The organism is Nonomuraea sp. GTA35 (genome assembly GCF_041950525.1).
Taxonomy (GTDB): domain Bacteria; phylum Actinomycetota; class Actinomycetes; order Streptosporangiales; family Streptosporangiaceae; genus Nonomuraea.
In genome coordinates, this window is the sequence record NZ_JBGNUV010000025.1 from 1 (window position 1) to 55,814 (window position 55,814).

Annotated in this window: 53 protein-coding genes and 4 pseudogenes (1 of these 57 running past the window's edge); 23 read left to right on the top strand and 34 right to left on the bottom strand. The window is 70.1% G+C overall.

Annotated features, from left to right (window positions below):
- Positions 1-251, top strand: a pseudogene (locus ACBJ32_RS55445) (aminoglycoside phosphotransferase); the annotation flags it as partial.
- A 183-nt stretch (positions 252-434) separates the two neighbouring features.
- Here ACBJ32_RS55445 and ACBJ32_RS55450 read toward each other — a convergent pair.
- Positions 435-3,146: a hypothetical protein gene (locus ACBJ32_RS55450; protein ID WP_375133687.1), complete on the bottom strand. Its 2,712-nt coding sequence runs from the start codon at positions 3,144-3,146 to the stop codon at positions 435-437.
- 55 nt (positions 3,147-3,201) lie between these two features.
- Entirely contained in the window at positions 3,202-3,603 is a 402-nt protein-coding gene (locus ACBJ32_RS55455; RefSeq protein WP_375133688.1) for a hypothetical protein, read from the bottom strand.
- A 257-nt stretch (positions 3,604-3,860) separates the two neighbouring features.
- Between ACBJ32_RS55455 and ACBJ32_RS55460 the strand changes: the two genes are divergently transcribed.
- On the top strand, positions 3,861-7,697 hold the full coding sequence (locus tag ACBJ32_RS55460) for a helix-turn-helix domain-containing protein (RefSeq protein ID WP_375133689.1): 3,837 nt from the start codon (positions 3,861-3,863) through the stop codon (positions 7,695-7,697).
- 257 nt (positions 7,698-7,954) lie between these two features.
- Positions 7,955-8,665 (top strand): helix-turn-helix domain-containing protein, encoded by a 711-nt coding sequence (locus ACBJ32_RS55465; protein ID WP_375133690.1) that lies wholly within the window; start codon positions 7,955-7,957, stop codon positions 8,663-8,665.
- Here the strand turns inward: ACBJ32_RS55465 and ACBJ32_RS55470 are convergent.
- On the bottom strand, positions 8,647-9,225 hold the full coding sequence (locus ACBJ32_RS55470) for a dihydrofolate reductase family protein (RefSeq protein WP_375133691.1): 579 nt from the start codon (positions 9,223-9,225) through the stop codon (positions 8,647-8,649). The two genes, ACBJ32_RS55465 and ACBJ32_RS55470, sit on opposite strands and share 19 nt — an antisense overlap.
- A gap of 459 nt (positions 9,226-9,684) precedes the next feature.
- Here ACBJ32_RS55470 and ACBJ32_RS55475 point away from each other — a divergent pair, with 459 nt between their 5' ends.
- Positions 9,685-10,056: a DUF4352 domain-containing protein gene (locus ACBJ32_RS55475; RefSeq protein ID WP_375133692.1), complete on the top strand. Its 372-nt coding sequence runs from the start codon at positions 9,685-9,687 to the stop codon at positions 10,054-10,056.
- Between the two features lie 94 nt (positions 10,057-10,150).
- Here the strand turns inward: ACBJ32_RS55475 and ACBJ32_RS55480 are convergent.
- A pseudogene (locus ACBJ32_RS55480) lies at positions 10,151-10,352 on the bottom strand (IS5/IS1182 family transposase); the annotation flags it as partial.
- 220 nt (positions 10,353-10,572) lie between these two features.
- Between ACBJ32_RS55480 and ACBJ32_RS55485 the strand changes: the two are divergent.
- Entirely contained in the window at positions 10,573-11,922 is a 1,350-nt protein-coding gene (locus ACBJ32_RS55485) for a carotenoid oxygenase family protein (RefSeq protein ID WP_375133693.1), read from the top strand.
- Between the two features lie 256 nt (positions 11,923-12,178).
- On the opposite strand, the gene ACBJ32_RS55490 is transcribed toward ACBJ32_RS55485, so the two are convergent.
- On the bottom strand, positions 12,179-13,171 hold the full coding sequence (locus ACBJ32_RS55490; RefSeq protein WP_375133694.1) for a DUF664 domain-containing protein: 993 nt from the start codon (positions 13,169-13,171) through the stop codon (positions 12,179-12,181).
- A 1,115-nt stretch (positions 13,172-14,286) separates the two neighbouring features.
- Between ACBJ32_RS55490 and ACBJ32_RS55495 the strand changes: the two genes are divergently transcribed.
- Entirely contained in the window at positions 14,287-14,682 is a 396-nt protein-coding gene (locus ACBJ32_RS55495; protein ID WP_375133695.1) for a hypothetical protein, read from the top strand.
- A gap of 3 nt (positions 14,683-14,685) precedes the next feature.
- Here ACBJ32_RS55495 and ACBJ32_RS55500 read toward each other — a convergent pair whose 3' ends face one another.
- The 3 genes from ACBJ32_RS55500 to ACBJ32_RS55510 form a co-directional block, all read right to left on the bottom strand.
- Positions 14,686-14,856: a hypothetical protein gene (locus ACBJ32_RS55500; protein WP_375133696.1), complete on the bottom strand. Its 171-nt coding sequence runs from the start codon at positions 14,854-14,856 to the stop codon at positions 14,686-14,688.
- A 117-nt stretch (positions 14,857-14,973) separates the two neighbouring features.
- Positions 14,974-15,723, bottom strand: a complete 750-nt coding sequence (locus ACBJ32_RS55505) for an SDR family oxidoreductase (protein WP_375133697.1) — start codon at positions 15,721-15,723, stop codon at positions 14,974-14,976.
- 81 nt (positions 15,724-15,804) lie between these two features.
- Positions 15,805-16,545 (bottom strand): SDR family NAD(P)-dependent oxidoreductase, encoded by a 741-nt coding sequence (locus ACBJ32_RS55510; RefSeq protein ID WP_375133698.1) that lies wholly within the window; start codon positions 16,543-16,545, stop codon positions 15,805-15,807.
- A gap of 132 nt (positions 16,546-16,677) precedes the next feature.
- Here ACBJ32_RS55510 and ACBJ32_RS55515 point away from each other — a divergent pair, with 132 nt between their 5' ends.
- Positions 16,678-17,277: a TetR/AcrR family transcriptional regulator gene (locus tag ACBJ32_RS55515; RefSeq protein WP_375133699.1), complete on the top strand. Its 600-nt coding sequence runs from the start codon at positions 16,678-16,680 to the stop codon at positions 17,275-17,277.
- Positions 17,278-17,542: 265 nt separating this feature from the next.
- Positions 17,543-18,394, top strand: a complete 852-nt coding sequence (locus ACBJ32_RS55520; RefSeq protein ID WP_375133700.1) for a hypothetical protein — start codon at positions 17,543-17,545, stop codon at positions 18,392-18,394.
- Positions 18,395-18,615: 221 nt separating this feature from the next.
- On the opposite strand, the gene ACBJ32_RS55525 is transcribed toward ACBJ32_RS55520, so the two are convergent.
- On the bottom strand, positions 18,616-18,999 hold the full coding sequence (locus tag ACBJ32_RS55525; RefSeq protein WP_375133701.1) for a VOC family protein: 384 nt from the start codon (positions 18,997-18,999) through the stop codon (positions 18,616-18,618).
- Positions 19,000-19,340: 341 nt separating this feature from the next.
- Complete coding sequence (locus ACBJ32_RS55530) at positions 19,341-20,894, bottom strand: PHB depolymerase family esterase (protein WP_375133702.1); 1,554 nt, start codon at positions 20,892-20,894, stop codon at positions 19,341-19,343.
- Between the two features lie 243 nt (positions 20,895-21,137).
- Between ACBJ32_RS55530 and ACBJ32_RS55535 the strand changes: the two genes are divergently transcribed.
- Positions 21,138-21,644 carry a MarR family winged helix-turn-helix transcriptional regulator gene (locus tag ACBJ32_RS55535; RefSeq protein ID WP_375133703.1) on the top strand — a complete coding sequence of 169 codons (507 nt, stop codon included), beginning with the start codon at positions 21,138-21,140 and terminating at the stop codon, positions 21,642-21,644.
- Between the two features lie 238 nt (positions 21,645-21,882).
- Here ACBJ32_RS55535 and ACBJ32_RS55540 read toward each other — a convergent pair whose 3' ends face one another.
- Positions 21,883-22,179: a hypothetical protein gene (locus ACBJ32_RS55540; RefSeq protein WP_375133704.1), complete on the bottom strand. Its 297-nt coding sequence runs from the start codon at positions 22,177-22,179 to the stop codon at positions 21,883-21,885.
- Positions 22,180-22,181: 2 nt separating this feature from the next.
- Positions 22,182-23,237, bottom strand: coding sequence for a serine/threonine-protein kinase (locus ACBJ32_RS55545; RefSeq protein ID WP_375133705.1), 1,056 nt, complete (start codon positions 23,235-23,237; stop codon positions 22,182-22,184).
- Between the two features lie 171 nt (positions 23,238-23,408).
- On the opposite strand from ACBJ32_RS55545, the gene ACBJ32_RS55550 reads away from it, so the two are divergent.
- Entirely contained in the window at positions 23,409-23,960 is a 552-nt protein-coding gene (locus ACBJ32_RS55550; protein WP_375133706.1) for an NUDIX hydrolase, read from the top strand.
- A gap of 184 nt (positions 23,961-24,144) precedes the next feature.
- Here ACBJ32_RS55550 and ACBJ32_RS55555 read toward each other — a convergent pair whose 3' ends face one another.
- Entirely contained in the window at positions 24,145-25,377 is a 1,233-nt protein-coding gene (locus ACBJ32_RS55555) for a serine hydrolase domain-containing protein (protein ID WP_375133707.1), read from the bottom strand.
- A gap of 524 nt (positions 25,378-25,901) precedes the next feature.
- Here ACBJ32_RS55555 and ACBJ32_RS55560 point away from each other — a divergent pair.
- Complete coding sequence (locus tag ACBJ32_RS55560; RefSeq protein WP_375133708.1) at positions 25,902-26,486, top strand: DinB family protein; 585 nt, start codon at positions 25,902-25,904, stop codon at positions 26,484-26,486.
- 157 nt (positions 26,487-26,643) lie between these two features.
- Positions 26,644-27,075, top strand: coding sequence for a hypothetical protein (locus tag ACBJ32_RS55565; RefSeq protein ID WP_375133709.1), 432 nt, complete (start codon positions 26,644-26,646; stop codon positions 27,073-27,075).
- A gap of 47 nt (positions 27,076-27,122) precedes the next feature.
- Here ACBJ32_RS55565 and ACBJ32_RS55570 read toward each other — a convergent pair whose 3' ends face one another.
- The 3 genes from ACBJ32_RS55570 to ACBJ32_RS55580 form a co-directional block, all read right to left on the bottom strand.
- On the bottom strand, positions 27,123-29,396 hold the full coding sequence (locus ACBJ32_RS55570) for a hypothetical protein (RefSeq protein ID WP_375133710.1): 2,274 nt from the start codon (positions 29,394-29,396) through the stop codon (positions 27,123-27,125).
- 315 nt (positions 29,397-29,711) lie between these two features.
- Positions 29,712-30,056, bottom strand: coding sequence for an NUDIX domain-containing protein (locus tag ACBJ32_RS55575; protein WP_375133711.1), 345 nt, complete (start codon positions 30,054-30,056; stop codon positions 29,712-29,714).
- 240 nt (positions 30,057-30,296) lie between these two features.
- Positions 30,297-30,575, bottom strand: a complete 279-nt coding sequence (locus ACBJ32_RS55580; RefSeq protein ID WP_375133712.1) for a hypothetical protein — start codon at positions 30,573-30,575, stop codon at positions 30,297-30,299.
- A gap of 1,037 nt (positions 30,576-31,612) precedes the next feature.
- Between ACBJ32_RS55580 and ACBJ32_RS55585 the strand changes: the two genes are divergently transcribed.
- The 3 genes from ACBJ32_RS55585 to ACBJ32_RS55595 are packed head-to-tail and all read left to right on the top strand — an operon-like array spanning position 31,613 to position 32,903.
- Positions 31,613-31,927: a MerR family DNA-binding transcriptional regulator gene (locus ACBJ32_RS55585; RefSeq protein WP_375133713.1), complete on the top strand. Its 315-nt coding sequence runs from the start codon at positions 31,613-31,615 to the stop codon at positions 31,925-31,927.
- Between the two features lie 53 nt (positions 31,928-31,980).
- On the top strand, positions 31,981-32,385 hold the full coding sequence (locus ACBJ32_RS55590) for a GyrI-like domain-containing protein (protein WP_375133714.1): 405 nt from the start codon (positions 31,981-31,983) through the stop codon (positions 32,383-32,385).
- A complete protein-coding gene (locus ACBJ32_RS55595; RefSeq protein ID WP_375133715.1) occupies positions 32,382-32,903 on the top strand; it encodes a GyrI-like domain-containing protein in 522 nt (173 codons plus the stop codon). The genes ACBJ32_RS55590 and ACBJ32_RS55595 overlap by 4 nt, the downstream gene beginning before the upstream one ends.
- 579 nt (positions 32,904-33,482) lie before the next feature.
- Here the strand turns inward: ACBJ32_RS55595 and ACBJ32_RS55600 are convergent.
- Complete coding sequence (locus tag ACBJ32_RS55600; protein WP_375133716.1) at positions 33,483-34,103, bottom strand: TetR/AcrR family transcriptional regulator; 621 nt, start codon at positions 34,101-34,103, stop codon at positions 33,483-33,485.
- Positions 34,104-34,187: 84 nt separating this feature from the next.
- On the opposite strand from ACBJ32_RS55600, the gene ACBJ32_RS55605 reads away from it, so the two are divergent.
- Entirely contained in the window at positions 34,188-34,937 is a 750-nt protein-coding gene (locus tag ACBJ32_RS55605; protein WP_375133717.1) for an SDR family NAD(P)-dependent oxidoreductase, read from the top strand.
- A 535-nt stretch (positions 34,938-35,472) separates the two neighbouring features.
- Here the strand turns inward: ACBJ32_RS55605 and map are convergent.
- The 11 genes and pseudogenes from map to ACBJ32_RS55660 form a co-directional block, all read right to left on the bottom strand.
- Positions 35,473-36,306, bottom strand: a complete 834-nt coding sequence (gene map, locus ACBJ32_RS55610) for a type I methionyl aminopeptidase (protein ID WP_375133718.1) — start codon at positions 36,304-36,306, stop codon at positions 35,473-35,475.
- 761 nt (positions 36,307-37,067) lie between these two features.
- Positions 37,068-37,991 carry an alpha/beta fold hydrolase gene (locus ACBJ32_RS55615; RefSeq protein ID WP_375133719.1) on the bottom strand — a complete coding sequence of 308 codons (924 nt, stop codon included), beginning with the start codon at positions 37,989-37,991 and terminating at the stop codon, positions 37,068-37,070.
- A 182-nt stretch (positions 37,992-38,173) separates the two neighbouring features.
- A complete protein-coding gene (locus ACBJ32_RS55620; protein ID WP_375133720.1) occupies positions 38,174-38,941 on the bottom strand; it encodes a maleylpyruvate isomerase family mycothiol-dependent enzyme in 768 nt (255 codons plus the stop codon).
- Between the two features lie 363 nt (positions 38,942-39,304).
- A complete protein-coding gene (locus ACBJ32_RS55625) occupies positions 39,305-39,967 on the bottom strand; it encodes a hypothetical protein (protein WP_375133721.1) in 663 nt (220 codons plus the stop codon).
- A 32-nt stretch (positions 39,968-39,999) separates the two neighbouring features.
- On the bottom strand, positions 40,000-41,079 hold the full coding sequence (locus ACBJ32_RS55630; protein WP_375133722.1) for a MerR family transcriptional regulator: 1,080 nt from the start codon (positions 41,077-41,079) through the stop codon (positions 40,000-40,002).
- A 195-nt stretch (positions 41,080-41,274) separates the two neighbouring features.
- On the bottom strand, positions 41,275-41,736 hold the full coding sequence (locus ACBJ32_RS55635; RefSeq protein WP_375133723.1) for a hypothetical protein: 462 nt from the start codon (positions 41,734-41,736) through the stop codon (positions 41,275-41,277).
- On the bottom strand, positions 41,649-42,197 hold the full coding sequence (locus ACBJ32_RS55640) for a transposase (RefSeq protein ID WP_375133724.1): 549 nt from the start codon (positions 42,195-42,197) through the stop codon (positions 41,649-41,651). The genes ACBJ32_RS55635 and ACBJ32_RS55640 overlap by 88 nt, the downstream gene beginning before the upstream one ends.
- The gene (locus ACBJ32_RS55645; RefSeq protein ID WP_375133725.1) at positions 42,107-42,415 is read right to left on the bottom strand and encodes a winged helix-turn-helix domain-containing protein; all 309 of its coding nucleotides are present in this window, start codon (positions 42,413-42,415) and stop codon (positions 42,107-42,109) included. Before ACBJ32_RS55645 ends, ACBJ32_RS55640 begins: the two co-directional genes overlap by 91 nt.
- Positions 42,416-42,489: 74 nt before the next feature.
- Positions 42,490-42,636, bottom strand: a pseudogene (locus ACBJ32_RS55650) (helix-turn-helix domain-containing protein); the annotation flags it as partial.
- Positions 42,637-42,743: 107 nt separating this feature from the next.
- Positions 42,744-43,580 (bottom strand): hypothetical protein, encoded by an 837-nt coding sequence (locus tag ACBJ32_RS55655; protein ID WP_375133726.1) that lies wholly within the window; start codon positions 43,578-43,580, stop codon positions 42,744-42,746.
- A 328-nt stretch (positions 43,581-43,908) separates the two neighbouring features.
- Complete coding sequence (locus tag ACBJ32_RS55660; protein ID WP_375133727.1) at positions 43,909-44,187, bottom strand: hypothetical protein; 279 nt, start codon at positions 44,185-44,187, stop codon at positions 43,909-43,911.
- Between the two features lie 566 nt (positions 44,188-44,753).
- Here ACBJ32_RS55660 and ACBJ32_RS55665 point away from each other — a divergent pair.
- Complete coding sequence (locus ACBJ32_RS55665; RefSeq protein ID WP_375133776.1) at positions 44,754-44,996, top strand: Tn3 family transposase; 243 nt, start codon at positions 44,754-44,756, stop codon at positions 44,994-44,996.
- 338 nt (positions 44,997-45,334) lie between these two features.
- Here ACBJ32_RS55665 and ACBJ32_RS55670 read toward each other — a convergent pair whose 3' ends face one another.
- Entirely contained in the window at positions 45,335-46,126 is a 792-nt protein-coding gene (locus ACBJ32_RS55670) for a maleylpyruvate isomerase N-terminal domain-containing protein (protein ID WP_375133777.1), read from the bottom strand.
- Positions 46,127-46,364: 238 nt separating this feature from the next.
- Positions 46,365-47,063: an SDR family oxidoreductase gene (locus ACBJ32_RS55675; protein ID WP_375133728.1), complete on the bottom strand. Its 699-nt coding sequence runs from the start codon at positions 47,061-47,063 to the stop codon at positions 46,365-46,367.
- 249 nt (positions 47,064-47,312) lie between these two features.
- On the opposite strand from ACBJ32_RS55675, the gene ACBJ32_RS55680 reads away from it, so the two are divergent.
- Together ACBJ32_RS55680 and ACBJ32_RS55685 are read left to right on the top strand one after the other, a co-directional pair.
- Positions 47,313-48,203, top strand: coding sequence for a helix-turn-helix transcriptional regulator (locus ACBJ32_RS55680; protein ID WP_375133729.1), 891 nt, complete (start codon positions 47,313-47,315; stop codon positions 48,201-48,203).
- 657 nt (positions 48,204-48,860) lie between these two features.
- Positions 48,861-49,112, top strand: coding sequence for a hypothetical protein (locus ACBJ32_RS55685; protein WP_375133730.1), 252 nt, complete (start codon positions 48,861-48,863; stop codon positions 49,110-49,112).
- Positions 49,113-49,323: 211 nt separating this feature from the next.
- Here ACBJ32_RS55685 and ACBJ32_RS55690 read toward each other — a convergent pair whose 3' ends face one another.
- The 3 genes and pseudogenes from ACBJ32_RS55690 to ACBJ32_RS55700 all read right to left on the bottom strand — a co-directional run.
- Positions 49,324-50,328, bottom strand: coding sequence for an NADP-dependent oxidoreductase (locus ACBJ32_RS55690; RefSeq protein ID WP_375133731.1), 1,005 nt, complete (start codon positions 50,326-50,328; stop codon positions 49,324-49,326).
- 165 nt (positions 50,329-50,493) lie between these two features.
- Positions 50,494-50,652 (bottom strand): hypothetical protein, encoded by a 159-nt coding sequence (locus ACBJ32_RS55695; protein WP_375133780.1) that lies wholly within the window; start codon positions 50,650-50,652, stop codon positions 50,494-50,496.
- Between the two features lie 88 nt (positions 50,653-50,740).
- Positions 50,741-50,908, bottom strand: a pseudogene (locus ACBJ32_RS55700) (SDR family NAD(P)-dependent oxidoreductase); the annotation flags it as partial.
- A gap of 117 nt (positions 50,909-51,025) precedes the next feature.
- Here ACBJ32_RS55700 and ACBJ32_RS55705 point away from each other — a divergent pair.
- From ACBJ32_RS55705 to ACBJ32_RS55720, 4 genes are all read left to right on the top strand, one after another.
- The gene (locus tag ACBJ32_RS55705; protein WP_375133732.1) at positions 51,026-51,586 is read left to right on the top strand and encodes a TetR/AcrR family transcriptional regulator; all 561 of its coding nucleotides are present in this window, start codon (positions 51,026-51,028) and stop codon (positions 51,584-51,586) included.
- Between the two features lie 231 nt (positions 51,587-51,817).
- Positions 51,818-52,933, top strand: a complete 1,116-nt coding sequence (locus tag ACBJ32_RS55710; RefSeq protein ID WP_375133733.1) for a sensor histidine kinase — start codon at positions 51,818-51,820, stop codon at positions 52,931-52,933.
- On the top strand, positions 52,924-53,568 hold the full coding sequence (locus ACBJ32_RS55715; protein WP_375133734.1) for a response regulator: 645 nt from the start codon (positions 52,924-52,926) through the stop codon (positions 53,566-53,568). The genes ACBJ32_RS55710 and ACBJ32_RS55715 overlap by 10 nt, the downstream gene beginning before the upstream one ends.
- 98 nt (positions 53,569-53,666) lie before the next feature.
- Positions 53,667-55,172: a serine hydrolase domain-containing protein gene (locus ACBJ32_RS55720; protein ID WP_375133778.1), complete on the top strand. Its 1,506-nt coding sequence runs from the start codon at positions 53,667-53,669 to the stop codon at positions 55,170-55,172.
- Between the two features lie 80 nt (positions 55,173-55,252).
- On the opposite strand, the gene ACBJ32_RS55725 is transcribed toward ACBJ32_RS55720, so the two are convergent.
- A protein-coding gene (locus tag ACBJ32_RS55725) for a helix-turn-helix transcriptional regulator (RefSeq protein ID WP_375133735.1) crosses the window boundary here: on the bottom strand, positions 55,253-55,814 show its 3' portion. Its footprint extends 335 nt past the window's final position; 562 of the gene's 897 nt are visible here — the last part of the coding sequence; its start codon lies beyond the right edge, outside the window — the gene reads right to left on this strand; the stop codon is at positions 55,253-55,255.

Here is a 55,814-nt window from a genome sequence, read left to right on the forward strand (position 1 = left end):
TCGCCGGCGATCCCGCGTGGGACCTCGCCGCCGCGTGGGTGCTGCTCCCCGCGGGCACGGCCGCACGGTTCTTCGACGCGTACGCGCACGCGGACGAGGCGGCGATCAGGCGCGCCCGCGGGCTGGCTGCCATGAAGAGCCTCTTCCTGATGCTCATGGGGCACAACGGGGACCGGGGCCTTCCCGGCGGCAAGCCGCACTGGGGACCTGCGGGCCGGGCGGCACTTGATCGTGTTCTGAAGGGCGTTTGACGCAGTCAGCCCAGCTTGTCCCGGTTCGCAGCTTGCCGAACTACGAGCCGGCCGATCGGTGGCATGCCGATGGACACCGGCGAGTCCTTTCGTCGCTCCCTGGCGTCCATCTGGCTGATCTTGGCATCGGTGGCGGCGAGGCTGACGTCAGTTGCTCAACGTCGCCCGTTCACGCCGCCGCGCTCAGTTGCGCTGCAACGTCCGCGACATCGTGTTGCCGGGATCACGCGGGTCCTGTGAACGCACCTCCAGACTGTTGCCGTCCGCGCTGAGCGTGAAGGTGGCCGCACCCCACTCGAAATCGCAGTTCTGGCCGCCGGAGCCGTAGATCCAGCGGATCTCGCCCTCGTAGGTGGGCCCCTGCCCGGACAGGTGCACCTCCGCGCTCCCGGTCGGATAGGTGCAGCCGCTGTTGGGCTCCACCCAGTCGGCCCCGTATCGGGTGCCCTCGTAGAAGCCGTCGCCCAGGTCCTGGAAGTTCAGGTATCCGCCCCAGCGGCCGGACAGGTCGGGGGCCGGCTTCGGGGTGACGGTCAACTGGGTGCCGGCGGAGCGGCCGGCGTCCCGGCCCGTGACGGTCAGGCGGTACGCAGCCGGCTCGGCGGGCGCGTCGCCGCGCAGCGTCACCTGGCCGTTCCCGCCTGCGGTGGCCGTGGCGACGAGGGTGTCGCCGAGCGTCAGCCGCACGCTCTCGCCCGCGTCGAACCCCGTGGCAACCACCTCGAACGAGGCCTCTGCCTCCACCGACGACGGCACACGGGAGAGCCTGATCTCGGGCGCGGGGCGCTCCCGGACGGTGAGCGCGGCCTCGGCACGCCGTTCGGGGCTCCTGCCCTGGGCGGCGATCGTGTAGGCGCCGGCCGCGGCGCCCGCGGGGACGGCGCCGGGCAGCACCGCGGCGCCTCTGGTGTCGGCGGTGCGGGTGCCGAGATCGCCGCTGCCGCCCGGTCCCGACCAGGAGAACGTGATCTGCTCGCCGGGCTCGAAATTCGTGGCGCGCGCCTCGGTCGAGCCGCCGCTCTCGATGGTGGCGTCCGAGAGGGTCAGCCGAGGGGTCGCGGGGCGCGGTGTGAGGGGGTCGCGGCCCCGGTCCCGCGTCGTGTTCTCCCCCGTGTCGGGCGGGGGCCGCCGGACGGTGTCCGGTCCTGTGTCCGGCCCCGTGCCCGGCCCTGTGTCCGGCCCTGTGTCCGGCGGGGTACGGCGGATGGTGCCCGGGCCCGTGTCGGGCGAGGCGCGGCGGCCGGTCCCAGCCGGCGGATCGACGGTGCCGGCCAGCGGGCGGGTGGCGACGGGGGTGGTGACCGTTGCCGGCTGCTCCGCGGCGCTGGGGCCGGCCAGGTGCACGCCGATGGCGGCGGCTGCGGTGATCACCACGGTGGTGGTGACCGCGATCGCCAGCGTCGGCGCGCTGAAGAAGGATCCTCCCTTGCCCAGGAACGCCAGCGCCCCCGCGGCGCCCAGCCCGCCCCCGCCCAGGCCCATGAGCAGGCCGAGGGCGCGCTTGCGTACCTTCTCCTCGCTCTCGAAGTAGGCCACGTCGTCGGCCGCGCCCGCGTTCGCCGCCGCCGTCAGGCCGAGGGCGAGGGCCTGACCCCAGGCGCCCCAGCGCAGAGAGCGGCCGAGCAACGGCGCCGCGGCCCTGGCCAGGGCCCGCGCGGGGTCGTGCGCCTCCTCGCGCACCGCCGCCCGCAGCACGGCGACGATGACGGCGGCGTTCGCCGCCACCTCGGCGCGGGCCGCGGAGACGACCCAGGCGGTGAGCCGGGTGGCGTAACCGGCCGCGTCCCGCCTGCCGCACCGGACCGGTGATCCGTCCGCCAGGACGTGGCCGGGGCCGGAGGGCTCGGCGAGGCGCAGCCGCTGCAGCTCGGCGAGCGCCCCCTTGGCGTCGTCCGGGGAAGGGAGGGCGGCCAGCGCGGCCAGCACCGGTGCGGAGACGGGCACGCCGGGCAGCGCGGCCAGCGCGCGGGCCGCCGCGGACCTGTCGCCGTCCAGCGACGCCAGCAGGGCGCGGGCGGCGGTGTCGGGGTCGGCCGCCACGGGGAGCACGCCGTTCGCGCGCATCAGGGCGGCCGCCTGGAAGAGCGTTCTCGGGTGGCCGTTCGCGGCCCGGCACAGCTTCCGGATGGCGGCGCGCTCCTCCCCGCTCAAGGCGCCGGCCGGAGCCGGGACCGCCTCGGCGGTGTTCGGGGCCGAGGCCGCCTCGGCGCAGGTCAGGTCCGGACCTCCCTCCGTGGTGGCCCGGCCCGAGGCCACCTCGGCGGTGGTCAGGGTGACGGCGTCGTCCTCCGCCAGCCCGCCGAGCGGCAGGACGTGGCCCTCCGCGCCCAGGACCCGCTGCGTCGAGGCGAGGAGCAGCCCGACGCCGGGGGTGGCGTCGAGCAGCCGCTCCAGCGACTCGGCCGACCCCTCGTAGCCGTCGATCACGACGAGCGCCCGCACCTTGCCCATGAGCTGCCGCAACCGCTTGGGCGGCGGCAGGTACCCGGGGCTTTCGTAGCAGGCCTCGAACAGCTCCTGGACGATGTCCTCGGTCTCCAGCCCGGCGGCCGACAGGTACACGACGTCCTCACCGGCGTCCGCCGCGTCGCGGGCGATCCTGCTCAGCACGGCCGACTTGCCGATGCCCGGCGGCCCGTAAACCAGGACGGGGGCGCCGCGCTCGGCGAGCCAGCCGCGGATGCGCGCCAGGTCGCGGTCGCGGCCGATCAGGTTTCCCGCGCTCTCCGGCAGGAAGCGGGGGTCGGGATGCTCCCGCTTGCGCACCGGGACCGGGCCGCCCTCGCGCGCGGTGACGAACGTCCGCCCGTCGGTGTAATGAACGACGTTGTTGTCACCGACGAGTACGTTTCCGTTATTGTCCCCGTTGATGTTCATGTGGACGGCCTCTGACACTCTTCCTCCCATTCTCCGGACGATTTCCGTACGGCGGCCGGACGGCCCGGCGGCGTCATCGTGTCTCCGATCGGTGAATGCGGGCGGTGTTGTGATCACCGATGATCAGATTGCCGTTGTTGTGCCCGTCGACGCGCACGTTCGTCGTGCCCGTGGTGGCGGCCCGCAGCTCGCGGAGCAGGCCCTCGATCTCGCCCGTGCAGTCCGGACGGCTCGTCAGCAGCTCGGCGATCCGCCCCTGCCAGTGGCCCGCCAGGACGGACGCGGGTATCTCGCTGTCACGCAGCGCCTGGCCGGATCGTTCCAAAGCGGTCTCCTCGGCCGCCACGCGTTCCGGGTCGCCGCCGCCGACGACCCGGGCGACCCGGGCCCGCGCGCTCGTCCAGCCGTCCGAGACCATCGCCTGTACGAGGGCCTGCGCCGTCGCCCCGGCGAGGGTCAGCAGCTCCAGGTCCATCGCCACCCCCTTTCTTCGTGCCATTCCAAGCGGCCAATATCCGCTTATGTGGACATTTCCGGAAAAGCGGGGACGGTCGCCTTCTGTCCGCGCCCCTATTCGCCGGGCGGAAGCACCGTCCCACGCCTTCATGCCGACATTCAACATCGCGTCCGGCGTTGGGTGCGGTGGCGATGAATTACCCGTACAACTCCGTACAGGGCCCTTTAGCATGGGCTTCGGCTTCACCCCCCGAAAAGGACCTCAGGAGACGCTCGATGCAGCAGCAGTCCCCCGACGACGTCCCCGCCCTCATCACGACCCGCGAGGAGTTCGCCGCGGCGCTCAGCCGCCTGCGCGAACGCGCCGGAATCTCCGTGCGCGCTCTCGCCGCGGCCGTCGGCGGGCAGAGCGGCACCATCGGCGACTGGCTCGCGGGCCGCGGCCTGCCCGCCACCTCCTCGCGCGAGCTGCTCGTTAAGGTGCTGCGTGCGTGCGGAGTCACCGACGACGCGGAAGTAGAGCAATGGCTGGCGGCCTGGCGGCGGGTCCGCCGCCAGCCCGGCCCCCGTCCCGCAGGCCCGGAGCCGTACCGGGGACTGAACGGCTTCGGACGCGAGCACGCCGAGTGGTTCTTCGGGCGCGAGGCCGTGACCGCGCGGCTCGTCGCCGAGCTGACCCGATCGCCCGCGCCCGGCGGGCTCCTGGTCGTGGTCGGCGCCTCAGGCTCGGGCAAGTCCTCGCTCCTCGAAGCGGGCGTGGCGGCCCGGCTCGCCGGCCCGGCCCGCCGGGTCGAGACGTTCACCCCCGGCGCCCGCCCGCTCGACGCCCTCGCCGCACGCACCTCCACGGCCGACCCCCGCCCTGCCGTACTGATCGTGGACGCCTTCGAGGAGGTCTTCACCCTCTGTGAGGACGACGGGGAGCGGCGCCGGTTCATCGACGCGGTCTGCGCGGCCGCCGCCACCGGCCCGGTGGTGCTCGGCCTGCGCGCCGACTTCTACGCCCACGCGCTGCACCACCCGGGGCTCCTGGCCGCGCTGCAGGACAGGCAGATCGCGATCGGCCCGATGAACGAGCGCGAATTACGCGACGCCATCGAGAAGCCGGCGCTCAAGGCCGGCGTCGAGCTGGAGAAGGGCCTGGTCGAGCTGGTGCTGCGCGAGGTCGCGCCACGCGGCGGCGGCAACGGCGAGGCGCACGAGGCCGGCACCCTCCCGCTGATCTCCCACGCCCTGTGGTCCACCTGGCGCAAGAGCCAGGGCCGCCGGCTCAGCATCGCCGCCTACCGGGAGGCCGGCGGCATCGACGGCGCCGTGGCGGAGACCGCCGGCCGGGTCTACGAGTCGCTGACCGGGCCGCAGCAGGCCCTGGCGCGGCGGCTGTTCCTCACCCTGGCCCACATCGCGCCCGACACCGCGATCACCCGCCGCCGCCTCCCGCTTCCCGAACTGCTCGCCGAGCTGCTCCCCGGCCCGGACGGCGAAGGTGACGGTGACAGCGACGGCACGTCTGGCCCGGACGGCGGCGAAGGCGTGCGAGTCACCGAGGTCGAGGAGGTGCTCGGCCGTTTCGTCGCCGAACGCCTGATCACGGCCGACAAGGAGAGCGTGCGCATCAGCCACGAGGCGCTGCTGTCCGCTTGGCCCGAGCTGCGTTCGTGGCTGGAGCAGGACCAGGCCGGCCTGGCCACCGGCCGCGACCTCGCCGCCGCCGCCTCCACCTGGGACAGGGCCGGCCGCACGAAGGACTTCCTGTACCAGGGCACCCGCCTGGCCGTCGCCCGCGAATGGGCGGGGCGGGTGGGCGGCCACACCGCGCCCGGCCGCCTGGCCCGCGAGTTCCTGGACGCCTCACTCGCCCAGGAGCACGCCGAGGCGGACGCGCGGCACCGCAGGACCCGCCGCCTGCGCCTGCTGGCCGCCGTCCTGGCCGTGCTGCTGGTGCTCACCGGCACCGCCGTCGTGATCGCGGTGCGCCAGCAACTGGAGGCGGGCAGGCAGCGCGACACGGCGCTGTCGGGCAAGGCGGCCGACGACGCCGTCGCGCTGCGGGCCGGCAACCCGGCGCTGGCCGCGCAGCTCGCCCTCGCCGCCCACCAGGTCACACCGACCCCGGAATCCCGCGGCGCCCTGCTCAGCGCGCTCGGCAGCCCGTACGCCACGGTGCTCGGCGCGCACACCGACGCCGTCTACGCGGCGGAGTTCACCCCCGACGGGCGGCGCCTGGCCAGCGTGAGCCTGGACGGCACGCTGCGGCTGTGGGACGTCGCCGACCGGCTCCGCCCGGCCGCGACGGCCACGGTGACCGGCGACCCGTCCGGCATCGCCGCGGCGGCGTTCAGCCCCGACGGCCGTACGCTCATCACGGGCGGCAACGACGAGACGGCGCGGCTGTGGGACATGACCGTGCCCGGCGGCCCGGAGCGGGTCGCGACCCTGTCCGGGCACACGGAGGGCATCATCGGCGTGGCCTTCGCCCCCGGAGGCCGGACCGTGGCGACCGTGAGCTACGACCGCACGGCGCGGCTGTGGGACGTCACCGACCCGCACCGTCCCAGCCCGCTGGCGACGCTGGACGCCGGCCCCGCTCCCTTGTCGGCGGTGACCTTCGGCCCGGACGGCCGCACCCTGGTCGTCACCGCCTTCTCCGAGCGGGTGTCCGTGTGGGACGTCGCCGACCCGCGGCGCCCGCGCCGCCTGCCCGATCTGACCGGCCACACCGGCAACGTGCTGGCCGCCGCGATCAGCCGCGACGGGCGGCTGCTGGCGACCGGCGCGTTCGACAACACCGTGCGCCTGTGGGACTTCGGCGACCCGCGGCACGTCCGCCACCTCGCCACGCTGACCGGGCACGACAACGGCGTCGTCGCGATCGCGTTCGGCCCCGACGGGCGCACGCTGGCCACCGGCGGCTACGACCGCACCGTCCGTTTGTGGGACGTCTCCGCCCCGAAGGACGCGGGCGACCGCGACCCGGCCGTGCTGAGCGGGCACTCCGGCACCGTCTACACGGTCGCCTTCCACCCCGACGGGGCGTCCCTGGCCACCGGCGGCGGGGACGACGCCGTACGGCTGTGGGATCTGCGCCGCCCGATCGTGGCCGGTCAGAGCGGCGACGTGGCGGCGCTCGCCTACCGCCCCGACGGTCGTGTCCTGGCCACCGGCAGCTACCGGAAGACCAGGCTGTGGGAGGTGTCCGGGACGGGCCGGCCCCGCCCGCTCGCCGTCCTGACCGCCCAGCCGAACTCCGTCACGGCGATCGCCTTCTCCCGCGACGGGCAGCTCATGGCCACCGGGAGCCTCGACTTCACCGTGGCCCTGTGGGACGTGCGCGATCCCGCCCGGCCCCGGCTCATGAAGCGGTGGGACGCCGGGACCGGCAACGTGTTCGCCCTGGCGCTCGCCCCCGACGGCCGCACCCTCGCCGTCGCGGGCGAGAAGTTCGACATCGGCCTGTGGGACATCGCCGACCCGGCCCGCCCCCACCTGCTCACCCGCGCCACCGGGCACGTCGACGCCGTCAACGCGCTGGCGTTCGCCCCGCTCGGCCGGGTGCTCGCCTCGGGCGGCGGCGACCGTACGGTGCGGCTGTGGGACGTGGCCGACCAGAGGCGCCCACGCCCGCTCGCCACCGTGCGCGCGCACGACAAGGGCGTGCTGTCGCTGGGCTTCCGCGACGACGGGCGCGTCCTGGCCTCCGGCGGCGCCGACCGCGCCGCCCGGCTGTGGCAGGTGGCCGACCCGTCCCGCCCGGCGCCGGAGGCGACGCTCGGCGCGCACACCGACGGCGTGACCGGGGTCGCGTTCCAGGCGGGCGGGCGCGTGCTGGCGACCGGCAGCGGCGACGGCACGGCCCGGCTGTGGGACGTGGCCGACCCGTCCCGGCCGGTCGCCTCGGCCGCGCTCACCGGCCACACGGGCACGGTCAACGCGGTGGCCTTCGCGCCCGGCGGGGCGGTGCTGGCCACCGGTGGCGAGGACTCGACGGTCCGGCTGTGGGGCACCGATCCTGGCCGGGCCGCTAGGGACGTCTGCGCGCTGGCGTTCCCCGCGATCACGCGAGCCGAGTGGCATCGCTACCTGCCCGGCCCGGCGTACCGGCCGCCCTGCTAGGGATCCACCGATCGGTGGATCGCTGCTCCTGGTGGTGTGGCGGCGGCAGCGACCACCAACCGGTATGCGGCCGCAGGTATCCGCTCCGCGACAAGGCGGGACCTCTACGACCGCATCGGCCTGCGATCGCGTCCGCTTGGTTGGATCGCGCGGTCGAGGTCGAAGCTCGGTTCAGCGTAGCCCGCACAGCTTGCCGTAGCGCAACGCCGGATGGCCGGGCGAGCCACGGAGAACGTGAAGCGACGTATCCTTCGCCCGTGGGACTGCGGTTCAAGACGCGCGGGTCGGACTCGGCATGGATCGACACCGTGTGGACATGCACGAGCGGGCAGGTCACCGCAATGACGTCCGTCGCGGGGGTGCGTTGCGGCCTGCTGTTCTGGGAACAGGCTGGCCGGGCCTACGCGGGCATCACCGGTCCCGAGACCCGGACCGGCACGGCGCCGGTCCCGGAGGGCGCGACCTTCACCGGCATCGAGTTGGCCGTGGGCACCTCGTTGCGGACCGTGCCCACGCCGGCGCTGGTCGACGGCGGCATCGAGCTCCCCGACACCACGCGCCGGACGTTCCGGCTGGACGGCACGCGCTGGGACAGGCCCGGCCCCGACGACGCCGAGGCTCTGGTCGAACGTCTCGTCCGGGCCGGCATCGTGGTCCGTGACATGCTCCTCGTCGAGGTGCTGCGGGGTCACCGCCCGGCGGTCTCGGGGCGCACGGTCGAACGCCGGTTCCGCGCCGCGACCGGACTGACGCAGGGCACCGTCCGGCAGATCGAGCGTGCCCGCACGGCGGCGCAGCTGCTGGCTGCCGGCGACCCGGCCACCGACGTCGTCGCCAAGCTCGACTACTGCGACGAGCCGCACCTGGCCCGCGCATTGCGCTCCTACGTCGGACGCACCGTCAGGCAACTGCGCGAGGGCGCCGGCGGCGCGATCGCCCTCGACCTGGATCAGCGCCTGACGTCGTAGACCAGCTTCAGGATCCCGTTGGAGTAGCTCTCCGATTCCCGCAGCGTCAGCATGTGCTTGTCCCGGTCGGCCCGGCCGAACAGGCTCTTCCCGGCACCGAGCAGCACGGGAAAGAGGAGCAGGTTGTACTGGTCGATCAGACCCGCGTCCGACAGCCGCCGAGCCAGCTCCGCGCTCCCGTGGATATAGATCGCGCCGCCCTCGTCCTCCTTGAGCGCGGCGACGTCCTCGGTCGAGCGCAGGATCGTGGTCGGCCCCCATCCGTCGACGATGGCGTCGTCGGACAGCGTGGACGACACCACATACTTGGGCAGCTCCTTGTAGTCGGCGTGGTCCTCCGAGCCGGGCCAGGTTGTCGCGAACGCCTCGTAGCTGCGACGGCCGAACATCAGCGCCGTCGTGTCGGTGAGCTCCTCACCCTTCAGAGACCAGGCTTCGGGGACGAACTCCAGGTCCTTGAACACCCACCCGCCGCTGCGGTGTTCCTCTCCCGGCCCGCCCCCGGGCGAGTCCACGACGCCGTCGAGCGACATGAAACCGGTGTAGACCAAGTTACGCACTGTGCTGTCTCCTTTGCGCGGGCGAGCTGCCGGGTCCACGGTAGAGCACGGCCGCGGTCGCCGTCTTGAACGAAAACGACAGCGGGGCCAGAACGCGTATCTGAACACCGGCGGGGACCGGCTCGTCCCTGGTCAGGGTGAGATGTTGATCAAGTCGCGGTGGAGGTGAGGCGGGGCTGCGGTGGGGAGGTTGTCTGCGGGTGATCCAACGGTGGCGGTCCGCCTGTACTGGGTGCGCTGCACGAACTGCGCCTGCGCGGCGATCACGTTGTCGACCCTGCGGGACAGCTCGCCCGGGAAGCCTCATCGGCCACGTCGGTCTTTCGCCAGAGCGGCCCCCAGCCTGGGTACGGGTATCAGCCGCCCACCCCGCCGCCACCGCCACGGCGCAGCAACACCGGCCTGATCCTCGCCCTGGCGATCGGCATCCCGCTCCTGCTGCTCGGCGGATGCGCCGCTGTGGTGCTGGTCTTCGTCGACGCGGGCCGGGACACGATCGTGACCGAGGCTGACTCGCCGGACCGGCTGCTCCCGTCCAGCCAGCGGCCGGCCGAGCAGCCCATGCAGGAGCAGCCGGCCCCCGCCGCAGTCGGCGGGGCGATCACTCTGCAGGGCTTGGACCCCGGCCTGAAGATGCAGGTGACCGTTGCGCGGCTGATCGACCCGGCGACGGGCGATCAGTTCTCGAAGCCGAAGAGCGGCAACCGGCTCGTCGCGGTTGAGGTCACGCTGGCCAATGTCGGTGAGGCGGTGTACGACGATTCTCCGACGAACGGAGCGCTGCTGATCGATGGGGAAGGCCAGCAGTTCCGGACGACGTTCCACGGGTGACCGGGAGCGCTTGACATCACGTTTGCGGCCCGCCGTAGCTTTGGAAGTGCTGGGCGGTGACCTGCGGCTAAGAGGTCGCGCCCATAGGTGACGGTCATCGGCGTCGATGGGTTCGGGGGCCCCAGCGGTGAGTGTGCCAGGCTCGGCGGATCAGATTACGGACAGTGATGATGGTGGGAGTCGGTGAGGTCGAAGAAGGCCTCCGCGACCTGAGCTCGTCGTTCGTGACAGCGGGCCGGGCGGGTGAAGGCGTCCTGCCAGGCGTTCGTCCGCTCACCATGCCGGCGCGCTGCCGCGCCTGATCGCCCTCCTGGAGCGGGCAGGGCTCGTGAGCCGGGTGCCCGCGCCGGTCTTGTCGGGGCCTCCGTCCGCGCCTGCCGCCGAAGATTCTTGCACCGTCCTGGCCTGCGAGTACGCCGGGCGGCTGACGGCGTCCGGCAGAACAAGACTGTTCTTCGCGGATTTTCCCGCGCATGGTTGTCGGCGTCCCCCGAGCACGACGACAGGAGATCCACCATGACCGAGACCGTCCCGCTGCATCTCGCGGGCAACAACGCGCCGGTCGCGGAGGAGGTGACGCTGGAACCCACCAAGGTGACGGGCGAGATTCCCGCTGAGCTGTCGGGCCAGTTCTTCCGCAACGGGCCCAACCCGCGCACCGGCTGGTCGCCCCACTCGTTCGCGGGCGACGGCATGATCCACACGATCGCGCTGGACGGCGGCCGGGCACGCTGGTACCGCAACCGGTACGTCCGCACGCCGCTGTACGAGCACCCCGGCGAGTCCCGGTTCGCCCTCGCCTTCGATCCCGGCACGGGCCGGATCGACTACCGGGTGACCACAGCCAACACGCATTTGATCGCGCATGCGGGCAGGCTGTTCGCGCTGGAGGAGGGCGGCTTCCCGTACGAGGTGACGCCCGACCTGGCCACCATCGGGGCGTACACCTTCGACGGGACGCTGCAGACGCCGATGACCGCGCACCCGAAGACCTGTCCCATCACCGGTGAGCTGCTGTTCTTCGGCTATCGGCTGCGCCCGCCGTACCTGACGTACTACCGCGCTGACGCTGCGGGGAAGGTGGTGCAGACGCGGGTGATCGACGTGCCGCGGGCGACGATGATGCACGACTTCGCCGTCACCCGCGATCACGTGATCTTCCTGGACCTGCCGGTCGTCTTCGACGCGGCCCGGGCCGCCGCCGGTGCACCGCCATGGCGCTGGGACGACGCCCATCAGGCCAGGTTCGGCGTCCTGCCGCGCACGGCCGGCGACGACGCGCCCGTACGCTGGTTCGACATCGCGCCGTGCTACGTCTGGCACACCATGAATGCCTTCGAGGACCCCGCCACCGGCACGATCACGGTCATCGGCACCCGGGTGCCGTCGCTGTGGCGCGGCGGCCCGGAGGACGTCGGCGGCGGCCTGCCCACGTTGCACCGCTGGACCCTGGACCCGCGCGCGGGCACGGTCGCGGAGGCTCCCGTCGACGACGCGCCCAGCGAGTACCCGCGTGTCGCCGACAGCACCATCGGGCTGCCGCACCGCTACGGCTACACCACCAGCTTCGCCCTGGAGGCCGAACCGGAACGGTCGGAGATCTACGCCTACGACCTGGCCGACGGCGGCGGACGGGCGGTGCACCGCTTCCCGGCCGGGCACACCTGCGGCGAGGCGGTGTTCGTGGCGGCGGGCGCGGCCGGGGAGAACGACGGCTACCTGATGACCTTCGCCCACGACCGGGCCACCGACCGCAGCTATCTGGCCATCCTGGACGCCGCCGATCTGGCTGCGCCGCCGCTGGCCGAGGTGCATGTCCCGGTCCGCGTCCCGGCCGGCTTCCACGGCAACTGGATCCCGGCCTGAGCATCGGGGGTACCGTCCGCCGAGTCTCAATGATCCTCAGCTGAGCGGTCGCGCGGATAGGGGACGGTCGTCGGCGTCGATCATAGATCGCCGCCGCGCCAGCGGCGAACGACTCCTCGTGGGGGTTGGCGCACCCCGTGGTGCCCGCCTGGCCGCCGCGATGGTCGTCTTGGGTAGTTTGCCTCTTCTCGCAGGTCAAAGCGATCTGATCTTGTCAGGTGCCAGGCCGGGAGGCGCCCGGGCCCTTCTTTCGGGCTCACAAACCGATCACCCCGTCGATCCGCTCGCGAAGCAGGTCGGCGTGCCCGTTGTGCCGTGCGTACTCCTCGATCAGATGAACGAGCACCCAGCGCAGCGACACGGCGCCGCGCCACGCGTCGTGCCCTTCGACGTCGAGATCGGCCGCCCGGGCCACGAACTTCTCGGCGAACGCCACCTCGGCGTCCCAGGCCTGCCAGGCCGCCTCGATCACCTCTGGGTCGTTCACAGCCGCGTCGAAGTCCCCGTCGGGGTCCGAGCCGGAGGAGAAGATCGGCGGCGCGTCCTGACCGGCCAGCACACGTCGGAACCAGCGGCGCTCCACATCGGCCAGATGCCGCACCAGCCCCAGCAGCGACAGCGTCGAAGGCTCAACCGACCGGCGCGCCAGCTCCGTCGACACCCCCGAGCACTTCAACCGCAGAGTCTCGCGCTGGTCCCGCAGCACGTCCTGCAGGAGCCATCGCTCGTCGCCGGTCGCGGGCCCGCTGAACCGGCGGTCGTCGCCGCCTGTGGGGAAGAGGTCTCCCCTCCTCTTTCCGCTGACCGCACTGGATGCGGACGGCTCCTGCGTCGGCGCACCATGCAGCGGCAGGTGCTTGGTCAGCGCCGTAACCCGGTTGCGCGGGCCGAACAGCCCGATCGCGACGTACTCGATCTCCTCGCCCGGAGTGGCGGCGAGCGCGATGAGATAGTCGTCATATTCGCGGGCTCGCCGCGCCACCTCGTCGAAGCCCACGGTGACCAGGTCTTCCCGGCCGGTAGCCCGCTGATACAGCTCGCGCAGTTGGTCAGGCGTGCCGCTCAGCACGGGCACCGGATGCGGGTCCAGCCCGGCATGCAGGCCGCCTGAGGCATCCTTGGCGTCTTCCGGCGGCGGGCCGGGCAGCCGCACGCCCAGGCTCAGGCCCAGCACGGCGGCGGCGTTCACCGCCCACGCGTGCGGCAGGTCGGCACGGATGACGACGACCAGTCTCGTGGGCAGGGGCATAGGAGACTCACCTTCGGTACGAGTTAAGCGGAAGCGTCCAGAAACCTAGTCATCTGGTCGGTTGCTGGAGCGTCTTGGCGAACAATCGACCGGAAAGGAGACTGCCATGCGATCACATCTGAACTTCGTTCGGCGAGCACGGGATCGCGCCGACTGAATGGCCGCCGTGGCCAGCGAAGGACCCATCATGGTGCGCGCCCGGGGAAACGAGCACGATGGTCGTTACAGGGCCGGGTCGCCCTGCAGCGGGCCCGGCAGGGGTCACGAAGACAGGGCGCGGAAAGCGTTGTGCCGGTTCCATGACAGGGGGAGGCCGGCCCCACAGCCTTCCCTCCAGCTTCTGCAGGGTCGGCTCCCCCTCCACCTGCCGCCCTCGCCCGAAACCACGCTGAGCTGGAAGGAATCCGGTCTGTTCAGGTGCGGCCGGAGGCTAGTGGAATGGGGGTATGCAATTACTTCCGGGCCGTCGCCCTGTTACCGCGGCCGAGGTGGCTACGGCCGAGGAGATTCCGCCGCGGCTGCGCACCCCCCCGAGCGGCGGCATGGTGGATCGTCCCCCGATCCCGGGCAGGAGCGCACAGTCGCCTTTAGCTGCGGTCGGTGGCCCGGTGTGATCAGGCGCATGCCGCGCGGGGGCGGTGATCTGTGTTCCGCCGCATGCCAGGCGCGTTTCGGTGAGGGGAGTGCGAACCATGTCGAACGGTCGGGCACGTCACCCTGGGAACGGTACGACCCGCCGTCAGTTCGTGCTCGGATCTCGCGATGGTCAGGGACTGAAGACGCCTTCTTTCCGGTGCTGGTGCAGGCCGATCGCTGTGCAGCGGCTTCAGCCGGCGGACAAGCACTGGCAGGGAGTGGCGGTACGAATCGCGCGCCGCGGCCCTCACGTCGCCGATCGTGCGGATGCCGTCGGCATCACTGGTGCCGCTCCACTTCGCACTCGAGCAGACTTACTTTGTAAAGGCGTCCGGATTCTATTGATATTTATTTTTCATCTTTAATGGCACGGGCTTCGCCCGTACGCCCCCATAAACAGCGCCTTGCTACAGGCTCTGGCCGAAGCACCACGGTATGTGCGGAGGAGGAGGCTCGCCAGCACGGTCAGGTTCGTGCGCATGGATCCCATGATCGCCCCGCCCTTCGAAGAGCCAGCCCACCGCCCTGGCCAGTCGGCGCTCGGCGCGGACGGCGTGCTCGCCGGCGGCTACATCTGGAGCGCCGAAGAGGGCATGCGGCGCCTGCCCGACGCCGGTGGCCTGGCCGCGCCCAAGGCCGTCAACGACGATGACGTGATCGCCGGCACGCACACGTGCGCGGCGGCCGGCACCGCCGCCCACGCGGCGGTCTGGGCCGGCCCCGGCGCGGCGCCGGCCCTGCTGCCCGACCCGGCGACCGGCACCGCCACGATGGCCAATGCCGTCAACGCGCAGGGCGAGATCACGGGGTGGGCCGAGGCCCCCGACGGCTCGCGGCGCGCCCTCGTGTGGCGGCCCGCGTCCAGGAGCTCCTGAGCCTCAGCCGGCCGGCGCGGCCGAGACCGGACAGCGGGCCTGCTTCTGGACCTCGGTCAGGTGGCCAGCCGCCTGGAAGGGCTCGGCGTGGATCTTGCAGACGTCGGCGGCGGGCGCCTCGCCGCCGTCGCGTCGCCTGGAACGCCGCCCGGCGATGTCGGCAACCGGGTCCACCCGGGCGAGGAGGCCGGCAGCGTTTCCGGCCGGGCGGCTGTTTCGTAGGCGACGCTACGCAACATCTCGCCGATCCACACGACCGAGAGTGTGGGCAGGCCCGCTGACGAGTCGAGGTCAGTAGGCGAGTTCTCCGATGCCGCCATCGACGCGCAGGACGGTGCCGGCGGTGTAGGCGGACTCGTCGGAGGCCAGGTAGACAGCCGCCTTCGCCAGCTCGGTGGCGGTGCCGATGCGATGCAGGGGTACGGTCCGCCGCAGCTCGTCGTACAGGGCGGCTTGCCGCTCGGGGCCGAGTGAGGCGAACGTGTCCGTGAGGGTCGGCCCCGGGCTGAGCCCGTTGACGCGGACGCCCCGCTCCTTCAGTTCGTAGGTCAGCCCGCGCGACAGGGACAGCAGGCCGGCCTTGGCGGCGCCGTAGACCGCCGCGTTCTCGTGCCCGATGAAGGCGGAGACGGAGCCGACGAGGATGACGGACGCCTGCCGGGACAACAGCGGCAGCAGGGCCTTGATCAGGAAGAACGGGCCCTTGAGGTTGGTGGCGACGAGCCGGTCGAATGCCTCCTCGGTCCATTTCTCGATCGGCAGGTGGGTGACGTCGGCGGCGTTGCTCATCACGATGTCGAGCTTCGGCCACTCCTGCCGCAGCCGCGCCGCGAGCGCTGCCTGGCCGGGCACGTCGCCGGCGTCGGACAGCACGGGCAGCACCCGGCCGCCCAGCTGCCGGGTGGCCTCCTCCAGACGTTCGCGCGAACGGCCGGTGATCGCGACGGCTGCTCCCTCGGCGAGGAACTCGCGGGCGGTCTCGAACCCGATGCCGCTTGTCCCGCCTGTGATCAGTGCGTGCTTTCCCGCAAGACGACCCATTGGCCTTGATCTCCTCACTCGCGCCTGAGCGCGTGGTTCCGGTAACGGTGGTTGTGCAGAGGGGCGGAAGCGCGCCCCGGGTCAGATGGCGGTGCGGCCTCCGTCGGCGGCCACGACCGCGCCGGTGACGTAGCCGGCCTGGTCGCCGGCGAGGAAGGCGATGACCTGGGCGACCTCGGCCGGGGCGGCGGTGCGCTTCAGCGCGGTCGTCAGGCCCATGCCGCCGAGGTCCGGTCCCATGGCCGCCACCACCTTGGAGGTGGTCATCGGGCCGGGTGCCACGGCGTTGACGCGCACGTTGGAGGCGGCGAACTCGGCCGCCCAGGTGCGGGTCAGGGACTCCAGTGCCGCCTTGGTGGCGCCGTAGACCGCCATCGGCGGCATGCCCAGGGCGGCCGCGGTGGAGCTGACGTTGACGATGCTGCCGCCCCCGGCGGCGGCCATCTTCGGTGCGAGCTGGGCGACCAGGATGAACGGTGCGCGCACGTTGACCGCGAAGGCGGCGTCGTAGGCGGCGAGGTCCTGGTCGGCGGTCGGGCTGAACGGGACGACGCCCGCGTTGTTGACGAGGATGTCCACTGCCCCGGCGTTCTCGGCCAGCTGCCGCACGGCCTGCGGGTCGGCCAGGTCGGCGGGGATGAAGCGCGCGGTGCCGACCGCGCCGGCTCGCACGTCGTCCACGACCTGGGCGCCGCGGTCCGGGTCGGTGCCGGTGATGATCACGTTGGCGCCGCCGGCGGCGAGGATCCTCGCTGTCGCGTGCCCGAGGCCGCCGATGGCGCCCGATCCGGTGATCAGTGCCGTCTTGCCGTGGAAGTCCATGGGGGTCCTGCCTCTTCTCGTCCTCCGGTACGCTCGCGCGCCGGAGGACTTCCGTGTGATCGTTCAATAAGTCGGTCGGCCCTCACCGTAGGGCATTTTGTGCACGCGGTCAAAAAGTCGTAACCTGGGGAAATGGCACGGACAGGACGCCCCCGCGCATTCGACAAGGACCAGGCCCTCGAGCAGGCCCTGCTGCTGTTCTGGTCCCGGGGTTACGGGGCGACCTCCGTCCAGGACCTCGTCGACGCGCTGGCCCTGGAGCGGGGCAGCCTGTACGGCGCCTTCGGCGACAAACGGAATTTCTACCTGGCGGCGGTCCAGTTGTACTGGGACACCTACGAGCGCCGGCTTGTCGCGGCACTGGAGTCCGGGCCGGTGCTGCCGGCGCTGCGTGAGGTGCTCGCCACCCCGGCCCGGACGCAGGAGCACACCTCCGACGCCGGCGGTCCGCAAGGATGCATGATCGGCAACACCACCGCCGAACTGGTCCCGCAGGATGCCGAGGCCCGCGACATCGTGGCCCGCTCGCACGCCCGCTTCACCCGGATCGTCGCCGATGCCCTGCGGCGCGCGCAGGCCGACGGCGAGGTCACCCGGACCGCCACCCCCGAGGCCCAGGCGCAGCTCCTGCTGTTCACCGTCCAGGGCCTTTCCCTGGTCTCCCGTGCAGGACTCGACACGACTGCCGCGCTCGCCGCCGTCGACGCCCTCATCGACGCCCTCCGCGCTTGAAGAACCACCGTCTCGCGGTGCGAGAGTGTGGGCTGGTGGCGGTGCGGCCCGTTCTGACCGGCGGTCACCGAGCGCCAGGGCTGCACAGGAGGCCTGGGGGCACAATGCCGAAGGGCACCGGGCCGACCGGCAATTGTGCGCAGACCGCGCGAGGCGGCGGGGCGAGTCTGCAAGGACAGGGAACCGTGATCCCCGAAGATCGGGGAGGTCCTCACGCGTCCACTACTCAGAGAAGGCTCTCTTGCCTATCGCCACAAGACGAACCTTGGTCACCGTCATCTCGCTGGTTCTCGCACTGTCCGTCGTCGTGACGGTGCCGGCCAGTGCCTCATCCGCCAACATTCCCGACTACGACGTCGTGTTCGACACGAGCGGCAACACCTCCGGCAACAAGGGCGCCGATGTCACCTGCCCTTCGGGCACACGCGTGCTCGGCACGGGGGCCGAGATCATGGGCCCGAGCGGCGACGTCGTCATCGACGAGGTGGTACCGACGACGTACACGGTCAGCGCGTTCGGGATCGAGACCGGAGCGGGCACCTCGTCCGCCTGGATGATCCGCGTGTGGGCCGTCTGCGGCGACCCGGACGAGGCGACCAGGATCGTCAGCCGGACCGCCCCGCGCAACGGGCTGCTTCCCCTGACCGTCACCTGCGACCCCGGTGAGTTTCTGCTCGGCAACGGTTACCGGCTGGACGGAGCGGGCGGCAACGCCGTCGTCGACTACATCAAGCCGCAGCTCAACGCGGTTCACGGTCACGCGACGTGGATCTCCTCCTCGGCAGCACCGTCCTGGACGCTCGAGATGTTCGCGATATGCGCGGAAGACCCGCCACCGGGGCTGTGGATCTACAGCGACTCCACCGTGAACAGCCCGGTCTCCACCCTGCCCAGCAAGGAGCTCGACGTGGCCTGTGGCGGCGCCGGTGACAGGCAGGTGGTCCTGGGAACCGGGTTCGCCGTCCAGGACGAGATCGGCTCCATCCCGATCACCGACATCACCCTCGACTATCTGGTCCCGACCCGTGAGAAGGTCGAGGCCAAGGCGGCGGAGGTGGTGTCCGACAGCAGGTACTGGAACCTCGTGGTCTACGCGATCTGCGCCTACGAGGACTGACACCGCACAGATCGGGAGACCGGCCACGGGCAGCGCGGGACACCGCTGCCCGTGGCACTCACCCGCACCGGAGATCCTCAATTCCGGGCGTTCTGGAGACGGGGCGAGTTCCCGCCCGGCCGGCGAGTGCGCCTCCGGTGCTCGCGTCCCTGGCGCCGGCGGCGCATCCCCGCGCTTTGCGGCGCTCTCGCCCACCCGTGGCCCGGATACCTACGGAAGACTCAGCGGTCGTAGGTGCTGAGTTCGATGAGGTTGCCGTCCGGGTCGCGGACGTAGACGCTGAGGATCGTTCCGGTCGCCCCGGTGCGTTCCACCGGCCCCTCCTCGATCTCGGTGCCGTGCGCGGCCAGCTCGGCGACGATCGTCTCCATCGGGTCGGCGACGATCAGGCACAGGTCGGCGCTGCCAGGTGCGGGACGGGCCGCCTTGGGGTCGAACTCGTGCCCGGCCTCGTGCAGGTTGATCTTGCTGTGGCCGAACCTGAGCGCGCGACGTCCCGCGCCGAACGTCACCGCCTCCATCCCCAGCACCTGGGTGTAGAAGGCGATCGTCGCTTCGAGGTCGGCGACGGTCAGGACGAGGTGGTCAAGCCGGTCGATCTTCACGTGTTCACGGTACAAGGCCGCGGCAGTGCCTTCCGTGCGGTGGGGGATGTGGGCCGGGCCATGCCGCTGCACGAACAGACGCCGGCCGGCTGTGGTGGCTGCTGCGCTACGAGCACGCCGTGCATCTTCGGGCCCGAAGTTCCGGCCGGGCCGGCCGACGCCTACGTCGACAAGCATCTGAGCGCCCGCCCCCGAACGGACCTTGCGCGTGCCCGACGGCCGAGCCGGGTCGGCGCCTGCCGCGAGGGCGACGCTTTGCTCCAGCGCGGCGCGGAGCCCTTGATCACGGCCCGGTCCCACGTGCCGATGACGGGGCCGTGATCAGGGAAGCGCGCTGACGGTCAGGCGCAGGTGTAGCCGGACGGCAGGGCGGTGTCGCCGTTGGGCCTGCTCGCCTGGAAGCCGAAGCCGGTGGTGCTGGCTCCCGCCGCGAGCGTGCCGTTGTGTCCGGCACTTCTGGCCGTGACGGTCTGGCCGCTGGTGGTGACGGTGGCGTTCCACGAGCCGGTCAGGGTGTGCCCGGCCGGCAGGGTGAAGGTGACGGTCCAGCTGGTGATCGTCGAGGTGCTGGTGTTGGTGATGGTCAGCGGCTGGATCACGTACCCGTTTCCCCACTGGGACTGCACGGCCGGGGTGGCCGAGCAGGCACCGGTCGTGCCTGCCTGAGTGGTGATCTGGACGGTGCCGGAGACCGGTGAGACGTTACCGGCGGCATCGCGCGCCCGGACCTGGTAGCGGTAGGTGGTGTTCGCAGTCAGGCCCGTGTCGGTGAACGAGGTCGTGGCCGAGGTGCCGGCCCGGGTGAACGTGCCGCCCGTCGCGCCGGGAGCGCGCAGGATGTCATAGCCGGTCACACCGGTGTCGTCGGTGGAGGCCGTCCAGGTCAGCGTGGCACTGGTGGCGGTCACGTTGGACGCGACCGGGGTGCCGGGCATGGTCGGCGGCGTGGTGTCGGTCGCACTGGTGGTCAAGCCGAAGAACTCGATGGCGTAGAGGGCCATACCGCTCTGCGGGAGGGCATGCCCGGCGCCCTGGACGCTGTACGCCTCCACCCGCACGGTGCCGGACGGATCGGCATACCGGCTGCGGTTCCAGTTCGCCTGCGGGGTGTCGGTGCTGGTCGGGGTCTGGCTCAGCCCGAACACGTTGGTCCACTGTTCGATCGACTCCCGCAGCAGCGAGTAAGGCACGAGGGTGTCGCTGGTGCCGTGCCACAGCTGCATGCGCGGGCGGGGGCCGGAATACCCCGGATACGCCTGGCGGACCGCATCGCCCCACTGCTGGGGTGTCCGGTCCATGCTCCCGCCGGTGCATCTGCTGCTTCCGGGCGGGTAGTCGGAGGCGCCGGCGAAGCAGTCGAAGGGCACCCCCATGAAGGAGGCCCCTGCCTTGAACACGTCCGGGTAGACGGCGAGCATGTGCTGGGTCATCATGCCGCCGGAGGAGCTTCCAGTGGCGTAGACCCGGTTCGGGTCTCCCTGATGGGTCCGCTCGACATAGTCGATCATTGAGGTGATCGAGACCGGATCGCTGCCGCCGCCACGCCGCTTGGCCGCGTCCGACCAGGTGTCGAAGCAGTTGCCGAACCCCGCCGACTGGGTGGCGCTCGGGTAGATGACGATGAAGCCATGTCGATCCGCCAGCGAGGCGAACTCACTGCTCTGGTAGAAGCCGGGACCGGAGCCGCCGCAGCCGTGCATCGCGACCACGATCGCCGGCGAGGCCGGGCGCGAGTCCGGCACATAGACGTGCATCCGCATGTTGCCCGGGTTGTTGCCGAAGCTGGTCACCTCCACCAGGGTGGCGGCGACGGCCGGCGATCCGAGTGCCACGGTCATGACGGCAAAGAGCGCCGCGGCGCAGGCACCAGCCAGCACCGTGGTCAATCGTGTCATTCGCGCTCCTCCTCTCCATATCCGCGGCGCGCCGCGGATCGGTCCGCCGCGGATTGACGTCGGTCGCTGGAAAATAGAAGGGCCACCATGCGCCGTCAATGCAGGCCTGGTGCGCACGTCCGCCCGTTCACCTGGCAGAGAGCCGTTTCCCCTGGTTATCAAGTAGCTTGTTATCAAGGTCCTTGATAACGGTGTGAAACTTACATCGAGGCCCGTTCCGGCGGGGCGCGATATCGTCTCCTGGTGACAGATCCGGGTGTCCCCGCGGCCGCTGCGCCGGACGCACCGCCGCCCCATGTGAGCTACCTGGTGTTCCGGCTGGAACGCCGCATCCGAGCCTGCCTGGACGAAGCGCTCGCCCGGCACGGCATGACGACCACCGAATACATGGCGCTCAGCGAGCTGCGCCTGCGCGACGCCCCATCGTCGGCCGACCTGGCCCGCATCGCCTTCGTCACCCCGCAGGCGATGAACCTGGTCATCCGCGATCTCGAACAACGCGGTCTGATCCGCCGCGACCCGCATCCCCGTGGCGGACGCGCCCTGCGCACCCGCCTCACCCCGAAAGGCCTGGACACCCTCCGGCGCTGCGACCGGTCCCTCGACAGCATCGAAGCCGTCATGCTCGCCGACATCGACGTCCCGGACCGCACGACACTCGCGGAAACGCTCACGCTGTGCGCCCGAGCCCTCCACCCGGACACGCGGGCCCTGGCCCCGGTCCTCCGCTCGCAGCAGCCGCCACCGTGATCACCGGCTGGTAGGCGGCGCTGTTGCTCCTGAACTGCAGCGTCCCCAGCAGCGCGATCAGGCTGCGCCGGTAGTGGTGGATGCAGGGCTCAACCGGGGGCGGATCCGCACTGACCAGATGACCTCCGCGTCGCGCGGGGCCACGGGAACCGGCCGTGCAGCGCGCAGAACGGCGGCGAAGCGCGAAGCCAGGTCGCGCGGCGTCCCTGTCAGGGCCGCAGTCGCTCGGGCCCGGCCGTCAGCGGCGCCGGGCCCGGCGCAGCTCCTGCACGCCGGTGACGATGCCGAAGGCGATCAGCCCGGCGAGGTAGGCGATGACGCCGAAGACCAGGCCGTTGCCGTCGACGTGGTCCCACTGGGTGATCAGCAGCACACCGACGCCCACGCCGAGCACCGGCTGCAACGGCAGCAGCGTCACCGCCAGCAGGAGGCGGTGCCGCGCCAGGAAGGTACGGCCCCGGACGACGATGATCCGGGCAGTGACAGCCACCACTGCGACGGCGAAGAGGACGGCGAGCATCGAGAGGAGTTCCATGCTCAGCTCCGTCTCGCCAGCAGGCGCAGCACCAGCGCGATCGCGCCGCCCACGGCCAGGCCGGTCAGGACCGCGGGCCAGAACGGCAGGCCGTCCGTCCCGGGAACGGGAATGGCCGGCCACTGCCGGGAGTCAAGCTCCGCGGCGATCAGGAAGACCACCGCGGCGGCCAGGGTCGTGATGATCTGCGCCGCGAAGGCCAGGCCCCAGGGCCGCTCGCCGTCCGGGTCGGGCTCCCGGACCCGTGTCACGGCCCGCGGCCTGGGCGGCGCCTCGTCGCCGACGATGAGCCGCACCAGCCCGCCCGCGTCCGGCCGGTGACGCGGCTCCTTGGCCAGGCACGCGCCCAGCACGCCACGTAACTCGGGCGGGACGCCGGCCAGGTCGGGCTCGTGGTTGAGGATGCGGTTGAACACCGCCGGCATGCTGTCCTGGCCGAACGCCGGACGCCCGGTCGCGGCGAACACCATGGTGACCGCCCAGGAGAACACGTCCGACTCCGGCCCCACATCCGCACCGCGCAGCTGCTCGGGCGACATGTACGGCGGCGTACCGACCACGGCGCTGGACTGCGTGGCCGTCCCCTCCAGCGCGCGGGAGATGCCGAAGTCGATGACGCGCGGCCCGTCCGGCCCCAGCAGCACGTTGCTCGGCTTGAAGTCGCGGTGCACGATCCCGGCCTCGTGGATGGCCTTCAGCGCCGCCGCTGTGGCGAGCATCAGGCGGCGCGTGCCGCCGGCGGAGCGCGGCCCCTCGCGGGCGATCAGCTGCTGGAGCGATTCGCCGGGGATGTACTCGCTGACGATGTAGGGCTGGTTGCCCTGGACGTCGACGTCCAGGATCTGGGCGGTGCCGAACGGCCCGACCCGGCGGGCCGCCTCCACCTCGCGCAGGAAGCGGCGGCGGTTGGCGACGTCGTGGGCCAGCCTGGCGTGCAGGAGCTTGATCGCGACCCGGCCGCCCGACGGGTCGACGCCGAGGTAGACCGCGCCTTGCCCGCCTTCGCCCAGCAGCCGCTCCAAACGGTAGGGGCCAACGTGGGAAGGTTCGGCGATCATGCACCTTCTTATATCAGGGGTTGGGGCGTGGTTCAGAAGTGAGTCGAGTGGCAGCCGCTCGAGGTGCTGTAGATCAGCCGAAGAGGAGGTCTCCGGTGGATGAGAAGACCATCCCGGCAGCGGTGGCGATGCGTCAGCGCTGAGGGCCTGTTGATCCATAGGCTGGGGCTTGTGGGTGATGGCAGGGTCCGTGAGTGGACGCAGACGGGTGAGCTGGACGGGCCGGCCGGGTACTTGGAAGTCCGTGGCCGCCGGTACCGCTACCCAGACGGCAATGAGGACGTGTGGGACATCCTCGTGGGCGGCGCGACCGTCGCGATCGTCGCCGTGACCGAGGACGAGCAGGTGGTGCTGGCCCGCCAGTACCGGCCGGGGCCTGGACGGGTATTGCTGGAGTTGCCGGGCGGAAACGCTGACGGCGACGAGCCGGTCGAGGTCGCGGCGGCTCGGGAACTGCTGGAGGAGACCGGCTACGAAGCTGCGACACTCGAGGTGGTCATGCAGACCTTTCTGTCGTCGTACGCCTCGCATCGCCGCCACGCGGTCCTGGCCCGCGGATGCCGGAAAGTCGCTGAGCCGAGGCTGGATGACGCCGAGTTCATCGAGACCGTGCTGATGCCGGTCGGCGCGTTCATCCAGCACGTGCTCAGCGGGCAGATGACTGACATCGACGTCGCCTTCGCGGGGCTGGCCGCCGCCGGATACCTGAAGCCGGCCATGTGACTGTTCCCTCGACCTGGCGCCCCGCCGCGAAGCTCCAGCTCGTATTCGGCGGCCGTCGCCAGGACCGCGAACACGAGCCGGCCCTCCTGGATGCCCAGATCAAACATCGTCGGAGACGGTGGTGATCGCGCCCCCCGGGCACACGTGAGCAGACCGACGCAGCGCTCCCGGTTCTCGCTGATCGTCACTTGTTTCGCGGCTGGGAACCGGATGGGCAGAACTCGCCCTCGAACACCGTCTTGACCATGTCGACCGAGTTGACCTGGCCGTACTTGTCGATGTTCATGTTGGTGGAGAGCATGCGCCTGGCGTCCCGGGTGCCCATCGCGAAGGAGAACCCGCCGGTGATGGCGCCGCCGATGCCCCAGACCTTCACACCGCACGACAGCTCCCACGAAAAGACGCCGGCACCGTACGTGGTGTCGGGGATCCAGGTGTCCTTCCAGGTGCCGTCCGGCATCTTGATCCCGGTCTTGACCATGGTGAACATCTCCCGCTGCTGGGCGGGAGGGAGAAGCTTGCCGCGCAGCAGCGCGCCGGCGAATCGGTTGAGATCGCCGACTGTGGAGACCACGCCACCGGCCGCCCACCCTGTGGTGGCGCTCTGGTCTGTCACGTCGTAGACCTTGGCGTCGGTTTCGGCGGCGAACAACGTCGAGTAGTGCCGCGGGTGCTGACCGCGTATCCTCGTTTCCTTACCCGGCAGGTACGTCCCGGTCAGGCCCAGCGGACGAACGATCCGCCGCTCGATCTCGCCGGCGAGCGTCCTGCCCGTCACCTTCTCGACGATCATCCCGGCGAGGATGTAGCCGGTGTTGGTGTACACGAAGCCGTCACCCGGTGTCTCGAAGGGGCGCGGATTGCGCAGGCCGATCTTCACGAGCTGCTCGGGCGTGTAGGTGTCGTAGCGGTGCCCGAGCCACGCGGGGCCGGAGAACTTGGCGAACTCCTCCGGGTCGTTGCCGTAGTTGAAGATCCCGCTGGTGTGGTTGAGCAGGTGCCTGATGGTGATGGTGCCGCCGTCGTTGCCGTTGCCCTTGACCAGGCCGGGCAGCCACTTCTCCACGGTGTCGTCGATGCTCAGCTTCCCTTCGGCCGCCAGTTGCAGGACCACGGTGGCCGTGAACGGCTTGGCGGCGCTGCCGACGCGGAACCGCTCGTTCGGCTGACGCTTGCGGCCGGTCCGGGTGTCGGCCACCCCCGCCGAGCCGAACCACCGCCCACGACGGTCGCGAACCTCGGCGACCATGCCGGGCACGCCGCCGTCGGCCACGGCCTGGTCGAGCGCTTTCTGGACCTGGGCGTGGGCGGGGGCTTCCGCCGTGGAGGCAGCTGCCGCGGGGACCGTCGTCGCGGCCCCCGCCACCGACACTGCGGTGATGAGCAGCCCTGCCGTTGAGGGGAGAGATTTGGGCATGTCGATTCCTTCCAGGCGAGAGACATCAGCGCGACGCTGATCGCCTCAGTCGCGATAGTACTCATTCGGTACAGGCAAAAAGCTAGCTTGCATTCATAAAATTCGCAACACAAGCCCGGAAGAGTTTCTTGTTCATGCAGGTGAAAAGACATGAGACTTGCAATGAGTATGAGAATGAATGCAAGATGAATGAGCGTACTTGCAATGATGTGTCGACAAACGCAATGCTGTACATCCGCCCGCGGACACACCGAGGCCGGCCTCGGGGAACATCGGTACAGCGGTCAACGCTTGGTCCGCGACCTTGCCCGTCATGTCGAGGGCGCCCGGCCGCGCGTAGGTGAGCAGTTCGCGGAACTTCGGGCGCTGAAGGGGGCGGAGGCGGCGCACGCTCTTCGCCCCGAGGCAGTGCCGTCCGTGAGTGTGAACAACGGCGGCCATGGCCAGGCCTCGGCTCTGCCAGTCGTTGCGGACCACGTACGGGAACTTGAGACCATGAGCGGCCCATGGCAGGCTCGTGCCGCATGATCGATGCATTCGCGAAAGACAACCTGCACGGGAGACTGCGGCGGGACCGTAAGGTGCTGCTCTGGAAACTCGACGGCTTGTCCGAATACGACGCCCGCCGACCTTTGACGGCGACCGGGACCAACCTCCTCGGCCTGGTCAAACACGTGGCCACCGTCGAGGCCAGGTACTTCGGCGAGGTCTTCGACCGCCCTTCCCCGCAACCGCTGCCCCGGTGGCAGGACTCCGACGGCAGCGATCTGTGGGCGACCGAGGACGAGACCCGCGATCAGATCATCGAGTTCTACCGGCGCACGTGGGAACACTCGGACGCGACGATCAACGCGCTTCCCCTTGACGCCCCCGGCCACGTGCCGTGGTGGCCGGAGCCTTATGCCGACACGAACCTGTTCGCCGTCATGGTCCATGTCCTCGGCGAGTCCATCCGGCATGCCGGGCACGCCGATATCCTGCGCGAGAGCCTCGACGGCCGGACCGGGTTGCGCGCCGAACACGAGAGGCAGATCGACGAGAAAGCCCGTGCAGCCTACTGCGCGAAGATCGAGCAGGCCGCCAGGACGGCCGCACCGCTCAAGGCTTAGTTGGACATACCAGGCAGCCTGACATCAGCTCCTCTATCGGCGCTGGTGAGCCGGGTCAAGCCGGGGGACGGTACGGGACCGGAGTGCGGCCACACTTCGGGTCCAGGCTTTGTTCGGGGAGGCGGGGAGGCCTGTCGCGGCAGCCGTTCCACCAAAGGTGTGGATCTTCCTCGAGGCCATCGGCAGGGCGGCCGCCGACCGGCCGCAGCGTGACGCCGACCGCGAGCAGGTGCTGGCCGAGGCCCTGCGGGTGTGGTGGCGGCAGTTGGAGGCGCAGGTCGGGCAGGCGATCGACACGAAGGAGTCCGCGGACGCCGTCCGCGGCGGCATGGACGCCGCCGACTCCTGGTACGACCAGGGCCCGGGCAAGGTCGCGAGCGCCCTCGCCCACGCGGCCGATCGCAACGGTGACGGCGTCATCGGCGAGGGCCCGGCCGCCCCGGCCCCGCCGGCAACTTCCTCCTCGGCCCGGCATAGGCGGTCGACCAGCTACGGCAGGCCCAGCTGGCCACACCCGCCGGCCTGCTCGCCCATGCCACCCGAGACCCTGCCGGCCTCGATCAACCTCGGCCTCCGCCCGCGCTCCTGATCCGAGGGGAACAGCAGCCGCGAGGGGATCGCGGCCGCGGTTCCGGGTCAGCGGTCCTTGTTGGGCTTGCGGTAGACGACCGTCTTGTCCCCACGCCCCGGGTACGCCATGATGAGCAGCCGCTGAGTGCCGTCCCCCTCGTCCTTCCAGGGGAACCAGGCCATGTGCACCCGGATGCGATAGTGCCCCTTGCGGCCGTTGAGCGACACGTCCGGCAGCTCGGTGCCGCTCAGCCCGTCCATGAACCGCATCTCGCCGCTGCGGTTGTCGAAGCCCACCTCGACGACGTGGTCCCATCCCCTGGTCTCGACGGGCGGACGGCGCGTGTACGTCTCGAGCGTGACGCATACGTGGTAGTCGGAATCGGTCCTGATCGCCACGTGACCCGGAGCGACCTCCACAGGGCCGGCGCTCGTCCCCTTGCCGTCGGAGGGCGCTTCGTCGTACAGCTCCAGCCCCACCTCGGGCCACTCCGGCTCGGTCAGGCGCTGCGCCCTGGCGGGCGGGATGAGGGGGCGGTGGCGCGGGGTGGCGTCGCACTTGCGCCGCTCTTCGGCCTCGAACTCCTCGAACTCCCGGTCCTGGGCCGCTGCCTGCGCGGTGACCGTCGCGTTCGCGGCCGGGCAGATCCCGGCCAGCACCCCGCTCAGATCGCGGACGCTCACCCCCTCTGCCTCACGCAGCCGGGCCAGCTCGCGGGGGTCGTTGCGGGTGTAGGCGCCACACAGGCGACGGCCGTGGCCGAGCAGCACCTGGTCGGGGGTGGTGTCGGCGAACCCCAGCGCCTTCTGCTCGCGTACCGCGCAGATGAAGGCGCGGGGGCCGGTGGGCGGCACAGGCTCCACCGGTTCGCCGTCGGTGTCCCAGGGCTCGCGCGGAGAGCAGTCCTGGGCCGTGGTGACGGGGCCGCGCGACTGGTCGGCGGCCGGTATCAGGCAGAGTGCGACGGCGGTGGCCAGTGCCGTGACCAGGAGGTGGTGCCGCAGGCGGGCGGCGGGCGGGGCGCCGTACAGCAGGAACAGCAGGACGGCGGAGGCGGCCAGGGCGGTGCTGTACCACAGCGGCGAGAGGCCGAAGGGGATCTCGCCGTTCCCGGTGGGGGTGAACAGGCCGTCCGGGTACAGGGCCAGCCGCTGCTCGGTCATCTCGGGGATGATCTGCCAGTCCGGCTCGCGCTCCGTGGTGAGCGCGCTGACGACCCCTGCCGCGGCGGCGAGGACCAGGGCCGACATCGTCACCCTGAGCAGGGTCCTGGTCCTGCGGACGACCGCGACGAGGATCAGCACGGCCGGGGCGCCGACCCCGACCAGCACGTCCACGACGACCCACGACACGGTCGCCGGGTAGCCCACGTACCCGTGGAACAGGTCGTCGACCAGGCCTCGCGGGCCGGTCCACACGGGCATCCCACCGGCGAGGTTCACGGCCGCGGGGATCAGCGGCAGCGCCACGGCCACGGCGGCGAGCGGCCACGGCCGAGCCGGCGCGACGCGGGCCACCGGAGCAGGGGACGGCACGGGCGGACTGCCCAGCTCGTGGGCGGAACGGGCCTGCCACACCGTCCCGAGCACGCCCAGAGTGGCCATGACCATGAGGAGCACCAGGTCGTGGTCGACGCCCCAGCCGCCGAACGAGATGATGGAGTGCCCACCGGACGACAGCAGCGACAACACCGCCCAGGCCAGGCCCATCCGCACGGTGCCCCGGCTCCAGCGCGGATCTCTCGCCTGCCCGGCCAGGACCGGCACCAGCCACAGCAGATAGACGGCGTTGCCCAGCTGGTACGGAGTGAGGTAGCCGCCGATCTCATACTGGCCGAGGCCGTACAGGACGGTGGTGGCGATCCCCACGGACGCGTTCACCATCCCCGCCACGAGGCCGAGCACCCGCAGCCACCTGGGCAACACCCCGGCGAGCACCACGAAGAACAACCAGATCACGGCGAGCCCGAGCAGGTCGCCGGGCAGCCCCGACCACCACACGTATGGGATCGGCAGCCGGTACACCAGCGTGCAGGCGATTGCGAGACACAGCACCACCCGCAGCAGCCGGACCGGCCGGTCGTTGACCGCCGCCGGCCCGGCCGTCCGCCCACGCAGCACCTGCCAGTACGCCCACCCCTGCAACGCCCCGGCCGCCACCAGGAGCAGCTCCACCCACCAGGTGTAGGGCACGAACTCCGTGTCCCATCCCGCACCGACGAACACGCGCAGCAGCGACGGGTCGCCGGTGGTCCACGCGATCACGCCGCACGCGGCGACCGCGGCCACGTAGAGGGCGGCGACAACAGCGGCGATGGGGCCGAAACGGTAGCGGCGCACGGAACATCCTCGAAGAACGAGCGAACAGATCCGAACAAAGGCGCCCAACCTTAGCGGCCCTCAAGGAAGTTGATCAAGCCGGCGAATGGAGGATCGGACGGGATGATGTCCGGGCGTCCACCTGCCGGCCTACCGTGACGCCGCCCGATCAGCCGGCCGACGGCCGGCCTTCGTTCCCGGATACCGAATAGCGGCGCAACGCCTCCCGTCCACCGGGAACGAAGGGCCATCGCTCAACGACCTCCCGCAGTTCGAGCTCTGTGAGCCAGGCATGCCAAGCGCTCTCGGACGGATCCGGAACCAACGGCTCAGTGATCACGGCCTCGTGCACCCCGAACCAGACAGGGCTGACCCCATCCCGGCACAGAAACTTGAACATGAAACGCACCAGGACGTCGGCACCCAGCTCCTCGGACAGCTCGCGGCTGCCGCGTCCTCATACGACTCGCCCACGTCCACGGCACCGCCGACCATCACGTCATAGTGGCCGGGAAAGCGAGTGTGCTGCTCCGCCCGGCGCAGCACGAGGATCCGCCGCATCGGATCGCGACAGATCGTCGTCGCGATCCGATGCATCCATCGCCGACGCTCCGCCTCTGCGCGCTCCACGACCCCCAGCACGCGGTCCCGTTCATCCACCCGCTCGACCAACTCGCCCATGCAGGACACGATCGCAGGCACCACCGACAACCTGCTCCAGTTGGGGAATTACGCGGTCAGCAACCGGTGTCCGAGGTATTCATCGATGTGCGCCCTCCTGTAGAGCGAGGGCAATACCAGCGCTTTTCTCCTCGGCGCGTCAACTCATTTCGGCCGCGCGCCGTTCGGTATTCGCCAGGATGAGCTCGCCGATCCGGCGAGGAAGGCCCGGTGACAGGAACGAATGCCCCATGCCGGGAATCACCTCCATGCGCGCGTGCTGGATCTGGGCGGCCCGGCCTCGCCGTGCGGGAGCGGGCGCAGCGGGTCCTCCGTGCCGTGAACGACCAGCGGGGGCGCGGTGATCAGGGACAGCGGAACGAGTCGGCCGCTTGTCATCACCCGCCCGGCCAAATCGTGGTTGAGCGCCGCCGCCGGGTCGGCCGAGCCGTCGAGAGTTTCCTCGGACAGGCGCCGCGCGGCCCTCTCGTCGAAGGGCAGGACGTCGCCGTTCAGCACCCGCCACAGCTCCACGTTCACGGCGACGAACTCCTCGCGGCCAGCGCCCGTGCCCAGGCGGGGCCGGCGTCGGCGCCCATCGGACCGGTCGCGATCAGGGTCAGCGTGGCAACTCGCCGCGCCGACGGGTGTGATCAGCCAGGCGGCACGCAGCAAGTGCGGCGGGTTCGGGGCAAGTGATCGTTAAGCGCCTTTCAATCGCGGCCCCTTACGTTACAGGCATGCCCAACATCGGTATATATGAGCTCATCTTCGTCATCCTCATCCCTCTGGCGGTTCTCTGGGTCGTCATCTACACCGCTGTACGGGCGGCGATCCGCCACAGCAAGTGACATGATCCGTGAGACGCGCCTCGGACCGATCGATCATCCCGCCGCTCGGCCGAGATCGCACCTGACCCCTCGGGCGCCGAGGGTGAAAGGCGGTCGCCGAGGCGGCCGAACTGGCCGTCCTGCTACAGGCCGTGGCCGGCCCGGTCCGGCTGCGCCTGCAATCCAGGATCGGCGCCCACGCCGGCGGCGAAGCCTACGTGTGCGACCTGGCCCACGCCTTCGAGTTGCGAAGAACATCGTCTCCAGCTCGGCCTGCGTCGGCGCCCCCACGTAGCGGCCGTAGGCGGCCGCCTCTTCATCGCCTAAGAAATCGACTGGCACAGGCCCCGAAGTAGAACCCATCCATCAGCGCGGGCCAGGCCCAAGATCGAACAGTTACAGGGCTTCGACGCCCCTCTGAGCAGCACGATTCTGCAGGCCAGCGGCATTGAAACCACCATCCACGCCAAGCGGGGCACCGCGGGCGGCAAAGCGAGACTTTCGTTCGCATGCTGGCCAACCCCCAGTCCCTGAAGTGACGAGCTCCCGGGAGATCGCGCGAACAGGTTGATCAGCCATCCGCAGGGTGTGGAAGATCTGCAGCGAGGCGCCGATCCCCGTGTGGTGGAGAGAGGCGGTAGGCCGGACAGGATTGATCGGTCTGGTCAGAGGCCATCGAAGGCCTTGTTCCTTGATCAAGGACACGCGGCTGGACTCTCCCACATGGGGAGACCCCAGGATGAGGGCATGGACGAGGCGCTGTTGCCGATCGGGCAGTTCGCCAGGCTCGGCCGGCTGAGCATCAAACAGTTGCGGCACTACGACGAGCTCGGACTGCTGGTGCCCGCGTATGTGGACGAGCACACCGGATATCGCTACTACCTGCACGAGCAGGCGCGCGATGCGCTGTCGATCGGGCTGCTGCGCTCGCTCGACGTCCCGCTCGCCGTCATCGCGAAGGTGCTTTCCGGTAGGCCCGGTGTCCTGGAGGGGTGCACGAGTGGCTGGAAGCCGAGCTGGCCCAGCGCCGGTCGACGCCGGCCGCGATCGAGCGCGTCATGACGGAGGGCCTGCCATCCGCTCCCGTTACGGTGGTCACAGAACCAGTGCGGCGCGTGGCGGTGGCCACAGCGACGGCGGCGGACCCGTCAGACGTCGGCCGGGCCACCTCGGCCGCCATCGCCAGGCTGCGGGCGGCCTCGTCGGCCGCCGTTCCCGAGCTCGTCGGCCTGTTCCCGCTCGACCTCGGCGAGCCCGTCGCTGTCACCGTCGCTGTGGTCAGCGAGGAGCCGGTGGCGGCGGCCGAGCTCGACGTGCTGCCAGGCGGCCGGTTCGCCAGCGCCACGCACGTCGGCCCGTACGGCCAAATCGGGCTGACCGCGCATGCGCTGCTGTCCTGGTGCGCTGAGCGTCGCCATCCCGTCCACGGTCCGATCCGCGAGATGTACGTGTCCGGCCCGGCAACCGCCGCGCCTGATCGGCTGATCACCCACCTGATGATTCCTCTGGAGGAGCCATGACACCACAAGTGGTCCACTGCGACCCCGTCACCTGCCTCAACGTCACCGGCATGGGTGAGCCCGGCGGCAATGAGCACGTCTCGGCCATCGCCGCCCTGTACGCCGTGGCGTCCGTCATGGGCGGCCCGGCCGGCCCGCTCGAGGGCCGTTGGTGGGTGGAGGACACCTCTCGGCCGCCGCTGGAAGTGCCGCGCGATCAGTGGCGGTGGCATCTGCTGCTGCCGCTACCCGACCTGCCCGAGCCGGGGGTGGTCGAGGCGGCGCGCGAGCAGGCGCGCGCGTCCGGCGCGGCCGTCGACCGCGTTCAGGTGGTCATTTTCACCGAGGGCGAGTGCGTGGAGTTGCTCCACGAGGGGCCCTACAGCGAGGAAAAGGTGTCGCTCGACGTGATGGACGCGTTCATGGCCGAGCACGGCCTGGTACGCAACGGGCTGCACCACGAGATCTACCTGACCGATTTCACCGATCCCGAGCCCAGGACGATGCTCAGGCAGCCGGTGGCGCGCGCCGCCGGATGATTGGCCCGCTGCCGTCACCGAGAACGCAAGAGCCGCCGGAATCCGGGCGTCGCCCCTGGCGAGTCACCTGCTCTCAGGTCAGACGGCACCACCAGTATGGCAAGTTCCGCATGCGTTGCCACTGGGCTGACCTGGGGTGAGCTGGGTCATGCTCAAGCCGCAGGGGTGGATCGGCCCGCGGGGTCCAGGCCCGATCCGCCCCTGTGGGACTGGCTGCTCGGCCGCTGTGGTTCAGGCCGAGCAGCCTCTGTGGTCGGTGTCCTCGGTGTGGTCCGGGCCGCTGAAGGTGTGTTCAGCGGCCCTCACCGTGCCTTGATCACTCTCCGGGGGACCCCGCGGGCAGAGGCTCGCGAATGCCGCCGCATGATGCCTGCCGTGTTGACGACGACCTTGCGGAAGCCCCGCGCCGACTACAGCTCGACTTGTAGCGGCAAGCCTGATCGCAAGATCATTGGTTGTCTTCACGAACTCCGAACGATCATGCGGTGGCCGTCGCCATGTGACCCCGATCCCTCAAGATCGCCAAGTGTCACTGGAGTACTGGCTGCTTGCCGGTGACGAGTCCAGGAGTTGTTCGGATCAGGTGGGTGGCCAGTGCCGTAGGGCCATGTCGGCCACCATGCGGAGGTCGTCGCGGGTGGCGCCACCGGCGGCCTGAACGGCGATGCCGTTGGCCACGGCCATGAGGTATCGGGCGAGCAGGCCGGGATCGGTCCCTGCGGGAAGGTCGCCCTCATCGACGGCCCGCTGGAACCGTTCCTGCAGGAGCGAGATGCCGTTGTCGCGCCAGGCTGCCAACGTATCCCGGGCGCTGCGACCGGCCTCGCCCGCTGCCAGGGAACCTTGGACGCCGAGGCATCCGGCGGGACAGCCTGGAGCGGTGGTGGCCCGGACGGAACCGTTGAGGAACGCTGTGGCCACTTGCCGCGCCGTCGACTCCTCCAGAGCTTGCGGGACGTACGCGGCGGGGCCGTCGGTGTAACGCTGCAGTGCCTTCTGGAACAGGTCTTCCTTGCTGCCGAAGGCGGCGTACATGCTGGTGCGGCTGATGCCCATGGCGTTGGTCAGGTCGGTGAGGCTGGCGCCCTCGTAGCCCTGTTCCCAGAAGACTCGCATGGCCTGGTCGAGTGCCTTGTCGACGTCGAAGCCGCGTGGCCGGCCGATCGGCGCGTTCCTCCGGTTGTTCACGTGCTCCAGCATATCTCTTCTGTATCGAACGGTACGGAACTCTGCTATCGTCCATTTCTGCACCGAACGGTACAGATTCCTATCGAGGTGAGAGCCATGGGACAGTTCGAAGGTAAGACCGCCGTCGTCACCGGCGGCGGAACGGGGATCGGCCTGGCCACCGCCATACGGCTGGCGGACGAGGGCGCGCACGTCTTCATCACCGGCCGCCGCAAGACGGTCCTTGACGCGGCGGTGGAGCGCATAGGCCCAGCGGCGGTGACCGCCGTGCCGGGCGACATCTCGGACCTGGCCGACCTGGACCGGCTCTATGCCGCGGTCCGGGCTCGGGGCCGGGGCCTGGACGTGCTGTTCGCCAACGCCGCCGCCGCGTCGTTCGCAACGCTGGAGCAGGTTACCGAGGAGCACTTCGACAAGACCTTCGGCGTCAACGTCCGTGGCACCTTGTTCACGGTGCAGAAGGCGCTGCCGCTGCTCAACGACGGCGCATCGGTGATCCTGAACAGCTCGGTGCGCGCTGGTGACGGTGTCGCGGCGTTCGGCACGTACGCGGCCTCCAAGGCGGCGATCCGGTCCTTCGCCCGGACCTGGGCCAACGAGCTCAAGGGCCGGAACATCCGGGTCAACGCGATCTCCCCGGGCACCATCGACACGCCTGGACTCGACGGTGTGGTCGAGACGGAGAACACGCCCGTCACCAAGTCGGATTTCGCCGCAGCCGTCCCACTCGGCCGGATCGGACGCCCGGACGAGATCGCCAATGTGGTGGCTTTCCTCGCTTCCGACCAGGGCAGCTTCTTTCTTGGCGCCAACTTGGTCGTTGACGGGGGCGAAGTGCACATCTAGCGGGTGTCGTCCTGGATGGTCCTGCCGTCTGGGACCGGTGGGACTTCTCGGCCCTCGGGAGTGCGGGGGAACGTTGGCGTTCCGTCACACATCCCATCCTTGAACCTCAGGTCGGTGCCTTAAACGGGCGGTGCCCCACCCGGCCGGCTCCAGCCAGCGCGCTTCGGTCAGGTGGTCGAAGCCGGCGCGTCGGATCATCAAGGTAGACGGCTGCCTCGTCAGCGGTGCGCAGGTGCCTGAGGTCGATCGCCGCTCGAAACGCTGTCTCATCGACGAAAACCTCGAGGGCGCGGCCGCAGTGGAGCGGGTGGCTGGCCGGCCATCCGCGCCGAACACCCCGGCACGCTCTCGATGCAACATACCTGCCTGGCGGGTCCCGCGACGGCGGTGTTCGGCGCGGTCGCGATCGACACCCACGTTTGGACGCACACGGACGGCGACGATCGGCATGCCCACCACCGTGCCCGTCACCATCTGGCCCGCGGCGGAGCCGCAAGGCTCCGAGCTCGCCGGAGGGCCTCCCAAGCGGGGAAGCTCAGGCGCCGTCGGTGACCGCCTCCACCAGCCGGCCGGTGGAGGCGGCCCGCGACGGCGGGACCTCCCCTTCGCGCCGGGTGAGCACCAAGGGGGCGTCCTCGGTGATGGCCACCGTGTGCTCGGAATGGGCCGTACGCGAGCCGTCCGCCGACCGGATGGTCCACCCGTCGGGGTCGTAGACGATCCGGTCGGTGGTGCGGGCGAACCAGGGTTCGAGCGCGAGGGTCAGGCCCGGGCGGAGCGTCAGGCCGCGCCCCGCCCGGCCCTTGTTGGACACGTGCGGGCCCTCGTGCATGGTGCGGCCGATGCCGTGGCCGCCGAACTCGGTGTTGACCGGGTAACCGTAGTCGCGGGCCACCGTCCAGATGGCCGCCGAGAGGTCGCCCACGCGGTTGCCCGGACGGGCCACCTCGATCGCCGCCTCCAGCGCCTCCTCGGTCGCGCGGATGATCCGCAGGTCCTCCTCGGCGGCGGTCCCGACGACGACCGTGCGCGCCGAGTCGGCCACCCAGCCGTCGATGCCGACCGCGAGGTCCGCGCTGAGGACGTCGCCGTCGCGCAGCGTGTAGTCGTGGGGCAGGCCGTGCAGGACGGCGTCGTTGACCGACAGGCAGATGACGTTGCGGAACGGCCCGCGTCCGAACGACGGTGAGTAGTCCCAGTAGCACGACTCCGCACCACGCTGTTTGATCATGTCACGTACGTGGCGTTCCAGGTCCAGGAGGTTGACGCCCACGTCGGCGATGCGGCCTACCTCGGAGAGCACCTCGGCGACGAATCGCCCGGCCACGTGCATACGCTGGATCTCGGCAGGCGTCTTGAGCTCGATCACGAATACCTCACGTCACAGGATGGCGGTATTTTTATACCGGAACCCTAGCATGGTGCCGGTATAAAAATACCAGCCCTGTCCTTGGGGCCTTGGTCGGGCCCGGCCTCGGCCTCGATGCCGGGCCGGGATTCTGACCGGTTCAGCCGCCGACGCTCCGGCCACCGCGCTCATCCAGCAGCCCGCCGCACACCCCAGGAACAGCGGCTGCAACGACTGACCAGCTCTCACCGACGTGCTTCCCTTGCTCAACTGGCGAGAGAACGTGCAGCACCGTGACCGGGACTCGGCCCTGCGTTGCGAGCTCGGCGGCGGCGAGCACGGCGTGTTCGGTCAGGCGCCGCGCCCAGCCGGCCGCTGCTACGGCTGTTGGGGGAGTTCTCCTTGCCGGTCGGATCCCCGGGGTAGAGGAACGCGGGGACAGCCACTGGCGGTGGGTTCGATCACGGAACAGATGACCATGGCGACCTGCGGAAACTCCCAAGATCGCGGCAGCTGGCTGGACCATGTCCGCCAGGTTCGAGTCGAGAGGCGACTCGACACTGTTGGGTCGTGCGCCGCCTTGACCTGCTCGAACAGCCCGTCCCGCTGATGGCGACCCCAGCGTTCCTCGCCCCCAACTGCCGGGTTCGCGGTGAGCGTGGCGTTCACGCTGGCCGGTAGCGCTCAAGGCGCCACATCAGGGCATGCCGGAACCGGGATTGTTCGTGCCGTCTTCGGCCTGGTGGACAGGGAGTGCCGAAGCCTGCCGTCCCGGTGAGGTGTCAGGCGAAGAAGCGGGTCAGGTGCTCGACGACGAGCTCCGGCTGCTCCTCGGGGATGTAGTGGCCGCTGCCGGGCACGAGCACGACCTCGACGTCGGTGCCCTTGTCCGGCAGCACCGCTTGGAGGAGCAGGTGCCCTCCTTCTCCTCCGCCCAGGCCCAGCAGCGGGGCCGTGATCCTTCCGTACGTCTTCTCGTCGGCGATGTCCTGCCCGAACGCCCGGTACCAGGCGTTGCCCGCGCGGATGGCGTCCGGGGTGGCGTAGGCGTGGGCGTAGATGTCGCGGTCGCGGTCGCTGATGGCGGCGGGATCTTCGATCAGGTAGTCGCACATCCAGTCGATCAGGTCTCGGGACCGGCCGGCGAGCAGGCGTTCCGGCAGGCCGGGCACCTGGTTGAAGGCGAACCACCACAGGAACCGGCCGGGGCCTGCGTGGATGTCGCCGTCCACCTGCTGGCGCCCGGGGCGGGGGAGTAGCGAGTAGGCGTAGAAGCGCTCGTCGGGGTGGGCGATGTCCAGCAGCGCGACGCGCCGGACGTGGGCCGGGTGGTTGGCGGCGAAGGCGTAGGCGACCATGCCGCCGATGTCGTGGCCGGCGATGTCCACCCGGTCGTATCCCAGGAGGCGGACGAGTTCGAGGATGTCGGTGGCCATCGTCTTCTTGTCGTAGCCGTCGCGGGGCTTGTCCGAGCCGCCCATGCCGCGCAGGTCGACGGCGATCACGTGGTGGCGTTCGGCGAGAGCCGGCATGATCTTGTGGAACTCCCACCACGTCTGCGGCCATCCGCCCAGCAGGACCAGGGGCTCGCCCTGCCCGCCCGTCACGTGGTGGAGCCGTGTTCCGTTGACCTCGGCGTGCCTGCTGACGAATCCGCCGTGAAGCGAGCGCGCCAGCTCCGCGTCGGACAGTGCTTCACTCACCATGATGTCTCCTTCGGTGTTGTGCCGCATGATGCATTGGCTGACGGCCAGGCGGCGGTGCGGGGATGGCTCAGCGTCGCGAACCGTGGGGCCGCGTCTTCGGGGGTGGTGTTGAACGGCTCGGCTGCCTTGTCGGCGCTGGTCGCCCACGGCGTTCATCGAATGCCTCGGACAGGCGTCGATCTTTAGAGCGCAGTGGCGGCCAGCCATGAGGTGAGCAGTTCACCGTTTCCGGTCACGAGGAAGCGATCGGCGTCGCCGGGCTGGAGGCGCCCGTAGATCAGCAGCAGGAGATCGCCCGAGGATCCGTGGGCGGTGACCGTCGCGGGAGCATCATCGCGACCGGTTTCCCAGGTGCAGCCGTTCCCGAGCGTGATCAGCCAACTGTCGTCGGTGTTGGTGGAGGAGAACCGCAGCCTCTCGCCGTCGCGATCCAGCCGGCTCACGCGTTCGGCGACCCATGAGTAGCAGGGCAGGTTCTCGAGGAACTCGTCGATTCCGTCGGCGGCGATGCTGGGGACGATGCGGGGAGCGCGGTCCAGAGCGAGCTCGGCGTCGGCGAGATGGACGACCGCCTCATACAGCAGGCGACGCGGGAAGAACCGCACATGCTGGTCGGCTCCGTGGGTCCAGTTCGGGGTATCGGGGTCGGCGCCGCGAAGCGTGCGCAGCGACAGCTCGACACTGCCCGCCAGCCAGGCCGGGTAGGCCGCCGTGTCGGCAGGCAGGTCGAGCGGTACGTCCCGGGACCAGACGCGCTCGGTCGCGCGACGGCGTACCAGGTGCTCCATCCATCGGTGGGTGGTGCCGTGATGCTTGATCAGGTCAGCGAGCGTCCAGCCGGGACAGGTGGGCAGCGGCGTGTCCGGGTCGGCGCCCGCCACCAATTCGACGAAGCGCGTGTCCACGGCTTCGACCGCATCGCAGTACTGCTCATGAGTCAGACGAGTCACGAGGGCAGAGCACACCTTTCCTGGTCGCCGGTCTGGATCCGATACCGGTGAAGCGGCTTGTCGCAGGGTCCCTCGCCGGTTTCACATCCGTGGCAGCCAGCGAGGCTACTCGTTGACACGGGCGTCAAGGTCAAGCACCCCGGGCGTCGTCCATGGACAGTGCGACTCTTCGGTCCGCCGGGTGCTCGACGCGACCGCGCCGCGATCGCACGAGCCGGAGAGCCTGCTTGGCGACCTTGATTGCGCTGCTCATGCTGTCGCCAAACCCATGGCCTTCGTCGTTGACGCCGTGTCAGGGGCCACCTCGCCCGGGCTGGAGCACTGGGCCGGCTGACGGCTGTCGCGGCCGGGGGCCGAGGCCGATCAGGTGACCGTGACCACGCTGGTCAACGAACCGATGGCCTCGCTGAGGGTGTCTTGTTCGTCTTCCGGCAGCCAACGGGCGGCATGAACCATGTGCAAGGCCGTAGCGAGCCGTACTCGGTCGTCCTCTGTCCCGAGATCTGCGAGATACGCCGGCAGCACCAGCCCCAAGGCCTTGAAGTCGCCGCGTTCGCAGAACTTCCTGAACAGCGCTGCCAAGAGAGCGTCGGCTTCCCGGGGCCGCCGCGCCCCGGTGGAGCGCAGCCCCTCGGCGATCGCTACTCGGGTCCAGTCGGCGTACTGTCCCGGCGGAACGTCGTCTATGTGGGCGGTTGCCCGTTCGAAGTGCTCGCGTGCCCTGTCGGGCTCGCCGAGATCTCCGTACGCTTTGGCGATGTTCACGTGCAGGGAGGCGTAAAAGCCCCTGACTCGGTCGTCGGCAACGAGATCCGCGCGGTTCAGGCACTCCTGATTCCAGTGCAGCGTCTGCTGGGGCGTGGGCTGGTGCCGTGCGAGGTAGTGGGCGGCGATACACGCCTCGTAGTCGTCGCCGGCGATCTCCCACGCCTGCTGGAAGAAGCTCTTGGCCTCGATGTCCCGGCCTTCGGCCTCGGCCTGCATGCCCTGGGTGCACAGCCTGACGACGGGGTTGTCAAGGTCCATGGCCTCGCTTTCTCGGAGGGGTGGGTGAAGCGTCATGCGTCAGCCGGGTCGTCGCGGACCGGCATGACCAAGGTGGTGAAGCTGCCCTGGTCGGCGGAGCGGACGACCACGGGCTCGATCGGCGACGAGATCTCCAGCAGAACATCGGGGCCGACGCCCGCATCGAGCGCCAGAAGAAGGACTCCGGGGTCGAAGGCGACGCGTACAGGCGGCCCCGTGCAGATGGCGGCCGGCGCGGAGGTGGGCGCGCCGCGGGAGCGGAGAGTGAAGTGCTGCTCGCCGGCATGCAGGATGAGCGGCCCCTCGTGTCCGGCGGCGACGATCGCCTGCCGAAGAGCGGCCCGGTCCGCGATGACCCGGTGCCGAGCGGCTGGCAGGTTGTCCAGGATCATCCGGTAGTCCGGGAACGTCTCGTCGACGGTTGGGAGATCACGGGAAACACCGGCGCCGTGGAGCCGCACTCCTTGCCGGTTCACCTCGATCCTGATGTCCGACAGGTGTATGGCCTGGGACGCGATCTTCTTCAGCTCCGAAACGTCGACCAGGAAGCGACCCGGATGGCCCTCTATGGAGGAGGGCCGCAGTGCACGGACCGCCAAACGGTAGCGATCCGTGGCAACCAACCGCACCTCCTGGCATTCCACCTCGATCAGGACACAACCGAGTACCGGGGATGCCTCCAGCGTCGAAGCGGACGCCGCTGCCGGGGCGACCTGGCGTACGGCGCTGGCCAGCTCTGCTCCGCCGAGTTGTACGGTGCCCTGCTGCGTACCGCCCGGCAGATCGCGAAGGATCTCCTCGATGGCCGACTGGGCCGATGCCGCGGTCTCTCGAGCCCTTCTGGCGTGTCTTTCCAGAATGGCGAGGGCTTCCTCGCGGGTACCGTCAAGCACCACTGAAGCGTCAGTGAGTGGCATCCCGGCTTCGCGTAGCCGCCGCACCAGGACCGCGCGGGCTTCCTGGTCCGGGGAGTAGTAGCGGTAGCCGGTCGCGTCATCCACGTGGCCAGGTTGCAGAACGCCGCAGTCGTCGTAGAACCGCAGAGCGCTCGGAGCCAGCCCCACCCGGCTCGCGAAGACGCCGATGCTCATCCACGCGTCAGTGTCATCCATGCATGCGATTGTCTGCCTTCAAGTGGCTTGAAGGTCAAAGCGGGCACCTCGTGCTCTTCCTCGGCCGGCGGGATGGGGCAGCGGGAGCGGAACAGCGCGCCCGGCCTGATGTTCTACGACGCCTGGCCGCGCCGGGGGCCGGGGTGCGGTTGTGCGTGGGTCGTGGGACGGAGGTGGCCTCCGGTGGCATGGCGCTCAGGTCAGCGGGTGGTGGACCCACACGTTGGGTTCGATGTAGCTGGCGTGGTCGTGGGCGAGGCTGGCGTGTACGGGCACGAGCGCGCCGGGTACCACGACGTCGCCGTCGGTGTTGAACGGGAGCCCGGTCCAGGCTCGCCATTGGGTGAGGGATCCGGTGACGGTCATGGAGGCGGGGGCGAGGCCGATGATGGCGCCGCCGGCGCGGACGTGGGTGCGTAGCCATGGGTCGGCGGGCAGGCCGTCTTCGGGCCGGGTGCGCAGCGCGTAGTCGGCCATCGGGGTGTGCGGTTCGTGGTGTTTGCGGGTGGGCCGGACCGGGGCGACGACGTGGGCGAGCCCGGCGGTTCGGGCGGCTTCCTTCAGAGCGGTCAGGATCCGGGTGGGCAGGCCGGTGCCGCGGTGTTCCGGTTGGACGGTGATGGCGAGCAGGCCGAGGGTGTCGGGGGCAGCGACCACACACCCTCGGCCGGATTGAGTTCGGGCGCGTAGGTGGGAAACTGGACAATGCGCAGCCAGTCGGCGTGCTCGGCGGCGAAGTCAGTCAACTGTCCGGCCAGGTGCACGTTCAAGTTGTCCCAGCACCACACCAACGGTGCGCCCAGCTGCTGGCGGGTGGCCACGATCAGGTCCCGGTAGCCGATCCAGGAGAACGTCTGGGGTTCGCCCTTGCGACCGTGGTAGACGTGCAGCTTGTAGAACAGGTGCGGTCGTTCACCGTCGCGGAAGCAGACGACGCCGGCCATGTTGATCCGGCCGGAGCCTCTGCCGCGTACCGTCACCACCGGCCGGGCACCGACCGGCGCCCAGGTGCGTCCCTTCGGCGGCCTCAGTCCCTGCCCGGCCTCGGCTTCGAAGCACACGTAGGCACCCAGGTCCGCCGCGGTGGCTTTGCCGCCGGCCACACCTCGGCCTTCCACAGCACGATGGCCTGCTCATCACGTTCGATCGCGCGCCGGGCCGGCACCTGCACCGACCAGCCGTGCCGACGCAGCAGCTTGCCCATCCCCTCGACGGTGTAACCGATGTGGAACAGCGCCCGATCAGCGTCTTGACCCGGCCCAAGGTCCAGCACTGATCCTCGACATAGCCCCAGGCCAGCGGCCCACGCTTGAGCTCGGCATCCAGCCGCGCCCATTGCCGGGCCGACAACTTCTCCACCGAGACCGGCCCCTTCGACAGCAACGCCGGCATGCCGCCCTCCCGCCACCGCGTCACCGACCGCTCGTGCACCCGTAACCGCGCCGCGACAGTCCTGGTCGGCCCCCCGGCCTCGAACCACTCGGCCGCCTGCAGCCGCACACGCTCGCGCCGCTCCTGCTCAGCGGGCGTGTACCTACCCCCTTGCCCATACCGCATGCTCCGGTCGTACCTCACCCGAAGCGGTTCGTCACGAGGACAAGACTCTGCGCATTCAATCGGTGTACACGGGCTGAATTCGTAAGGTTGGTCATGCGATCAAGGTGTCAGAGCCCGACCGCTTCCCGAGCCCGGTCGAGCATCTGTGACGCGGACCGGCCCTCGTTGGCCTGGTCATTGACCAGCCTGAACGGGTCGATCTGCCGGTCGCCGACGACGAGCACATGCTTGATGTCGCCGTCCTCGAAGACGACGTCCCAGTGTCCGCCGTTGACCCGGATCAAGATCTCGGCGATGTAGGCGGCCACAAGGGAGTGCAGGTAAATGCGGTCGTCATTGTCCATATCGTCCGACCGGAGTTCGTCCGTCACCTCGTCCATGATCGACTGGCAGGTCGTGGGCTGGATGTCGAAGGCGTCCATGTCTCCGCCGGCCTGCTCCAACATCCACCGCAACGCCTGGTAACCGCTGTCCCCGAACTCCTCGATGTGCCGTCGCGCGAGATCAAGAGTCCGTGGCACCAGCGGCTCCGGTTCCGCGCAGAGGATCGGGGCGCCGACTCGGTTCAGCGTGTCGCCCTGCCGTTCGTAGCGCTGGGCGATCAGCACCCCGGCGCGCCTCCCCAGCTCATACGCCTCGACGAACGCCGCCTCCGTCGGCTGGCCGTCGATCGTTAGATAGCCGTCCCAGGCCAGCGTGACGCATACGGCGGCCGGATCGATGGCCGCCAGCGAGGATCGCACCATCGAAAGATCGGAAGCGGCGATGAAACGGTTGAGTTCCCGTGACCCATCCCGCTGAAGAACCATGGCGAACGGTGGGAATCCTTCGGCCGAACCCTGCGCGCTCGACACCGCATGGTTGAGCGCGTCATCGACCAGCTCCGCGGCCTCTGTCCCAAGGTTCTGGGTCAATTCGGACAGCGGGGAACCGTCATGCGGCATGGCTCAGCATCCTCCGGGTGATCGTGGGTTCGTCTAGGACTACCGCATTCTCACACCAAGATCATGCCAACTCCTGAACTACCAGATGCAAACGGCGGAAACTCGCGCGAGACTGAGCCGCTGATGCGGCGGCTGTGTTCCACATCCGCTACACCCTAGAGGAACGTGGGCAAGCAACCGCATCGCGGCAGCCCACCAGCCCCTGGCGCACTCTGAACGTGTTCTGGCCAGCCAACTGCCTGACCCGGACCGGAGCTCGCCCTCGGCCCCGGCAACTTATGACCGACTCTACGAATTCAACCGGTGTAGACCGGTCGCCGTCAAATGGCTACTCTAGTGGCAACCCCAAGGCCTCAATGATTTCCATCAGTCGATCGACGGGAATCTCTGGAGCCGTGAAGTCAAGCTCCTTGACATGGTCGAGGAAGTCTTGTGGCGGCGCAATCCTATGTAGAGCGACATAGTCAGCCCATGCCAACTGCCATACCCATTCGCCATCCGTCATGACTCCGACGCGGACCCGCATATTCTCACCATCAGAGAAAGGGTCAGCAATCATCCCTGGCGAGATGATCAGGGGTTCGGCAGATTCGAGGAAGCTTGCCAACCTCTCCGATTCTGAGTCCGGCAGAGAACCCGGCGCCACTTCGATAGTCCGAGCCGCTTCCGAAATTCGCCGCGGAGCCTCAATTGACGTCATCCAGGTCGCCCTTTCATTAGTGTGAACACTTCGAATTCGCCGCCGTCGTCGAAACACCCTAGTGGCCGCGTGCCAGGTCAAGCGAGACATCCTCCGGACGTGTCAGCTCAACTGATGCAGGAGCAGGTCCTGGCACCTGACCTGCAGTGCATTAGTTTGCTGATTCGCGCACAAGCCATGTGGCTCAGCGAAGCAATCGAATTCGCTCGGGGTGTAAGCTCGCGACGTAGGCAGGGTCGTCATGGCAGATGCGTTTCCGGTCGGGCGATATCAGGGTTCAGAGTTGAGATGCGCCCCTGATGTGGATCTTCACCCCATGGATCCGTTGCCAAGACATGAGGCACTCGTTGGCCACGCGGAGCGTCTCCCGGCCGCGGGGATCAACGGGACAGCCGTTAGCGCTGAGCAGCTGATCTTGGTCGTTTAGCACAGGCGATCGGTTCTTCTTCCTCGATGACGAGGACCGGAATCTGATCGCGAAGCGGCGGGGCGATCACAACCGGCTCGGCTTCGCTCTCAAGATGTGCGTCCAGGAGTCCCGGCACAAGCTCGCCCGCGACATCTGCCACGGCAAGAAGGGCACCATCCACCAGGCGTACCGGGACGGGATGGAGGACCAGCTCGGCTCGCTCGGCTTGGTCCTGAACGCCGTGGTGCTCTGGACACCCCCGCCACATCGACACCGCCGTCGTCCAGCTTCGCGTGGAGGGTCATGAGATCCGTGAGGAGGACGTGGCCCGGCTGTTCCCGCTCAAGCACAAGAACCTCAACGTCCTGGGCCGCTGCAGCTTCACCCACAGCCGGCGGGCGGCACCCTGCGCCTGCTGCGCGACCCGGACGCGGCCGGACCCGATAACGACGAGGACGGCGCTGAGAACTGACGGCGTCAGGTGCCGACCAGGCGCACCGATCAACTTGTGAGCCGCCGCCTTGGTCAGCCGCTTCGCCGCCGTGACGGTCTGCTCCGCCCTCGGCATCGAGGCCACCACGGCGTGGTTGTTGCCGTTGGCGGGAGGCATGCCCCGGGGCGTACGAGGTGGCGCATCGTCACGTCCTACTCACCCGGGTCCCAGGCGCTGAGCTGCTCGAAGAGACGTCGGTCGCCGTCGAGCTTCAGGGAGTCGAACGGGATACGGTCGTACAGGATGAGGACCAGCTCGCCGGCCGTGCCCCGGGCGGAGGCGTGGGCCGCGTCCGGGTCCTGGCCGGCAGCGGTGGCCGGCATGGTGCCGGGCCCGGGGAGACGGGTGGTCCGTGCGCCGTCGGCGGAGAGCGAGAGGCGCCAGGAGCGGCCCTCGGAGGCGTGGAAGTCGACGGCAGCGGGCTTGTGCGGCCAGGCACTCGTCGTTGCGACGCAGGTGGACAGGAACTCGTCGACACCGTCGAGTGCCACGTCGGCCGGCAGCGGCTGCGGGGGGCCGATGGTGATCTGGGCGTCGTACGTGTGCACCGCCATCTGCTGGAGCTGGTGCCGAGCTACGGCACCGGAGGTCTGCGGCGACTGCGACGTCCCCCACCACGTCCAGCAACCGCGATCCGGGCCGGCCTTCCGCAATGCGTCCACCAGTTGCCCCGTGGACTCCGCCAACCAGGCCAGCAGGGCCTCGCGCTCCCGAGGCGCAGCCGGGGCGCCCTCCGCTGCGGACTTGGCCGGAGCAGGCCCTGCGGCGACGGTGGCGGCCCAGTCGCGGCGCCCCTCGCCGATGTGCTGCGCCAGATCGAACAGCGTCCACTCGGGGCAGGTCGGCACCTGTACGTCGAGGGTGGGCGCGGAGGCGACCGCGGCGCGGAAGGCAGTCGACCGTTCCTCGATCAGTCGCAGCAGAACGGGGAACTCGAGTGTCATTGTCACCCTGAATCTCTATCACTGCGTTCCGACAATCGGACAGCGATTTTCACAGCCGCCATCGCGGGTGGATCCTCACCACTGCGGAGAAGAGCGCCGACAGCGCACCGGAGGCCTGCTGCGGTACCACCGCCTGCTGCCCCCCGTACGAGTAAGCCCTCGACCCGGGCCCAGAGCCCGGCCGTAGGAACACCACGCCTTGCGACCGGCTGCGACGCCACCAGGTGTCGGGTCCGGCTCAGGCGGGCTGGCCGACCGGTCGGATGGTCAGGGTGTTGAGGTCGACGTCGGCCGGCTGGCTGAGGGCGAAGCAGATGGCCTCGGCGACGGGCTCGGGGGACAGGGCGAAGGGCGGGACGCCGCCTTGCCAGAAGGCGGTGTCGGTCATGCCGGGGTTGACGAGGGTGACGCCGATGCCGCGACTGGTGGCGTACATCCGCAGGTTCTCGGCCATGCCGGTGACAGCCCACTTGGTGGCGGAGTAGAGGTTGGCGGGGCTGTTCTTCAGGCCGGCGACGCTGCCGATGAGCACCAGCCGCCCGCCCGTGGTCTCGAGGTGGGGCAGGGCGGCGTTGGCCAGCAGGGCGGGGCCGAGGACGTTGGTGAGGACCATGGGTGCCCACAGTTCCGGGTCGCCGTCGGCGATGGTGCGCGGGTGGTCGGCGGGGATGAAGCCGGCGTTGGCCACCGCGGCGTGCAGGGCGCCGAAGTGTGCCACGGTGCGGGTCACGGCGGCTTGGGTGGCCGGCCAGTCGGCGGCGTCGGCGATGATGCCGAGCAGCCGGTCGGGGTGGCCGGTCTCGTCGAGCAAGGACTTGAGTTTGGTCTCGTCGCGGCCGGTGACGGCCACGCGGTGGCCGCGGTCGAGGAGCAATCGTGCGGTGTGGGCGCCGATGCCGCTGGTCGCGCCGGTGATCAGTACGGTCTTGCCGGTCATGGTGGTACTCCCGGGTGTTGGAGGTCTTGTTGGTGCATCACAGGAGGGCTTCGACGGTGATGGGCGGGCCGATCACCACTGCAAGAGCTGGTCGGACAAGGTCCGTCTCCGTCTCGCAGGTCGCGTTCTGCCTGCTGATCCCAGGAAACCCGCCTGGCCGCGCACGAGGCAGAGCGCGTTTATAGGGGGGACAAGCTCAACCCCCTTGCCGCCGCCACCTGCGCGAACCCTGCGACTACCGTGGAGGGCATGGATGACCGGCCCGACCACCGCGAACAGATCCGGGATTTCCTCGCCACCCGGCGCGCCAAGCTCACCCCCGAGCAGGTCGGGCTGCCCACCAGCGGCCGGCGCCGGGTTCCCGGGCTGCGCCGCGAGGAGGTCGCGGTGCTGGCCGGGGTGAGCACCGAGTGGTACACCCGGCTGGAGAAGGGCCACATCAGCGGCGTGTCCGAGGAGGTGCTCGACGCGGTGGCCCAGGCCCTGCGCCTGGACCAGGACGAACGTACCTACCTGTTCGACCTGGCCCACGCCGCCCGCCGCGCACCTTCGCGCCGCAGGGACGTCCAGGTCCCGCCGCGGGTCCAGTGGCTGCTGGACTCCATGACGCTGTCGGCGGCGTTCGTACGCAACGGCCGCCAGGACCTCGTCGCCCACAACGCCCTGGCCCGGGCCCTGCTCGCGCCGGTCTTCGACAGCCCCGCCACCACGCGGCACGGCCGCGCCAACATCGCCCGCTACGTCTTCCTCGACCCGGCCTCGCAGCAGTTCTTCGTCGACTGGGACGAGGCCGCCGTCGTCAGCGCCGCGTTGCTGCGCGCCGAGGCCGGCCGCGACCCCCACGACCGGGCCCTGCGCGACCTCGTGGGTGAGCTGTCCACGCTCAGCACCGAGTTCCGCAGCCAGTGGGCGGTCCACGACGTGCGTATCCGCCACGACGGCAGCAAGCAGCTGTGGCATCCGCAGGTCGGCGACCTGGAGCTGACCTACCAGTCCCTCGACCTGCCCGTGTCCAGCCGGACGGTGTACGGCCTCACCATCTACACCGCCGAACCGGGCAGCACCTCAGAAGAGCGGCTCAAGCTCCTGGCCAGCCTGGCAGCCACCCAGCCGGCACACCCCACCAGCCAGCCGCGTTGACACGCGTCTGGCCTTCTCACCGGCGCAGCCAGACGGGCACTGCGATGGTTCCAGTTGTCACGGCCCAATGTGTGGCTGCCGCCATCTGGTCGGTCAGCGTTGGCAGGCCGTCGATCGGCGAGGGCGTCAACTGCAGAGCGCACGCAGCCACCGCTTTCAAGGCGGCCGACAACTCATGGGGCTGCCACGGCTCATACGGAAGTGCGCCCGGCGCGACGTCGAAAGCACAGTAGTAGCCACCCGGCCGGCTCGTACGTGCATCGCAGCCGCGGCGTGGGCACTGCCGGGGGCAACGCGGCGGCGACGACAGTCTCGGTCCGGTGGTCCTGCACGGTTGGCCGCATCGTCGCGCGGAACCTGCCCGAGATGAATTTACTTTGTAAAGGCGTCCGGACTATAGAACAATTCATCTCATCCAAAAAAGAACGGGCTTCGCCCGTACACCCTTCAACAGGCGCAAGGCCCTCGCCCCGTCGAGACCCTGTTCTCCTTGCCCACCATCAGCTGGTCTTGCCGTCGGCCAGTTCCTGTTTTCTCGGGTCGAGTGAGGCGACGTTTCGCTGGCCCGGCTGGGCGCGCGGGTGCGGGATGAGGCCACCGACCGGCTCTATGACACGCTGCGCGGGGCTGTCGCCGCGGCAGCGGGTGATCCTGGAGATGCTGCTGGAGGTGCCCGAAGGCCGGCGCTCCTCGGATCTGGAGCGCTGCAAAGGCCCGGCGGTGTCCTCGGGCAGGACTCTGGAGAAGGCGCTGGAGCTCGCCGCGGAAATCCTCGGTGTGGGGCTGAGGGCCATGCCGCTGCCGCCTGAGAGGTGCCGCACCGGCGGATGGTCGACCTGGCGCGGTTCAGGGACCGCCGGGCCCGGCAGCGCAGGCTGCGGTAGCGGCGATGCCGACGGCCTTCGCTGAGCCGGTAGATCAGCTCATGCCACAGATCGCGATATGGCCGCCGCGCCTTGGCGATCTGGGCGGCCAGGTGGCCGGGGGCGGGGAGGACAAGGGTGACGAGCTTGTGGACCTCGGGCCCGCCGAGTTCGTCCTGGCCGGTGGCCCGCATCGTGTCCGCGTGGGTGTTCGTGTGCTCCATGGTGTTAGGCGTGGGTAGGCGCGATGGGGTGCCTCACGTCATCGCGACGACGACCTTGCCCGCCTTCGCGCGGCCCTGCTCGACGTAGGCCAGAGCCTGCGGGGTCTGCTCGAACGGGAAGACACGGTCCACGACGGGACGGATCTTCCCGGCCTCGATGAGCGGCGTGAGCTCACGCAACTGGTCGCCGCTGGCCCGCATGAACAGGAAGGAGTAGGTCACGCCGCGGCGCCTGGCGCGGCGCCGGATCCGCAAGCTCAGCGCGCTCATCGCCAGCCGCAGGATGGCGTTGGCGCCCAGTTCGCGGGCGAAGGCCGCATCGGGCGGGCCGGCGATGCTGATGAGCGTCCCGCCGGGCTTGATGACCTGCAGGGACTTGGTGAGCGCCTGGCCGCCGAGGGTGTCCAGGACGACGTCGTAGTCACGAAGGACGGTCGCGAAGTCCTGCTGCCTGTAGTCGACGACGATGTCCGCGCCGAGCTCCTTCACCAGATCGACCTTGGCCGTGCTCGCGGTGGTGGCCACGTGCGCGCCCAGCTGCTTGGCCAGCTGGATGGCGATGGTGCCGACACCGCCGGAGCCCGCGTGAATGAGAACCTTCTGGCCCAGCCGCACCTGTGCCCGTTCGACCAGCGCCTGCCACGCGGTCAGGGCGACAAGGGGGAGGGAGGCGGCCTCGGCCATGGTGAGGGTGGCCGGTTTGACCGCTACCTCCTCCTGGGAGACGGCGATGAGTTCGGCGAACGTGCCGATCCGGTCCTTGCCGGGACGTGCGTAGACCTCATCGCCCACGGCGAACCGGGTGACGGCCGGGCCCACCTGGGTCACCACCCCGGCAAGGTCGTTGCCCAGGATGAGCGGGAGCCGGTAGGGGAGGATCGCCTTGAACGCTCCGTCCCGGATCTTGAGGTCCAGGGGGTTGACGCCGGCGGCGTGGATCCGGATCAGCACGTCGTCCGTGCCCATCTGCGGGTCGGGCAGTTCGGCGGCGTGCAGGTCCGCATTGTTGCCGTACCGCTCGATCATGAAGGTCTTCATCGTCGTCTCCGTTCCCCGTCCGCGGGGGAGGGGGGATCATGGTCCATCGGGGGTTTGTCCGACACTTGGTGGGCGTTGCCTTGCACGTGCGGGGCCGCGGCAGATGCGGAAGGTGTCCTTACTGCCGGAAGCCGATAAGCGGGGGACACCGTGGCGTTGTGCGGCTCACGCGGGCAATGCGGCCGGGTTCCGCTTGACGGTCCGGGTGGGCTCGTCGGCGAGGATTTCGGGCAGCCCGTTCGCGATGCCGTGCAGGGCCTGGGCCGCGACGTCGGCGGGGTCTGCTTTCCCGGCGGGAATGCCGGCGGCCATGTCGGTGTCCATCAGTCCGACGTGCAGCGCCGAGACAGGCGTTGTCGATCAGTAGCGTCGTGTCCGACGCGATGCGCGCCGCGGTCTGGATCGTTTCCGCGTCGGTCACGTCCAGGCGCAGCGGGATGACACCGGGCAGATCCACGCTCTGCGGGTGGCGCGCCGCCGCGTACACCTTCGCTCCACGCTCGGCGAGCTGGGCGGCCAGGTGGCGTCCCAGGCCACGGTTGGCTCCGGTGACCACGGCGACCGTGTTCTTCAGTTCCATGGCTGCTCCTCACGTCGCGGGGCCGGGGGAGACCCGCCCGCGAATTAGATTATGTCCATCATCTAAAAAGAAGGATAGAATAGAAGTCAACCGACATCCAAACGGGGGGGTTGGCTGATGGGCCGTGTGTCGCGCGAACAAGCGCAGGAGAACCGCAAGCGAATCGTGGAGACCGCCTCCCGGCTGTTTCGCGAGCAGGGCACGCACGTCAGCGTCGCCGACCTCATGAAGGCGGCCGGCCTGACCCACGGCGGCTTCTACAAGCAGTTCGACTCCAAGGAGGCGCTCATCGACGAAGCCACCGCCCACGCCTTCGGCGAACTCCGGCAGCGCCACACGGCCGCTCTCGAGCAGTACTCCGCAAGGCCCGAGACCGCCCAGCGGGCGTTCATCGAGGACTACCTGTCCACCGCGCACCGCGACGACGCCGCGGACGGCTGCCCCGTCGCCGCGCTCGCCACCGACATCGCCCGCGAACCCGGCGACCGCGAAGCCCACCGCATCTACACCGAAGGCGTCACCGACCTCGCCGGCTGGCTCGCCACCAACGACCAGGACGGCATCACCCGGCTGTGCACCATGTTCGGCGCACTTCTCCTTGCCCGCGCCACCAAGGACACCCCCCTCTCCGAGGAGATCCTCACCGCGGCACGCGCCGCCTTGACGGCGACGGACTGATCGGAGACCGGATGCCGGGCTTCCGACGACCCGCCGACTCGCACAGGCGCATCGGGCCCCCGCCAGGGTCCGCGTGACCAGCCCCAATGTAGCTGTGTGTGATGACAGTCCCGGTCCGCGTCCACAGCCGGTACGGCGGAATGGGTCCCCCACCCAGGACACTCGCGGTTGGCCGGCTTTGTGGAAACCTTCAATGTGCTGCCGCTGGGCGGCTGTCTAGAGTTCGTGACCATGGTTGTGGCGTGGGCAGCGGTACGTGGCATGGTCGGGCTGGTGCTCGGGGCGGTGATGGCCGTGGCCGAGCTGGCGTGGGTCGTCATCGCGATGCCGCTGCTGGCCATGCCGTCCACCCGGCCTTGGTCGTTCCGTGGCTCCGGGCGGCTGGCCGAGGCCGATCGGGTCCGCGTCAATCGCTGGCTGGGCGGCACCGTCGCCCCGGGTCTGGCCGGGGGGCGTGCGCTGGCGTACGTGGCGATGCGCGGCATCGTCGGCGGGCTCGGGGGCGGGGTGCTGGTGCTCGTCGGGATCTGGGTGACGTTGAGCTGGCGGGCGCTCTCCGGCGGTACGGGCGAGCATGCCGAGATGAGCTGGTACGACCCCATCACCTGGACGGCGTTCGGACTCCTCGTCATCTTCCTGGCGGCGCAGGCCCTGATCGGCCTGGCGGCGCTGGAACGACGGCTGGCGGAATGGGGACTCGCGCCCAGCGACAAGGAGGTGCTGCGCAGCCGCGTCGAGCAACTGTCGCGGACGCGGGCAGAGGTGCTGGAGGCGGTCGATGACGAGCGGCGGCGGATCGAGCGGGACCTGCACGACGGCGTGCAGCAGCGACTGGTCGCGCTGGGCATGCTGCTCGGCCGCGCCCATCGCCTCGACGACTCCGGCGCTGCCGCCGCGCTGTTCCGGCAGGCGCGGGAGGAATCCCGCCGCGCACTGGAGGAGTTGCGGGAGGTGGCCTGGCGGATTTACCCGGCGGCCCTGGACGACGGCGGGCTGCCCGCGGCGCTGGAGTCGCTCGTCGAACGCTCCAGCGCGCCGATCGGCCTGGACTACGACGTTGCGATGCGGCTGGGCCCGGCCCAGGAGACGGTCGCCTACTTCGTGGTCTGCGAGGCGGTGACGAACGCGCTCAAACACAGCCGGGCCCAACGGGTTGAGATCGAGGTCCGCCAAACCGCCGGCACGTTGCGCGTACGTGTCAGCGACGACGGCGTCGGCGGCGCCCGCCCCGACGGGCGCGGCCTGTCCGGCCTGGCCCGCCGGGTGGCCGCCTACGACGGCCGCTTCGACCTCGACAGCCCCGCCGGGGGGCCGACGACGCTGCGGGTGGAGCTGCCATGCGGATAGTCCTGGCCGAAGACAGCACGCTGCTGCGCGAGGGCCTGACCCGGCTGCTGAGCGAGGACGGCCACCAGGTTGTGGCGGCCGTCGGCGACGCAGAAGGACTGGTGGCCGCGTGTGAGGAGCATCGGCCGGAGGCGGTCATCGCCGATGTGCGCATGCCGCCGACCTTCACCAGCGAGGGCCTGCGGGCCGCGCTCGCCGTGCGGCGCCGGCACCCTGGGATCGGCGTGCTGGTGTTGTCGCAGTATGTCGACACCCGCTACGCCGCCCAGCTCGTCGACGGCGGCGTACGCGGGGTCGGCTATCTGCTCAAGGACCGGGTGGTCGAGGTCGGCGACTTCCTGGAGGCGCTGCGGCGGGTGGCTGACGGCGGGACGGCGTTCGACCCGGAGGTCGTCCGGCGGCTGCTCAACCGCGCACGCGACACCACATCCCTGGCCCGGCTGAGCGTGCGCGAGCACGAGGTGCTCGCCCTGATGGCACAGGGACATACCAACGAGTCCATCGCCGGACGGCTGCATGTGTCGCGCAGCGCGGTGGAGAAACACGCCAACGCCATCTTCGACAAGCTCGGCCTCGCGCACGCCGACGGCTACAACCGCCGGGTCCTGGCCATCGTGCGCTTCCTCAACGACTAACCCCCGGATCTGATCACTGGACGGCCGGCAGGGCCGCCCGGTCGCTCAGCCCTGCCCTCTTGCCTCCGACCCTCTGCACAGGAGTACGTGTGAACCTGATGACCAGGCACTTCATGGCCAGCGTGGCCGCCGTGGTGGCGGTCTGCCTGGGTTCGCCGGTCTCACCCGCCGCCGCGGCGGCGCAGCCGGATCCGGCCGCGATCGCCGGGGTCGTGGAGGCCAACCTCGGCCCTGCCCGCCTGCCCGGCGTCGCGGTGGCACTCGTCAGGAACGGGCGCGTCCTGCACACCGGCGGATACGGGCATGACGCGCGTGGCGAGCCGATCACGAGCCGGACACCCATGCGGATCGCGTCACTGTCGAAGTCGTTCACCGCCCTGGCCGTGATGCAGCTGGCCGAGGCCGGCGACCTCAGGCTTGACGACCCCGTCGTGCGGCATCTGCCGGAATTCTCCCTGGCCGACCCCAGAGCCGAGCAGATCACCATTCGCCAGCTGCTCGACCACAGCTCCGGCATGTCGGATACCACCTACCCCGAGGCCGGTCTACCCCAGCCGGACTCCCTGCGCCAGGCCCTGGCGGACCTGCGCCGCGCCAAGCTGGCCGCCCCACCAGGCCGGCGACACGAATACCACAACCCCAACTACTGGGTCGCCGCCCGGCTGGTGGAAGTGGTGAGCGGGCTGCCCTTCGCCGACTACCTCACCCAGCGGGTGTTCACCCCGTTGCGGATGATCTCGACCGTGACCGTCGGCAACTGGCAGGACCCGGTCCCCGGCCTCATTGACGGGCACAACCGCTTTCTCGGTATCACCTGGCCACGCACCGAGCCCGGCCGGTTCGTCGCCGGCTCGGCCGGCATCGTCACCACCGCCGACGACCTCGCCAAGTGGCTGGCCCTGCACACCCGTGGCACGGCGAGCACCGTCCTGTCCGGGAAGGGGCTGCGTGAGCTGCATCGGCCCAGCGCACCCGACGGACACTACGCCCTCGGCTGGGACAACCCCGACCCCCACAACGGGCCCCGGCAGATCACGCACCCCGGATCGTCCTTCACCTCCACGGCCACCATGGTGCTCCTGCCCGACAGCGGGTACGGCATCGCGCTGATGTCCAACAGCCGCATGCCGCTGGAGGCCGACGTCGAGGCCATCATGGAAGACCTCGTCGGCCTGACCCGGGGCACGCCCGGCACGGGCGCCCCGCTCCCGCTCGCCTTCATCGCCGACCTGGCCGCCCTCGCCGCCGCGCTGTCGATCGTGACAGGCGGGGCCGTCAGAGCTCGCCGAGCGCGACGTTGGGCGCAGCGCCGCGCCACCGATGCTTCCTGGAGGACGACGCTCCGGCTGGTCCCCCATCTGCTGCCGTTGCCGGTGCTGGCCTTCCTGCCGCGCATCCTGGAACTGATCTCCGGGGGCCGCGGCGTCACTTTTGTTCTGCTGTCTCACATCTGGCCGACCTTCCTCGCCGCGGTCGGCCTGACCGCAGCAACCGGGATCATGGTCGCCACCGCCCGCATCCGCGCTCTCCTGCGACAGCAGCGTCGCCAGTCGGCTTCGGCACCACTGCATCCACAGGCGCACACCTCTACGACCGGGACGTGAGCACCGGGACCGGCGCCGTGGCTTCACGGCTTCCGGGGCTGTTTCACCGGCGGTCGCTCATGAAACACCGTTCGGGCGTATCACGTGGGCTCGGCGTGTGGGTGGGCTGTGTCTTGGCGATCAGTGTGCTCGTGAGTGGCGGCCCAGGAAGAGAGCAGGCGGAGCGCGTCTTCGGACGGGGAGCCGGGCTCGGCGGTGTAGATCGTCATGGACAGGCCGGGCTCGGCGCGCAGGTCCATGCTCTCGTAGGCGAGGGTGAGGTCGCCGACGATGTGGTGGTGGAAGTGTTTGACGCCGGTGCCGTGGCTGCGGACGTTGTGGGCTCCCCATCGGCGGCGGAAGTCGTCGCTGCGGGTGGACAGTTCTCCGACCAGGTCGTGCAGGCTCTTGTCGTGGGGGTCCTTGCCGGCGGCGGTGCGCAGGTTGGCCACGGTCATGTCGGCGGCCAGGTCCCAGTCAGGGAAGAAGCGGTGGGCGGCGCTGTCGAGGAAGGTGAAGCGGGCGAAGTTCGGCGGCCGGGTGGGGTCGGCGTAGAGGTCGCTGTACATGGCCCGGCCCAGGTGGTTGGCGGCCAGCAGGTCCGATCGGTTGTTGCCGATGATCGCCGGGGCGGTGGTGATGGCGTCGAGCATCCCTTGCAGG

Excerpts from the sequence above, each read along its gene's own strand:
- ACBJ32_RS55705 (WP_375133732.1), top strand. The coding sequence starts at position 51,026 with ATGGGCCGTGTGTCGCGCGAACAAGCGCAGGAGAACCGCAAGCGAATC.
- ACBJ32_RS55720 (WP_375133778.1), top strand. The coding sequence starts at position 53,667 with ATGACCAGGCACTTCATGGCCAGCGTGGCCGCCGTGGTGGCGGTCTGC.
- ACBJ32_RS55495 (WP_375133695.1), top strand. The coding sequence starts at position 14,287 with ATGGATCCCATGATCGCCCCGCCCTTCGAAGAGCCAGCCCACCGCCCT.
- ACBJ32_RS55680 (WP_375133729.1), top strand. The coding sequence starts at position 47,313 with ATGGATGACCGGCCCGACCACCGCGAACAGATCCGGGATTTCCTCGCC.
- ACBJ32_RS55455 (WP_375133688.1), bottom strand. The coding sequence starts at position 3,603 with ATGGACCTGGAGCTGCTGACCCTCGCCGGGGCGACGGCGCAGGCCCTC.
- ACBJ32_RS55695 (WP_375133780.1), bottom strand. The coding sequence starts at position 50,652 with ATGGACACCGACATGGCCGCCGGCATTCCCGCCGGGAAAGCAGACCCC.
- ACBJ32_RS55710 (WP_375133733.1), top strand. The coding sequence starts at position 51,818 with ATGGTTGTGGCGTGGGCAGCGGTACGTGGCATGGTCGGGCTGGTGCTC.
- ACBJ32_RS55560 (WP_375133708.1), top strand. The coding sequence starts at position 25,902 with ATGATCGATGCATTCGCGAAAGACAACCTGCACGGGAGACTGCGGCGG.
- ACBJ32_RS55625 (WP_375133721.1), bottom strand. The coding sequence starts at position 39,967 with ATGGACCTTGACAACCCCGTCGTCAGGCTGTGCACCCAGGGCATGCAG.
- ACBJ32_RS55615 (WP_375133719.1), bottom strand. The coding sequence starts at position 37,991 with ATGGTGAGTGAAGCACTGTCCGACGCGGAGCTGGCGCGCTCGCTTCAC.
- ACBJ32_RS55460 (WP_375133689.1), top strand. The coding sequence starts at position 3,861 with ATGCAGCAGCAGTCCCCCGACGACGTCCCCGCCCTCATCACGACCCGC.
- ACBJ32_RS55600 (WP_375133716.1), bottom strand. The coding sequence starts at position 34,103 with ATGCTGGAGCACGTGAACAACCGGAGGAACGCGCCGATCGGCCGGCCA.
- ACBJ32_RS55605 (WP_375133717.1), top strand. The coding sequence starts at position 34,188 with ATGGGACAGTTCGAAGGTAAGACCGCCGTCGTCACCGGCGGCGGAACG.
- ACBJ32_RS55575 (WP_375133711.1), bottom strand. The coding sequence starts at position 30,056 with ATGGGCGAGTTGGTCGAGCGGGTGGATGAACGGGACCGCGTGCTGGGG.
- ACBJ32_RS55715 (WP_375133734.1), top strand. The coding sequence starts at position 52,924 with ATGCGGATAGTCCTGGCCGAAGACAGCACGCTGCTGCGCGAGGGCCTG.
- ACBJ32_RS55670 (WP_375133777.1), bottom strand. The coding sequence starts at position 46,126 with ATGACACTCGAGTTCCCCGTTCTGCTGCGACTGATCGAGGAACGGTCG.
- ACBJ32_RS55645 (WP_375133725.1), bottom strand. The coding sequence starts at position 42,415 with ATGGGCGCGGCTGGATGCCGAGCTCAAGCGTGGGCCGCTGGCCTGGGG.
- ACBJ32_RS55485 (WP_375133693.1), top strand. The coding sequence starts at position 10,573 with ATGACCGAGACCGTCCCGCTGCATCTCGCGGGCAACAACGCGCCGGTC.
- ACBJ32_RS55675 (WP_375133728.1), bottom strand. The coding sequence starts at position 47,063 with ATGACCGGCAAGACCGTACTGATCACCGGCGCGACCAGCGGCATCGGC.
- ACBJ32_RS55530 (WP_375133702.1), bottom strand. The coding sequence starts at position 20,894 with ATGACACGATTGACCACGGTGCTGGCTGGTGCCTGCGCCGCGGCGCTC.
- ACBJ32_RS55655 (WP_375133726.1), bottom strand. The coding sequence starts at position 43,580 with ATGCCGCATGACGGTTCCCCGCTGTCCGAATTGACCCAGAACCTTGGG.
- ACBJ32_RS55540 (WP_375133704.1), bottom strand. The coding sequence starts at position 22,179 with ATGGAACTCCTCTCGATGCTCGCCGTCCTCTTCGCCGTCGCAGTGGTG.
- ACBJ32_RS55585 (WP_375133713.1), top strand. The coding sequence starts at position 31,613 with ATGGACGAGGCGCTGTTGCCGATCGGGCAGTTCGCCAGGCTCGGCCGG.
- ACBJ32_RS55595 (WP_375133715.1), top strand. The coding sequence starts at position 32,382 with ATGACACCACAAGTGGTCCACTGCGACCCCGTCACCTGCCTCAACGTC.
- ACBJ32_RS55545 (WP_375133705.1), bottom strand. The coding sequence starts at position 23,237 with ATGATCGCCGAACCTTCCCACGTTGGCCCCTACCGTTTGGAGCGGCTG.
- ACBJ32_RS55630 (WP_375133722.1), bottom strand. The coding sequence starts at position 41,079 with ATGGATGACACTGACGCGTGGATGAGCATCGGCGTCTTCGCGAGCCGG.
- ACBJ32_RS55690 (WP_375133731.1), bottom strand. The coding sequence starts at position 50,328 with ATGAAGACCTTCATGATCGAGCGGTACGGCAACAATGCGGACCTGCAC.
- ACBJ32_RS55505 (WP_375133697.1), bottom strand. The coding sequence starts at position 15,723 with ATGGGTCGTCTTGCGGGAAAGCACGCACTGATCACAGGCGGGACAAGC.
- ACBJ32_RS55685 (WP_375133730.1), top strand. The coding sequence starts at position 48,861 with ATGCTGCTGGAGGTGCCCGAAGGCCGGCGCTCCTCGGATCTGGAGCGC.
- ACBJ32_RS55515 (WP_375133699.1), top strand. The coding sequence starts at position 16,678 with ATGGCACGGACAGGACGCCCCCGCGCATTCGACAAGGACCAGGCCCTC.
- ACBJ32_RS55510 (WP_375133698.1), bottom strand. The coding sequence starts at position 16,545 with ATGGACTTCCACGGCAAGACGGCACTGATCACCGGATCGGGCGCCATC.
- ACBJ32_RS55555 (WP_375133707.1), bottom strand. The coding sequence starts at position 25,377 with ATGCCCAAATCTCTCCCCTCAACGGCAGGGCTGCTCATCACCGCAGTG.
- ACBJ32_RS55490 (WP_375133694.1), bottom strand. The coding sequence starts at position 13,171 with ATGCCCCTGCCCACGAGACTGGTCGTCGTCATCCGTGCCGACCTGCCG.